We start from the raw sequence: 55,833 nt of genomic DNA on the forward strand, positions 1-55,833 counted from the left end.
AGCGGCTGCAATCCCTGCGGGCCCCTTCCAGCGGTCCGGTCGATCGCTACTATTTCCAGAGCCTGTACTTCCGCGAGCCGAACGGGATCCTGTTCGAAATCGCCACGGACGGTCCGGGCTTCGCCACGGACGAGCCCATGGACAAGCTCGGCGAACGCCTGTCCCTGCCGCCCTTCCTGGAGCCCAGGCGGGCACAGATCGAAGCGGGCCTCAAACCGCTCTGATTGCGTGCATCGACGGCGGAATAACCGCAAAGGTTGAAAACCGCCTCGCACTCGCTTGCGAGGCGGTTTTTGCTTCATGAAATCCGATCGGAATCGATGCCGCTACGTTTGAATAACCATGGCGGAATAACGTTAGCGATTTGACAGCTTTTACTTCCGTAGCGGAGTTGTGTAACACTTTGAACAAATCTATGTGTTTCTATCGCTTAAAATTAATGTTCCGTAGGGGATTTGCATGCTCGGCGCCAAGATGAGAATGGGCCTGCTGGGAACGCTTATCGCGTTCCTGGGTATTTTCGGCGTGGCTTATGCCGCGTCGCTGCCTGCTCCCAAGGAGCGGCCGATCCTCACGATCTCCGGAAAGATCGACGTCACTAACAAGGACAATACGGCCCAGTTCGATCGCACCATGCTGGAATCGATGGGTCTTGTCACAATCGAAACCACGTCGCCCTGGTATGAGGGAAAGGTGAAGTTCGAAGGCGTTCTGCTCGACAAGCTGATGAAGCTGGTCGGAGCGAAGGGAGAACGCGTGTCCGTCATCGCTCTCAACGATTACGCCACCGAGATTCCGATCGCGGATTTCGCGAAATACAACGTCATTCTCGCCATCAAGCGCGACGGCGAATATATGCCTGTGCGGGACAAAGGTCCGCTGTTCATCGTTTATCCATACGACAGCAACCCCGAACTCAAGAGCCAGACCTATTATGCTCGATCAGCCTGGCAGGTTGCCAAGATCGAAGTGAAGTAGCAGCAGACCGGCAGGTCTCGGAGGCCTTACACATTTGTCCTTGCGCACCTTCAAAGCGATTATTGCAATCGTCATTGGCGGCTTTCTGATCGCCGGCATCTACATCTCGGTGCTGGTTGTTCAACGTCAGGGTGCATTGCAGCAGATCTCCGTCTACAACCCGGCCTGGGAGGCGGGGCAAGCCGCCTCCGAATTCGTCCGTCTCGAACACCGCCTGTCCGAATTCGGTAAGCCGGGAACGGATGTCGACAAGGAGGAAGTGGATCTGCGCTTCGATATCCTGCTCGGCAGGGCCAGGATGCTGAACGAGGGCAGTTTCCAGGATCTTCTCCAGCGCAATCCCGAACATCACGCGACACTCCGGGCTTTCCAGGATACGCTTGCCGCAGCTCAGCCCCTGATCGCGGACATCGAACGGAACCCCGACGCAGCCAGGCAGGCTCTCGATCTCCTGCGCCCGCTGGAAGGCAAGCTCGCACAGCTTGCATCCGTGGCGCACAACCATGGCGCGGCGCTCGTCCAAAGGGACCAGCAGGAGTTGATCCGTCTGCACTGGGCCTTCTCCGGCATCGCGGCAAGCCTGATCCTCGTCGGGGTCGTCCTGATCTTCCTCCTCGACAAGCACAACCGCCTGTTGGGACGTGCCCATGAGGAGCTGCATGTCCTGGCCCATCAGGACGCTCTCACGGGCCTGCCCAATCGCGTGGTGCTTCGCAACGAGCTGGAAAATGCGCTCGTGCGTCTGAAGCCGAACGGCCGCACGCTGGCGGTCTCCTACCTGGATCTGGATCACTTCAAGGATGTGAACGATTCCTTCGGCCATGAAACGGGCGACGAGCTGCTCAAGGCCGTGGCCGAGCGGCTGCGGGCCTGTATTCCGGCCAGCGAAGGCCAGGTGCGGAACCTGATTTCACGGTTTGGCGGCGACGAGTTCGCCATTCTGCAGACCGGCATCCGCCGGCCGGAGGAATGCGCCGCGCTCGCATCGCGCATCGTCGAGGCGTTGCGCGAACCGTTCAGCGTGAACGGGCAGGAGCTTTTCATCGGCACCAGCATCGGCATCGCGCTGGCTCAGAAGAACGTCACCTCGAGCCAGATCCTGAAACATGCCGACATGGCGCTCTATCATGCCAAGGCCGACGGACGTGGCACGTTCCGCTTCTTCGAGCCGGACATGGACGAGCAGCTTCAGGCCCGCCGCGCCCTGGAGGTCGATCTGCGCAAGGCGATGACCAACGGCGAATTCGAGCTGTACTATCAGCCTCAGATCAACATCCAGAGAAGCGAGATCGGCGGCTTCGAGGCTCTCCTGCGCTGGCACCATCCCGAGCGCGGCCTTGTCCCGCCGGCGGAGTTCATCCCCGTCATCGAAGATACCGGGCTCATCTCGCCCCTGGGCGACTGGATCATCGAGCAGGCCTGCAGGGAGGCATCCACCTGGCCGGGCGAGATGCGCGTCGCCGTCAATCTCTCGCCGATTCAGTTCCGCAATCGCGGCCTCGTGCAGAGCGTCAGCAATGCCCTGGCGTCGTCAGGACTTCCTCCGCACAGGCTGGAACTGGAGATCACCGAGACGGTCCTCCTGCAGGACAACGAGATGACCGTTTCCACGCTCCATCAGCTGCGCCGGCTCGGCGTGCGCATCGCGATGGACGATTTCGGAACCGGCTATTCGTCCCTGAGCTACCTGCGCAGCTTCCCGTTCGACAAGATCAAGATCGATCAGTCCTTCGTGCGGGAAATGTCGCAGCGGGCGGATTGCCTGGCTATCGTGCAGTCGGTCGCCAATCTCGGGGCCAGCTTAGGCATGCCGACAGTGGCCGAAGGAATCGAGACGGAGGATCAGCTGCGGCAGGTTCAAGCAGCCGGATGCACCGACGCGCAGGGCTATTATTTCGGGCGTCCCAAACCCGCCCGGGAACTGGTCCATACGCTGGATGCCCTCAAGAACAAAGTCAGAGTGGCTTAGGTCCGATGCCGTATCAGGCATTGAAGATGGGCGTCCGCGTAACTTCAGGCCTGAAGCGAACTGTGCTAGGTACATTTTCCATTGCCTAAACGCGAAAACTCCGAATGAATCAGTATTCGGCAAGCCGCGCCTTTAGGGCAGCGACCAATCAGAATCGACGACGGGAGCAGGATTGATGAAGACATACTGCGAATTTACGTTCGAGGCCGCGCACTCGGTGGCTCCTTACTCCGGGCTGCATGGACATACATTCATCGTCAAGCTCACTTTCGGCGGCGCCGTCGACGAGATCTATGGCTGGCCGGTCAACCTCTATGAGGTCGAGAATTACATTAAGGAAATCAAGGGCGAGCACGGATCGGGCCTGGATCACGGCAATCTCGATCTCAACCCCGAGATCGGCATCGCCTCGCTCGAGAACGTGACGACCTATATCTGGCGCCTGGTGAAGAACCGGTTCCCGAACCTCGAGGAGGTCGAGCTCAGGCGCGGCATGCCCGGATCCACGGAAGGCTGCATCTATCGCGGCGAAGCGGCGGACCGCAGCAGTCTCGCGGCCTGAGAATACGAGGCTTCAAAGTAAAAGAGCCGCCTCGTGAGGGCGGCTCTTTCGTTGTGGATGCCTGCTGCCGGTCGTCAGGGCGTGTAGCCGAACGAATAGGACACCGTCAGCCCGGCGCCGAACTGGTTCTCCGAGCCGAACTGCTTGACGATCGGGCTGTCGGCCGCGTCGCCGACCAAGCGCTTATAGGTCACGAAGGCGGTGGTCGACCATTGCGGAGACCAGTCGTAGCTGATGGCCCCCGTGACGCCCACGGACGTGATGCCGCCGGACGGCCGATAGGGCGTGACCTGGCCGTTCAGCGCCGCCTCGACGGGCGTCACGCCGAAATAGGTCTCCATGAACTCGCTGTCGCCGAGGGCGAGGCGGGGGCCGACCGAGACCGTGAAGGCCCCGAAGCGCTGGACCGCATCGAGGCCGAAATCGGCCACGAAGCCCTCATGCCCGCCGAAGCCGCGCCGGATCTCGGCACGGGCCCGCAGGAACTCGAGCGGCCAGTATTCCACGAAGACGCCGGGCTCTACCGCCCAGTCGATCTTCTCCAGGCCGAAGAGCTCGCGGTTGTCCTGATAGTAGCGCCCGCCCACGAAACGCCCCACGACGCCGACGCGGACGGCGGAATCCTCCAGGAACGAGAAGCTCAGGCCATCGTCGGGAGCGCTGAAGCGCTCGACCGTTCCGGCCCGGCGGAAGCTCAAGGACGGATAGCCGATGAAGCTGGATTCGTCCGAACCCGGATAGGACGGCCCGACCCGCAGGTTGCCCTTCACGGTGACGATCCAGCCCGCGGATTCCTGCATGGGCTGGGGCGAAAAGAACAGATCGGCCGCCTGAGCCGTGGTCGTGCCCGCCACGAGGGCGGCGAGAACGGCGAGGGATGGGGCTGCGCGCATGGCTCTTCCGATTGCAATTTCCATCATGCCGTCGTGGCCGCAAACGGCCGTAAGGTCAAGCCTTCGATTGGCCTATGGTTTCGTGTTCGTGACCCGTCGGGCAAGAACTTTCGCGGGCTTGGGCGGTTGAACGAAAGACAGAATGTTGCAAGGGAGAAATTCTTGTCCGTGTTCAGCGCCAGCAGCCGTCCGCGACCGGACGAGTTCTATCCCAAGCCGCCGCCGACGGAACCGGTACCGGATGTTCCGGCACCTCCCGAGACGCCCCAGCCGGTTCTTCCCGGCGCTCCGTCCTCCCTGCCTGAACAGCCGCCGGAACCCGAGCAGCCCGTCATCCACCCGATGCCGCCGCCCGAGGTACCGTGAGGGGCTGATTCGGAAACGATCCCCGGCCTGTTCAGGCGCCCTCGACGCGAAGGTTGTTCTGCACATGCGTGATGCCGGAGGCCAGCTCCGCCAGGTCTTCCGCCCGGCGCTTGAGGCCGCGGCTCGACACGGTTCCGGTGAGCGTGACCTCGCCGTCCTTCACCACGACCTCGACGTTCGACGCATCGATGAAGGGATCCTCGGTCAGGCGTTCGCACACGTCCTCGTGAATCCGCTCGTCCGAACGCCTGTAGCCCTTGGGCCCGCGCCCGCGATGGGCGCCGCTGGAGCTTCCGGCTTCTCGGCCGGAGCGCACTTCAGGATCGTTCGGATCGCGCGAACCGAAGGCACCCAGGCCGGACCGAACATGGCTGTAGCCCGGATCGAAGCCTTCGTCGTCCGGCGGTCCGCCTCGGCCGTCGTCGATCACGCCGCCGGCAAAGTCGCCGGCATCGCCACCGTAGCCGCCCGGATATTGCCGTCCCTCGCCGCGAAAGCCGACGGCGCCGCGGGGCGGCATGTCGCCATAGCCGTTATCGTCGTTGAGAGGGTTCCGATTCCTGCGGCGGACATCTACCATCGTTCTGCTCCAGATCTTTCGCAGGAGCAACCATCCGGCTTCCCTCCGGTTCCGCATAAAAGGGGGCAGGTTTTCCGGCATGAAAGCAGATCGGCGCATCGCGCTTTTCAATGACATCTTCGACCGCGACCAGGGACGATGCGTCTATTGCGGCATTCACGCGAGGCGGCCGGGGCGCGGCGTCAAGCGCGCTCCCGATCTCGCGACACTCGATCACGTGACGCCCAAATCGGCCGGAGGTCCCCTCAACCGCGACAACATCGTGCTGGCCTGCGCCGCCTGTAACAACGAGCGCGGCACCATGGATGCGCAGGCGTTCAGGGATTTGAAAGCGCGACAGGCGAAACGACCGGGGCTTTGAAGCCGCATGGGCGTGGAACAGGTCCGTCCGTCCCGACGTTCGACAGCCAGAAGCGTCACGGCGAAAGGACATGATCGATGAACATCGAGGATCAGGTGCGCGAGGCCATCGTCGCCGAACTGAAGCGCCAGTCGGAGGCGGGCGAGCAGGGCCTTCGGGTCAAGTCGGGCGAGGCCGAGATGATCACCGTCGAAGGGCGCGTCAACCTCGATGAGCTGACGATGGCGGTCGTCGGATCCCTGGCCGGCGGGCCGTGAAGCTTCAGGCCCCTGCCGCTGCAGCCCCGAGCTGCGCCGATGCCTCCTCCTGCCGCGGATCAAGGGCGAGATAGAGCAGACGCCGCCGCACCCTTGGAGCATCGTCGAGGAGCGACAGGCTTTTCTCCATGTCGCGCGCTCCGGCAGCCCAGCGGTCGCGGATCGAGGAGGGCGAGTAGTCGAAAGCCTTGCCGGCGCGCTCGTCGCTTCCCGCGTAATAGGCCAGATGCAGCAGCGTGGCCTTTGAGCCGTCCGGCTCCCATCGGTCGCGCAGGGCATATTCCCGTTCGAGCGCTCTGAGAGTCCGTCGCGTGGAGCTGGCGAAGATGAGATCGTTTGCCCGTTCCGCCGTCGAATCGAGCGAAGCCGGCCGGGAGGCGTGCAGGTTGAAAAGCTCGACAGCGATGCAGGTGAAATCCTGATCCATCGGTTCGGCGAACGGTACATCGAGGGGCAGATTGTTGGTGTAGCCCGGATCGCAAAGCAACCGGCCGCCGATCTCGACCGGCGGGAAGACAGGCGTGATCGCGGCGCTGGCCAGGAAGTGCTCGGGCGTAAGCATGTCGCGGGTGGTGTCGAACAGGACCTCGTCACCGGATTCCAGATCGACGCAGACGACGGTGAGCCTGATATCGCCCCGGTTCAGCCGGTCGAAATCGACGAGCCGCTCCAAGGTCCGCCGCAGAGGGGCGTGGTCATAGAGCGCCACATCGTCCGGCATCCAGGGCAGCATGGACAGCATCCCGGGAAAACGATGGCCGAACAATCCCGGCCGTCCGAACAGGAGCGCCGTGATCGTGTGAAGCTCGTTGTAGCTGTGCCGAATCCTCGTGCCGCGTCCCAGCCGGCCCGGCGAGCGGATCATCGCCTCGTCCCAGAACGCTCTGAGCCGGTCCAGGCGATCCTCGGGCGCGTTCCCGGCGATGATCGCGCCCGTGACCGCCCCGATGGATCCGCCGACGATCCATTGCGGTTCGAAAGCCTGCCGCAGAAGGATTTCGGATGCTCCGGCCAGATAGGAGCCGAGCGCATTGCCGCCGCCGAGCACCAGGACGAGCGGCTGCTCCATGCCCAACTTCTCCCGACCGGCTTTCGACGAAGGGTTCATTGGAAAAGCCTTGGCAAGCCGGCGCACGCCGCCAGGTTTGATATACCCCTCCTATGCGCCCATAGGAGACGGCAGGAAACGCTCGCCTCCGGTGAGGGTTCCGGGCATGGACAGCGCCAATGCGAGGAGACGACCGTGGCAAAGCAGGACATTTCCATCCGGACTGAAGACGGGACTGCCCAGGCGGGATTGTTCCGCTCGAGCGATCGGCCTGCGGCGGGCGTGATCCTCTACATGGATGCGTTCGGGCCGCGACCCGCGCTCGATGCGATGGCCGAGCGTCTCGAGGGCGAGGGCTATCTGGTTCTCGTTCCCGATCTCTTCTATCGCTTCGGCGATTATGGCCCTCTCGATGCCAAGACGGCCTTCTCGGTGGAGCCGACCCGCACCGCGTTGAGGGGCATGGTCGAAGGGACGAGCCAGGACATGACCCGGCGGGACTCGGCCGCGTTCATCGCCGCCTTGACGGAGGCCGGCGCCACGGGCCGGATCGGCACGGTCGGCTATTGCATGGGCGGGAGCCGCGCCATCCATGCAGCGGCGGCCTATCCCGACCGCGTCGCGGCCGCGGCGAGCTTCCATGGCGGCCGCCACGCCAGCGACGCCCCCGACAGCCCGCATCGTCATGTGTCGACGATCAAGGGCCGCGTCTATGTGGGCAGCGCCGGTGTGGACGGCAGCTTCCCGCCCGAACAATCGGCCCTTCTGGCGGAGGCGCTGCGGCGGGCGGAGGTCGATCACATCATCGAAAACTATGTCGGCATGGCCCATGGCTGGGCCGTGTCCGATCACGGTGTCTATGACGAGCAAGGCGCCGAGCGGCACTGGAAGCGGCTGCTTACCATCTTCGACGAGACGCTGCGGTGAACATTCACGCCGGCTTCGACGCCTTCGACGGCAACGGGAACAAACCCATGAAGAGATGGGCGACGGCCCGATCGCCCTCGACCTGCAGCACGCCCGCCTGTTCCAGCCCCTCCAGCGACTGGCCGCCATAGATCGCGCCGGCGAGCACCGGTGGTGCTCCCGTCAGGGTCACGTCGGTCCGATCGAGCGGCGCGCGGGCGATCTCGATCCGGCCATCGGCCACATGCGCGACAAAGGTGTCCTCGCCGATGCGGAAGCCGATCCGCGCATCCATGCCCGCCGCGCGCTTCGCATCGAACATCGTCCTCATGGACAGGATCAGGGACGCGGTGCTGAACGGCAGGGTCAGGTCGTGCGACGGCGAGCGGGCGGCCCAGCGGCCCATGGCCTGGAAGATCGGCTCGCTTTCATAGCCCCATTCCGTCAGTTCGTAGACCTGCGCTGCGGCGGGCGGCGGCAGCTTGCGCCGCACGACGATACCCGCTGTCTCCAGCCCTTCGAGGCGCTGCGTCAGGACGTTGGCGCTGATTCCGGGCAGGCTCTCGCGCAGGTCGCTGAAGCGCTTCGGCCCCAGCATGAGCTCGCGCATCACCAGAAGGGCCCAGCGCTCACCGACGAGATCGAGCGCGTGGGCGGTCGCGCACGCGTCCTCGTAATGACGCCTGGAGCGACCTTCCGCGTTATTTGTTATTTTTTCTAACTTCATAGTTGCTATTTATAACTAGACGTGGAATCCATGTCAAACCACAAGCCAAGAGGGAGCGACTCAATGCCCAAGCTGATCTTCGTCAACCTGCCCGTCAGCGACCTGTCCCGGTCCATCGCCTTCTACGAAGCCCTGGGAGCGGTGAAGAACGAGCAGTTCTCCGACCATACCGCCGCCTGCATGGTCGTCTCCGAGACCATCCACGTGATGCTCCTGACGCACGACAAGTTCCGCCAGTTCACGCCGAAGAAGATCGCCGATGCCAAGGACAGCACCGAGGTGCTGATCTGCCTATCTGCCGACAGCCGCGACGAGGTTGACACGACCCTCGCCAAGGCCGCGGCCGCAGGCGGCACGATCGATCCGGGCCCGAAGCAGGATTACGGCTTCATGTATGGCCGCAGCTTCGAGGATCCGGACGGGCACATCTGGGAGGTGATGTGGATGGATCTCGCAGCCGCCAAGGACGCCATGAGCGCACCGGCCATGGCCTGAACGCAAGATGGTCAAAAGGGAGTGAGGACGATGACCGACCAGAATGCCGCTCATGAACTCTCGATCACGCGGCTGATCGAGGCCTCGCCGGAGATCGTCTACGAGGTCTGGACCCAACGCGCCGGCGAATGGTGGGCGCCGCGCCCCTACACGACGCCGGTCATCGACTGGGACCTTCGCCCCGGCGGGCGGGCCCGCACGGTGATGCGTTCGCCCGACGGCACCGACATGCCGCATGAGGGCGTGTTCCTGGAGGTCGTGCCCCACCGCAAAATCGTCGTGACGGATGCCTTCAAGCCGGGCTGGATTCCCCAGCAGGCCTTCATGGTCGCCATCTTCACGTTCGAGCCGGAAGGCTCGGGCACCCGCTACACCGCCCGCGTGCGGCATTGGAGCGAAGAGGCCGTGCAGCAGCACGAGCAGATGGGCTTCCACGAGGGCTGGAGCATCGTGGCGGGTCAGCTGGCCGAGTTGGCCGAAGGCGGGCCCGTGGCTTCGGCCGCCTGATCCATCGAGGGGAGGGCGCGAATCGTCAGGCCCTCCCCGTCGCGTTCTTCCGCATAGGATTGTAAAAGTCACCCCGGCCATGCAAGCTCAGGCAGGCAGCAGGAGAATGCGATGGTCGTTTATGTCTTGGCGCTCCTGATCGGCGTGATTGCAGGCTTGCGCGCCATGACGGCTCCGGCCGCCATCAGCTGGGCGGCCTCTCTCGGCTTCATCAATCTCGAGGGAACTTGGCTCGCCTTCCTGGGCTACCGCTTCGCGCCCTGGATCATGACAATCCTCGCCGTCGGTGAGCTGATCGGCGATCAGCTTCCCACCACGCCCAGCCGCAAGACGCCGCTTCCCTTCGCGGCCCGGATCGTCATCGGCGGGCTGTGCGGCGGCGCGATTGCCGCGCAGGGCGGCTCCTTCCTCGGCGGGCTCGTCGCCGGTGCGGTGGGCGGGATCATCGGAACCCTCGGCGGAGCGGAAGGCCGGGCGCGTCTCGCCGCCGCCTTCGGCAAGGATCGTCCTGCCGCCTTGATCGAAGACGCCATTGCGATCCTGGGAGCGGTCTTGATCGTGGGAGCGGTGCCATGACGAAAGACTTCGATGCCATCGTGGTCGGGGCCGGGCAAGCCGGACCTTCGCTCGCTGGGCGGCTGACGGCGGCGGGGATGAAGGTCGCCATCGTCGAGCGCAAGCTCTTCGGCGGAACCTGCGTCAACACCGGCTGCATGCCGACCAAGACCCTGGTGGCGAGCGCCTATGCGGCGCATCTGGCGCGCCGGGGAGCGGATTTCGGCGTGTCCATCGCGAGCCCCGTCGCGGTCGACATGAAGCGGGTGAAGGCCCGGGCCGACACAGTCTCGACCCATGCCCGCACGAATATCGAGACCTGGCTGCGCGGCATGGATGGGCTGACCGTTCTCGAAGGCCATGCCCGCTTCGAGGGATCGGATGTGATCCGCGTCGGCGAGGAGCTGCTGACGGCGCCGCGGATCTTCCTCAATGTGGGCGGTCGCGCGAGCGTTCCCGACATGCCGGGCGTCGACACGGTATCCTATCTCACCAACACGTCGATCCTCCGGCTCGACACGCTGCCCCGTCATCTCGTGGTGGTCGGCGGCAGCTATATCGGGCTCGAATTTGCCCAGATGTATCGCCGCTTCGGCGCGCAGGTCACCGTGGTCGAGAAAGGGCCGCGCCTGATCGCCCGCGAGGACGAGGATGTCTCGGACGCCATTCGCGACATCCTGACCGCCGAGGGGATCACGGTCCGCACCGACGCCACGTGCATCGGGTTCAAGCCGCATGCGGACGGCGTAGCGGTCGATGTGGACTGCACCTCGGGCGATCCGTTCGTGGTCGGCTCGCATGTGCTGCTTGCCGTCGGGCGCCGCCCCAACACGGACGATCTCGGTCTCGACAAGGCCGGCGTCGCGGTCGATGCGCGGGGCTATATCGAGGTCGACGATTTTCTTGCAACGAGCACCCCGGGCATCTGGGCCCTCGGTGATTGCAACGGCCGCGGTGCCTTCACGCACACGGCCTATAACGATTACGAGATCATGGTTGCCAACCTCCTCGACGGCGCATCGCGGCGCGTGAGCGAGCGGCTGTTGGGCTACGCGCTCTACATCGACCCGCCGCTCGGTCGCGTCGGCATGACTGAAACGGAAGCACGCAAATCGGGTCGCAAGCTTCTCGTCTCCAAGCGTCCGATGACGCGGGTCGGTCGCGCGATAGAGAAGGATGAAACGAAGGGCTTCATGAAGATCGTCGCCGATGCGGAGAACCGGAAAATCCTCGGGGCGGCCATTCTGGGGACCGGCGGCGACGAGGCAATTCACGGCATCCTCGATATGATGAATGCCGGTGCGGACTACGCCACCCTGCAATGGGCGGTGCCGATCCACCCGACGGTCTCAGAGCTGATCCCGACTGTCCTCGGCGATCTGAAACCTGTCGTTTGAGGCGATTCCCGAAACCCTCGCTCCGATCCGGCCGGCCGCATTACGGAATTGTAATTCTCCCGCAATGCAGCGAACAAACGGCCACGCCTACCGTAATCCTCGTCAGTTCGGACGGAGGACCATCCATGACTTCGAATCAGGAGCTCGATGGGCAAGGGAGGACCAAGCTATCGCCCTTCGATCTGAAGCAGATCAGGGATGCCGTCAGCCAGTTGCGCGCGGCAAGCCCCAAAAGCGCTCTGGCCGATCTGGTCGAGGAAAAAATCCGGGCGCTCGAGAGCGAGGATCCCACTGCCGCTTTGGAAGAACGGCATCAGCAGGGATGGCGGCTCTTCGGTTGATTGGAGATCAAACAGCACACGCTATCGGCATGCAATCAAAACAAAGGGCGCCCTCTCGCGAAGGCGCCCTCGGCATTCGTGGTCTAAGACAATCACACGTCCAGGTTCGCCACCGAGAGGGCATTTTCCTGGATGAACTCGCGGCGGGGCTCCACCACGTCGCCCATAAGCTTGACGAAGAGATCGTCGGCGTCGGTCGTGTCCTTCACCTTCACCTGCAGCAGCGAGCGCACGTCGCGGTCGAGAGTCGTTTCCCAGAGCTGCTGGGCGGTCATCTCGCCGAGGCCCTTGTAGCGCTGGAGCTGCAGGCCCTTGCGGCCTGACGCGATGACGGCGTTGAACAGCGAGAGCGGACCGTCGATCTGCATCTCGTCGTTCTTGCGCACGAGCTTCGCAGGCTTCGCATAGACGTCCTGCAGAGTCGTGGCGCGCTCGTCGAGCTTCTTGGCTTCCTGGCTGGCAATCAGGGCCTGGTCGAGCGTCGCGGTCTGCGTCACGCCGCGCACGGTTCGCGAGAAGACGTAGCCGCCCTCGCGAACCTCGCCCGTCCAGCCGCGTTCGAGCTCTTCCGAGATCGCATCGAGGCGCTGCGCGATGTAGGCCGCAGCGGCAGGACCCTTCTGCGGATCCTCGGCCACGTCGGGACGCAATGCACCGGCAATCGCTGCCTGCTCCACGGCCTTGCGGTCGTAGCGGGTGTGCAGGCTGTTCAGCACCTGGCGCACGAGGCGGGCCTCGTCGATCAGGCCTTTGAGCTGGTCGCCCTGGAAGGCCACGCCGGTTTCGAGCTGCAGCGCGGCGTTCTCGACGCCTTCGCCGATGAGGTAATCTTCGAGCGCGCGCTCGTCCTTCAGGTAGATCGAGGACTTGCCGCGGGTCGCCTTGTAGAGCGGCGGCTGCGCGATGTAGAGGTGCCCGCGTTCGATCAGCTCAGGCATCTGCCGGAAGAAGAAGGTGAGCAGCAGGGTGCGGATGTGCGAGCCGTCCACGTCCGCGTCGGTCATGATGATGATGCGGTGGTAGCGCAGCTTGTCGAGGTTGAACTCCTCGCGGCCGATGCCGGTGCCGAGCGCCGTGATCAGCGTGCCGATTTCCTGGCTCGACAGCATCTTGTCGAAGCGCGCGCGCTCCACGTTCAGGATTTTGCCGCGCAGCGGCAGAACGGCCTGGAAGGCGCGGTCGCGGCCCTGCTTGGCGGAGCCGCCGGCCGAGTCGCCCTCGACGAGCAGCAATTCGCATTTCGACGGATCGCGCTCCTGGCAATCGGCGAGCTTGCCGGGAAGCGACGCGATGTCGAGCGCGCCCTTGCGGCGGGTGAGCTCGCGTGCCTTGCGGGCCGCCTCGCGGGCGGCGGCGGCTTCCACCACCTTGCCGACGAGGGTGCGGGCCTCCTGCGGGTGCTCCTCGAGCCAGTTGTTGAGCGCCTCGTTCATCACGTTCTCGACGGCGGGACGCACCTCGGACGAGACGAGCTTGTCCTTGGTCTGCGACGAGAATTTCGGATCCGGCACCTTCACGGACACGACAGCGGTCAGGCCCTCGCGGCAATCGTCACCGGTGAGCGAGACCTTTTCCTTCTTCGTGAGGCCGGAGGATTCCGCGTAGCCGTTCACCTGACGGGTCAGCGCCGCGCGGAAGCCCGCTAGGTGCGTGCCGCCATCGCGCTGCGGGATGTTGTTGGTGAAGCAGAGCACGTTCTCGTGGTACGAATCGTTCCACCACAGGGCCACCTCGACGCCGATGCCGTCCTTCTCGGAGCGGATCATGACCGGCTGCTGGATCAGCGGGGTCTTGGCGCGGTCGAGATAGCGCACGAAGGCCTCGACGCCGCCCTCGTACATCAGCTCCTCGCGCTTGTGCTCCGCATGGCGCTTGTCGGTGAGGACGATGCGCACGCCCGAGTTCAGGAACGCCAGCTCGCGCAGGCGGTGCTCCAGGGTCGCGTAGTCGAACTCCACCATGGTGAAGGTTTCGGGCGAGGGCGTGAAAGTCACTTCCGTGCCGCGCTTGCCCGGCGCATCGCCGACGACCGCGAGGGGCGCCACCGCGTCGCCGTGGCGGAACTCCATGAAGTGTTCCTTGCCGTTGCGATAGATGCGCAGCTTCAGGGAGGTGGAGAGCGCGTTCACCACCGAGACGCCAACCCCGTGCAGGCCGCCGGAAACCTTGTAGGAATTCTGGTCGAACTTACCGCCCGCGTGCAGCTGGGTCATGATGACCTCGGCGGCCGAGACGCCTTCGCCCTGGTGGATGTCGGTGGGAATGCCGCGGCCGTTGTCGGTGACGGTCACCGAGCCGTCCGCATTGAGCGTGACCGTTACTTCCGTAGCGTGACCGGCGAGCGCCTCGTCGATGGCGTTGTCCACCACCTCGTAGACCATGTGGTGCAGGCCCGAGCCGTCATCGGTATCGCCGATATACATGCCCGGCCGCTTGCGCACCGCATCAAGGCCCTTGAGGACCTTGATCGATTCCGCGCCATAGGCGTCGGCATTCACGTTGATAGCAGGTTCGGCCATTTGGGATCCTTCAGGACGCGCGAAAAAGGACAGGCACGCCAGGGTTTTGATTCGTCAGATCAGATATTTAGTGACGAATCGTTGAAATTTCACCCCCGCGCGTATATGCGCGCGTGAAAAGGGGCGGGAAAATCCACCAAAATCTGCCGAATCAGGGCCTTTGAAGGGTGGTTCTTCGTCTCAGAAGACTGCAGAGGAAAAGAACCCCAAAGACAAGGGTCGAGGCTCCCCAAATTAGACCCGCCTGTTCGACCATGACTCCTTCCTCAGGGTCATAGCAGCGGCCAAGCTCATTGAAGCAGTCTCGCCAGCGCCAGTAACGGTCATAGAAAGCGAAAGCAGAAGTCAGGGTGAACCCAAGCCACAGGAGGTGTTTGGCCATCCTCATCCTGCTCAACGTGACGCAACGGCAGCCGCGGCGCCGGCCATAAGGGCGCCGGTGGTGCGGTTGAGCCTCCGGATCGCCTTTGGGGTCGTGAAGAGCTGCCGGGCCCGGGCGGCGAGCACGATATAGCCGGCAAGGACCAAGCCCAGCACGCTCAGGGTCGCGGCCACCAGCTCCGCATAGCCCAGCACCGTGATCCGGGTGAGATCGAGGATGGTGGGCAGGAGGGCGAGGTAGAACACGATAGCCTTCGGGTTGCCCAGGGTCAGGGCAAGTCCGCCGAGCAGAAGCTTGGCCGGGTGCTCGGGCCTCGTCTCAGCCGTCACCTCCCTGGCCAGCGCGGGCACCGTCCAGATCTTGTAGGCTAGGTAGAGCAGATAGGCGGCGCCGGCATATTTGATGACCAGGAACACCTCGTGAAAGGCCTGGGCGAGCGCCGCCAGGCCGAGGATTGCGAAGGTCAGCCAGACCACGTCCCCCAGGGCGATGCCGATGCTGAACGCGACCGCTTCCTTCAGCCCACGGCCGAGAACCCGTCCCACGACGGCGGCAATGCCCGGGCCGGGCGAGGCGGCGGCGATGAAAAGGGCCGATGAGAAGAGCAGCAGGCCTGCGGGATCCATGGTTCTCGAACCGGAAGAGACAATGTTGCCGTCACCATAAGGCCAAGCGGCCCGGCGCACCATCAAGGAATTGTGATGGGTTCGATCATTCCGGGCGACACCTGCAGGATGTCGGCCCGGCCTCGCAGCTCGGCGAAGAGGCCCGGATCCGCGCCGGTCATCCAGACCTGTCCGCCCAGGGATCCCAGGGCATCGTAGAGCCCGGCCCGGCGGCGGGGATCGAGATGGGCGGCCACTTCGTCGAGAAGCACGAAGGGGGCGATGCCGGTCATGCTGGCGACGAGCCGGGCATGGGCGAGTACGAGGCCGATCAGAAGCGCCTTCTGCTCGCCCGTGGAAGCGGTGTTGGCGGGAATGTCTTTCGGTCCGTGGCGGACGAGAAGATCCGAGGCCTGAGGACCGACCAGGGTCCGTCCCGCCGCCCTGTCGCGGGGGCGGGATTCGCGCAGGATCGCCCGGTAGCGGTCCTCGGCATCGACCGCCGGCAGGGTGGCGACGAGCGTGTCGAGATCGCCTTCCAAGCCCATCGTGGCGAACGGGAAGGGGGATTCCTCCTCGCGGGTTTCGAGGATGAGACTCGCCAGCCGCTCCACGGTCTCGCGGCGGGCGGCCGCGACCGCGATGGCGAGTTCCGCCACCTCCCGCTCGAGGGCATCGAGCCAGAGCCGGTCGTCGGGGTTCTCCTCGAGCACGCGGTTGCGCGAGCGCAGCGCCCGCTCGAGCGCATTCACCCGCGAGCCGTGCTCCGCGTCGACCGCGAGCACGAGCCGGTCGAGGAAGCGCCGCCGGTCGCCGGCGGGACCTCGGAACAGGGCGTCGAGATCCGGCGTGAGCCAGACGATGCGCAGGTACTCGGCGAAGGCCGTGGGCGAGGAGGCAGGCATGCCGTCGATGCGGCAGACCCGTGAGGCACGGGCCCCTTCCCGCGAGGCGCGGGAGCCTTCCCCTTGATGCTCGATGCCGGTGCCGAGCCGGTGCTCGCCGTAAGGAGCATCGAGGGTGACGGAAACGGCGAAAGAGCCCGTCCCGTCCTGGCGCGCCATCTCGCCCAGTTCCGCGCGCCTCAGGCCGCGACCGGGCATGAAGAGGGAGATCGCCTCCAGCACGTTGGTCTTGCCGGCCCCGTTCTCTCCCACGAGTGCCACCAGCGGGCGCGAGACGGTGAGGTCCAGGCTCGCATAGGTGCGGAAGTCCTGGAGGATCAAGCGGACGATTCGGGAAGCGGCAACGGGAGAGGAGGACATGCACCCCCTTCATTCAGGAGCGGATGCGAAAGATCAAGCGTTGGTGCGGCCACAGAAAAGGTCATCCCGAGGCTGTGCAGCAGAATCCGGGATCGCAAGACAAGAATGGCGTCCAATCCTGCATACGATCCCGGATCGCCACTGGCGTCCGGGATGACCAGCACTGAAGCGCTTTACACCCGCATCGGCATCAGGACGTAGAGCGCGGAGGCGCCTTCGCGGTCCTGGACGATGGTGGGGGAACCGGGATCGGCGAGCTTGAACAGGGCGGTGTCGCCGTCGAGCTGGGACGTGATGTCGAGGAGATAACGGGCGTTGAAGCCGATATCGATCGGCGCGGCGTCGTAATCGACCTCGATCTCCTCCGTGGCGCTGCCCGAATCCGGGTTGTTGACGGTGAGCGTCAGGCGCCCGTCGCCGAGCGCGAGCTTCACCGCGCGGCCGCGCTCGGACGAGATGGTGGAGACGCGGTCCACGGCCTTGGAGAAATCAGCGCGCTCGACCACGAGCACCTTGTCGTTCCCGGCCGGGATGACGCGCTGGTAATCGGGGAAGGTGCCGTCGATGAGCTTGGAGGTCAGCACCACGCCGTCGAAGGTCAGGCGCACCTTGGCGGAGGACAGTTCGACGGTGACGTTCTCGGAGCCGTCCTCCACGAGCTTGACGATCTCGGCCACGGCCTTGCGCGGCACGATCACGCCCGGCATCCCTTCCGAACCCGTGGGAGCCGGGATCTCGACCCGGGCGAGACGATGTCCGTCGGTGGCGACCGCGCGCATGACGATGGAGCCGCCTGCGTCGATGGTGTGGAGATAGATGCCGTTGAGGTAGTAGCGCGTCTCCTCCGTCGAGATCGCGAACTGCGTCTTCTCGATCAGGCGCTTGAGATCGCTGGCCGAAAGGGTGAAGCGGTGCGGCAGGTCGCCGGCGGCGAGGTCCGGAAAGTCGCTTTCCGGCAGGGCCTGCAGCATGAAGCGCGACCGGCCGGAGCGGATCTGCATCTGGCCCATGTCGGCGGTCATCTCGAGCGACACCTGGGCGCCGTCGGAGAGCTTGCGCACGATGTCGTAGATCATGTAGGCCGGAACCGTGGTCGAGCCGGCTTCCGTGATCTCGGCCGGGATCGTCTCCGTCACCTCGATGTCGAGATCGGTGGCCTTGAGGCGAAGCGATCCTTCGTCCGCGCGGAGAAGGACGTTCGACAGGATCGGAATGGTGTTGCGGCGCTCGACGACGCGGTGCACATGCCCCAGCGCCTTCAGCAGAGCGGCGCGCTCAACGGTAACTCTCATAACCCAGCACCCGATTTCGGTGAAATTCTTGGCCCGATCCCACCTAGGATGGACCTTGGGCGGGACAAGCAGGGCAGCAATGTTGGCTTTTGTCGCCTGAGAAAGCAAGGCCGGGGAGACCTCGGCCCCTGTCGCTCGCGGCGGTCGATCCGGAAGGCTTACTCCTGCAGCATCCGCTTGAGGAGTTCGACCTCGTCGGAGAGGGCGTGGTCCTCGCCCAGGGCCTTCTCGATCTTGCGCACTGCATGGAGCACCGTGGTGTGATCGCGCCCGCCGAAGCGGCGGCCGATCTCGGGCAGGGAGCGCAGGGTCAGCACCTTGGACAGGTACATGGCGATCTGGCGCGGCCGCACCACGGCGGCGGTGCGGCGCTCGGACAGGATGTCGGAGCGGGAGACGTTGTACCGGGAGGCCACCAGCTTCTGGATGTCCTCGATCTTGACCCGTTTCGGCTCGCGGTTGCGCACGAGATCGCGGATCGCCGTCTCGGCGGTCTCCAGGGTGATGGAGGAGCCGGTGAGCGTCGCATGGGCGAGCAGGCGGTTCACGGCGCCCTCGAGGTCACGTCCGTTGGCCGTGATGGCGCGTGCCACGTAGGCGATCACGCTCGGGCCCACCTCGAAGGTCGGATGGATCGTCTTCAGGGCTTCGACGCGGGTGGTGAGGATCGAGGTGCGCAGAGCCTCGTCGAGGGCGCTGACCTCGACCACGAGACCGCCGGCGAGACGCGAGCGCACGCGCTCGTCCAGGTTCTCCAGATCCGCCGGCGGACGGTCGGCGGCGATCACGATCTGACGGCCCGCATCGATGAGGGCGTTCAGGGTGTGGCCGAATTCCTGCTGGATCTGCTTGCCCTGGATGAACTGCACGTCGTCGATGATGAGCAGGTCGATGCCTCGAAGACGCTCCTTGAAGGCCAGCGACGTCTGCGCCTTCAGGGAGGCCACGAATCCGTACATGAAGCGGTCGGCGGTCAGGTAGATGACGCGGCGGCCCTGCGCGCGCACCTCATGGCCGATGGCATGGAGGAGATGGGTCTTGCCGAGGCCGACGCCCGCGTGGAGATAAAGCGGGTTGTAGATCGCCTGGCCGTTCTGGGCATGGGCGACCCGGTCGGCGGCCGCATGGGCGAGCGCGTTGGAGCGGCCGACGATGAAGCTCTCGAAGGTGAGGCGGGAATCGAGCGGCGCGCCGCCGAGATCGCCGCTCTCGCCGCGCGCCTCCTGGGGGGCCGGGAGGGACGGGGTCTTGAGCTCGCCCGAGGCGCTCGGGAGCGCCGTGGAGGCGGTCGGCGCCGGACGGGGCGCCTCGCTCACCCGGCGCTGGGCCGCCGGGTCGCGCCCGAGGGTGCTGCGTACGCCGATGGAGACGCGTTCCACGTCGCCGCTCTCGGAGCGGTAAACGGCCAGCACCCGGTCGGCATAATGGGATTCGATCCAGCTCTTCAGGAAGCGGGTGGGAACGGTGAGATAGGCGCAGCCCTCGATCACCGAATCCAGCTCCAGGCGTCCGAACCAGCTCGCGAAGATATCCTCCCCCAGCTCGGCCCGGAGACGGCGCTTGACGCGGGTCCACACATCCGATGCCGATTGCTCGCCCGGAGCTTCCATGCCGTTCTCGCTGGGAGCGGCAAAGGTGCGGTGATCTTCGCTGCGATACATCAATGTTCCTCCACGAGGTTCCGCCTCCTTTAAGGTCGGAAACCCCCACGCATGACCCGTTTCGAACACCAAGGCACAAAGGCCTCACAGGTTATCCAAAACGTGGCGCCCCCAATTGTACTAAAGATTATTTGAATGCTTTTAAGTCGAGACGGTCGCTGACTGCCGCCTCCTTCGCCTTCACTCAAGATTTACCAAGTCTACCTCTCGGTAAGGGACGAGCCTTCGCTTGCTTCTTGAGAGAATGAAACAACGACTTATCCCCGCACATGGTGTCTTTAGTTCGAGCTTTGAGTGAATGACTTCACGGCGAGCCGTTGAAGCAAATTGACCTTACACAGGGTGCGGGACGGGGTGCAATACGGCCGAGTCGAGTCGCAGCCGTTCACAGGTCCCCGGCAGCGTTCACAGCCTCGTCCACAGGTTTTGAATCTGGGCTTTAAAGTCCTGACTCTTCAACTGATTCACAGTTCTATCGCGGCCTCTCCGGAGGCCTGAAAAAAGAGTCTTTTCGCAACCTTGATTCAGAACCGATTCGCCCCGACTCGTGGGTGATTCTGATGCTTCGCGATGCTTTGCCTGCTAAGCTATTGAAGAAAATGAATGTTTTCTGTGCGGTTTGAATCTGCCTTGTGGGGCTTCCAACCTGTCGATCGGGGATAAAGTCAAGCTGGCATGTGGATAAAATTTGGAGCGCGACTCCGGCCCCGGACACGAAAAAACCCGGCCGCGAGGCCGGGTCTGATCGACGATGAAAAGACAGCCGCGAAGGCTGACTTTTAAGCGCTCAGCGCGTTGATGCGGCTCGCGAGGCGCGAGACCTTCCGCGACGCGGTGTTCTTGTGCACGATACCCTTCTGGGCAGCGCGCATCATCTCCGGCTCGGCGGCGCGCAGGGCGGCGACGGCCTCGGTCTGATTGCCGGCGGCAATGGCCTCTTCGACCTTGCGGACGAAGGTCCGCATCCGGCTGCGACGCGACTTGTTGATCGCGGTGCGCTTCGCGATCTTGCGGGTCATCTTCTTGGCGGACACGGTGTTGGCCATGGCCCATCCTCGTTCTTTAAAATCCCGATGCGCCAAGCTCGAGCCCGTCGAGAGCTCCGGCAGCGACCGGTTGATTGCATGGAAACCGAAGAGCCCGCGGGACGCGCGGGCTCATGTGAGGCGGCTTATAGACGCGAAGGCTGCGAACGTCAACGACCATAGGCCTTTGCGCGTCAAAAAAGCGCCAGGGCGGCCTTCTGAAGGGCCTGGCGCCAGGGATTGGACGGATCGAGCAGGAGCCTGAGCGCCATGAGGCCCGAGACCAGGACCAGGAGCGGGCGGATGATCCGGCTCCCCAGATGCATGGCCAGCCGCGATCCGGCCTGGGCCCCGAGAAAGGACGCCCCGGCCATGGCGAGCCCGACCGGCCAGACCACCGCGCCCGTCGACGCATAGAGAAGGAGGCTGCCGAAATTGCTCGCGAAATTGACCAGCTTGGTATGGGCCGTCGCCTTGACCACCCCGTAGCCGAGGAGCGTCACGAAGGCCAGCATATAGAAGGAGCCCGCGCCGGGCCCGAAAATGCCGTCGTAGAACCCGATGGCGACCGGCGCGGTGAGGCCGAACGCCAGCGCCGTCATGCGGGCATGGGCATCCTCGTCCTTCATCTTGCGCGAGAGGGCGAAATAGACCGCCATGGCGATGAGCAGCACGGGGATCAGCACCTCGAGCACGGCCCGGGGCAGGAACTGCACGCACAGGGCGCCGGCGATGCTGCTTGAGAACGCCACCAGGGTGAAGCCCCAGGCCCTGCGCCAGTCGATCAGCCCCTTGCGGCCGAAGGTATAGGTGGCGGAGGCGGCCGCGACCGAGCCCTGCACCTTGTTGGTGGCGATAGCCTGGGCCGGATCGAGGCCCGCGAGCAGGAGGGCCGGCACGGTCAGAAGTCCGCCGCCCCCGGCGATGGAATCCACGAAGCCCGCAAGGAAGGAGACCGCGGCGAGCGCCGCGATCATGTCGAAGCCGATATCGGTCACGTCTACTGGTTCTTGAACTCGGCCGGACGCTTGCCGACGAAAGCCGCCATGCCCTCTTTCTGGTCGGCGGTGGCGAACATGGCGTGGAACAGGCGCCGTTCGAACCGGATGCCCTCGGACAGCGAGACCTCGTCGGCGCGGTTGATGGTTTCCTTGGTCATCATGGCGATGGGCAGCGACATGGACGCGATGGTCTCGGCGGTCTTCATGGTCTCAGGCATGAGATCGGCGAGCGGCACCACCCGGGCCACGAGGCCGGAGCGCTCGGCCTCCTCGGCGCCCATCATGCGGCCCGTCAGGCACATCTCCATGGCCTTGGCCTTGCCGATGAGCCGGGTCAGGCGCTGGGTGCCGCCCATGCCCGGCATGACGCCGAGCTTGATCTCGGGCTGGCCGAACCGGGCGTTGTCCGCCGCGATGATGAAGTCGCACATCATGGCGAACTCGCAGCCGCCGCCGAGCGCGAAGCCCGCCACCGCGGCGACCATCGGCTTGCGCCGTCCCGACACCTTCTCCCAGCCGGAGAAGAAATCGGCCATGTAGGTGTGCGGATAGGTGAGCTCGGCCATCTCCTTGATGTCCGCGCCGGCCGCGAAGGCCTTCTCCGAGCCGGTGATGACGATGCAGCCGATCGTCGGATCCGCCTCGAAGGCGTCGAGCGCCTGGTTCACCTCGTTCAGCAGCGCCGAATTGAGGGCATTCAGGGCCTGGGGCCGGTTGAGGGTGATCAGCCCTACCTTCCCACGCGTCTCAACGAGAATCGTCTCAAAAGCCATGCCGGCATCTCCTCATCGTCGGATGAGACACCGGTAGGCGAGGCTTCCGGGGACGGCAAGCGGAAATCGGGAAGCCGCCTTCCGCCTTAAGACGAGGACCGCTTCTGGCATTCCGGACAATAGAAGGTGGAGCGCCCCGACTGCACGAGCCGGGTCACCGTGCTGGTGCAGTCGGGGGTCACGCAGGGTTCTCCCTCCCGGTCGTAGACCCGGAACGAATGCTGGAAATAGCCGAGCGAGCCGTCGACCTGCGCGTGGTCGCGCAGGGTCGAGCCGCCGGCCTCGACGGCCTCGGCGAGGACGTCCCGAATGACAGCCGCCAATTGGTAGGCCCTATCGGTCGGCTGTCCATCCTTCGTCGCGAGCGAGCCGGCCGGCGCCTCCGGGTGAAGGCCGGTGCGGAACAGGGCTTCGCAGACATAGATGTTGCCGAGGCCGGCGATCAGGCGCTGGTCGAGGAGGGCGGCCTTCAGGGGCGTACGCCTGCCTTGAAAGAGCCGCGCGATGGTCTCGCCTGAGAGTTCGTTGCCCAGCGGCTCGATGCCCATAGCGGCGAAGTGCTTCGAGGTCTCGAGGGTGGATCGGGGCACCAGATCCATGAAGCCGAAGCGGCGGGCGTCGTTGTAGGTGACGGTCGCCCCGTTGGAGATCCGGAACACCACATGGTCGTGGGCGCCCAAAGACCCGTGCTCGTGGTGGAACTCCCCCGGCATGCGGGTGGCGCCTTCCTTCGTCACCAGGAAGCGCCCCGACATGCCCAGGTGCATCACCAGCACCTCGCCCGAGGCGAGATCGGCGAGAAGATACTTGGCCCGGCGGCCTAAGGCCGTGATCTCCTGGCCTTCGAGGCGTTCGGCAAACCGTTCCGGGAAAGGGAAGCGCAGGTCCGGCCGGCGCTGTATCACCTTGGTGAAGCGGGCGCCGACCATGGCGGGCTCCAGGCCTCGGCGCACGGTTTCGACTTCGGGGAGTTCGGGCATCAACCATCTCTCGGCTTCTTGAGACCTCTTACATAGCCATCCGGTCCTGCTTCCGCTATGGATCGCGACATTGGCGCGACGCGTGGACCCGGAGGGCTGGGTTCTTGAAAAAGGGATCCGGTTCGGGTCCGAAGCTCCAGGTGATGACGAGAGGGTTGGTGAGGATCATGACCGACGACAACACCCATTTCGGGTTCCAGTCCGTGCCGCTCGGCGAGAAGCAGGGCAAGGTCAACGAGGTCTTCCGCTCGGTGGCGAGCCGCTACGACATCATGAACGACCTCATGTCGGCCGGGCTCCACCGCCTGTGGAAGGACGCCCTCGTCTCGACCCTTCGTCCGCCGCGCGACCGGCCGTTCCGCCATCTCGACGTGGCGGGCGGCACCGGCGACGTGGCCTTCCGCATCCTGGACGAGAGCGGCCCGCAGACCCGGGTGACCGTGCTAGACATCAACGGCGAGATGCTCAAGGTCGGCGCCGAGCGGGCCGGCCACCGATACGAGGGCCGCATCGACTTCGTTGAGGCCAATGCGGAGGAGCTGCCGCTCGAATCCAAGACCTATGACGCCTACACCATCGCGTTCGGGATCCGGAACGTGCCGCGCATCGACGCGGCGCTTCGCGAGGCGCACCGGGTGCTCAAGCCCGGCGGACGCTTCCTGTGCCTCGAGTTCTCCAGGGTCGACGTGCCGGTCCTCGACAAGATCTATGACGCCTATTCCTTCAACGTCATCCCGAAGCTCGGAGGCATGGTGACGGGCGATGCGGAATCCTACCAGTACTTGGTCGAGTCGATCCGCCGCTTCCCGCCACCGGCCGCCTTCGCGCGCATGATCGAGGAGGCCGGGTTCAAGCGCGTCACGCACCGGACATTGACGGCGGGCGTCGTCGCCATTCATTCCGGCTGGAAGATCTGACACGTGATCGGCAGCTTCGTTCATTTTACCCGGAACCTGCATGCGGGCTTCGTCTTGGCCCGTGAAGGCGCGCTCTCGCTCGTCGATCCGAGTGCCCTGCCGCCTGCCGCCCGTCTGGGTTTGCGCATCGCGCGGTTCGTCGAACGGCCGCAGGCGGGCGACGGCGCCGCGCGGCTTTCCAAGGCGCTGACGCGGCTCGGGCCTTCTTACGTGAAATTCGGCCAGTTCCTGGCGACCCGTCCCGACATCGTCGGCGTAGCGGCCGCGCGCGACCTGGAGCGGCTGCAGGATCGCATGCCGCCGTTCCCCCGGGCGGAAGCGGTGCGCATGGTGGAAGCCGCACTGGGGCGTCCCATCGACTCGTTGTTCCTGGAATTCAGCGAGCCGATCGCGGCCGCCTCGATCGCCCAGGTGCACAAGGCCCGCATCCGCACAGCGGACGGCGAGGAAACCGTCGCCGTGAAGGTGGTGCGGCCCGGCGTGCGCGAGGGCTTTGCCCGCGATCTCCAGGCCATGCGGGCGGCCGCCCGCCTGTTCGAGCGACTGGTTCCCGATGCGCGCCGCCTCAAGCCGCTGGAGATCGTGGAGGCGCTCGCCCGTTCCGTCGCCGTCGAGATGGACCTGCGCCTGGAAGCCGCGGCCGTCTCGGAGCTCGCGGAAAACACCAGGGACGACCCGGATTTCCGCGTGCCGAAGCCGGAATGGGACCTGACCGCCCGGGACGTGCTCACCACCACCTGGATCGAGGGCATCCGCCTCAACGATCTGGCCGGGATCGAGGCGGCGGGCCTCGACCGGGTGGCCCTGGGCCGCACAGTGATCCAGTCCTTCCTGCGTCATGCCATCCGCGACGGCTATTTCCACGCCGACATGCATCCGGGCAACCTCTTCGTGGATGCCGAAGGCCGTCTTGTCGCTGTCGATTTCGGCATCATGGGCCGGCTCGGCATGAAGGAGCGGCGCTTCCTGGCCGAGATCCTGCTCGGCTTCATCCGCCGCGATTACCTGCGCGTGGCGCAGGTTCATTTCGAGGCCGGGTACGTGCCGCCGCACCATTCGGTGGAGGATTTCGCGCAGGCCATCCGGGCCATCGGCGAGCCGATCCACGACCGGCGGGCCGATGAGATCTCGATGGCGAAGCTCCTGACGCTCCTCTTCGAGATCACGGCCCTGTTCGACATGGCGACCCGTATCGAGCTCGTCATGCTGCAGAAGACCATGGTCGTGGTGGAGGGCGTGGCCCGCAACCTCGATCCGAAACTCGACATGTGGACCACCTCCGAGCCCGTGGTGCGCGACTGGATCGAACGGAATCTCGGTCCTCTCGGCCGGGTCGAGCAGGCGGGCAAGGGATTGTGGACGCTCGCCGGCGTCATCGGCGACCTGCCGGAACTGGCCCTGCGCGCCGAGCGCGTGCTCAACCAGCTCGAGGACGTGACCGCGAAAGGCGTGGCCCTTAACCAGGACAGCGTTGCCGCCATCGGCCGCGCCGAGGCGCGCGGCAACCGCTGGGGCGTGGCGGCCTTGTGGATCATCGCGGCGTCCCTGATGATCATGTTGTTCAGGGGCTTCGCATGACGGCGCTTTCAGGCAAACGCATCCTCCTCGTGATCGGCGGCGGTATCGCGGCCTACAAGTCGCTCGACCTCATCCGCCGCCTGCGGGAGCGCGGCGCCTCCGTACGCTGCATCCTGACGGCAGGCGCGCAGCAATTCATCACGCCGCTCGCGGCTTCCGCGCTGACCGGCCAGCGCTCGCACACGGACCTGTTCGACCGCGAGGACGAGGCCGATATCGGCCATATCCGCTTGGCCCGCGACGCGGACCTCGTCGTTGTGGCGCCCGCGACCGCCAACCTCATGGCCAGGATGGCGGGCGGCCATGCGGACGATCTCGCCTCCACGGTGTTGCTTGCCACTACGCTGCCGATCCTGATCGCACCGGCCATGAACGTGCGCATGTGGCTGCATCCGGCGACAGAGCGGAATCTGAAGACGCTTCGTGCCGACGGTATCCACGTGGTCGGGCCCAACGACGGCGCCATGGCGGAGGCCGAGTTCGGTCCCGGGCGCATGGCCGAGCCCCTGGAGATCGCGGCTGCGGCCGAGCGCCTGCTCGCGCCGTCCGGGCCGCTCGCCGGCAAGCACGTGATCGTCACCTCCGGCCCGACGCACGAGCCCATCGATCCGGTGCGCTACATCGCCAACCGTTCCTCCGGCAAGCAGGGCCACGCCATCGCGAAGGCCGCCGCCGAGGCCGGTGCGCGTGTGACGCTGATCTCAGGTCCCGTGACGCTACCGGATCCGTCAGGCGTGACGACCGTGCACGTGGAAAGCGCCCGCGAGATGCTGCTGGCCGTGGAGAAGGCTCTGCCCGCCGATATCGGGATCTTCGCCGCCGCCGTCGCCGACTGGCGCGTGGCCAATGCGGGCGAGCAGAAGATCAAGAAGAAGGACGGCGCCCTACCGAACCTGTCGCTGACGGAGAATCCCGACATTCTCGCCACAATCTCGCATCGGACCGAGAACCGCCCGCCGCTCATGGTCGGCTTCGCGGCCGAGACCGAACATGTGATCGAGCACGCCAGGCAGAAGCTCGCCAGGAAAGGCTGCGATCTCATCGTCGCCAACGACGTGTCGACGGAAGGGGGCGTCATGGGCGGCGACAGCAACACGGTGCATCTCGTGACCGCCTCGGGCGTGGAGACCTGGCCGACCCTGGCGAAGTCCGATGTGGCAACGAGGCTCGTCGAACGCCTGGGCACCCTGATGGGGGACGCAAAGCCATGATTCGTCATCTGCCGATTCAGCGTCTCGCCCATGCCGCCGATCTGCCGTTGCCGCGCTACGAGACGGCGGGCGCCGCAGGCATGGATCTCGTCGCGGCCAATCCGGCCGACGGACCGATCGTCCTGCAGCCGATGCAGCGCACGCTCGTTCCCACCGGCCTCGTATTCCAGCTCGAGCCCGGCTTCGAGGCGCAGGTGCGTCCCCGTTCGGGCCTCGCCTTCAAGCATGGCATCACCGTGCTCAATGCGCCCGGCACCATCGACGCGGATTACCGCGGCGAGGTGCAGGTGCTTCTCGTCAATCTCGGTTCCGAGCCTTTCACCGTCTCGCGCGGTATGCGCATCGCCCAAATGGTGATCGCGCCGGTCACCATAATGGAACCCGTCGAGGTGGGAGAGGTCGACGAGACCGACCGGGCCGACGGCGGCTTCGGATCGACGGGGCTGGGATAAGGGAGCTCTCGCATGAACTTTCTCTCGCGCCGCTCGCTTCTCGCCATCGCGGCCGTCACCGACATCGCCCTTCATGCCCGCCCCATGCCGGTCTCGGCCAAGGCGCTCGCCGCCCGTCACAATCTGCCCCCGCGCTATCTGGAGCCGGTGCTGCAGGCCCTGGTTCGCCAGGGCGTGCTGAAAGGCGTGCGCGGCCCCCGTGGAGGCTATGAACTGGCCCGCGAGCGACGGCGGGTCACGGCCGGCGACATCGTGCGCATCGCCATGTCGGCCCTGGAGGAGGACGGCTCCTCGCCCCTGCCGGAATCCCGTCTTGCCGAAGCTGTCGTGTCGCCTCTCGTTCACCATGGAACCGAGGCGTTCCTGGCCGAGCTCGACAAGGTGACGGTGGAGGACCTGTGTCAGAAGGCTCAGGCCGAAGGCGTAGTCGAAGCTGCCTCTCCCGTAGATTTCACGATATGAATCGTGAAATCTCAGAAATATCGACACGTCATGCAGGAAAGGTTAAGTTTCCTCCGATCTGAAGGAGGAAACTCATGGCTGACACTCTCAATCCGTCGAACGCCAAGCCAGGGCGCGGCCGCATCTACGGCTCCATCACGCAGACCATCGGCAATACCCCGCTCGTGCGCCTGAACCGGCTGCCCCAGGAGCGCGGGATCGACGCTGAGATCCTCGTGAAGCTCGAGTTCTTCAACCCGATTTCAAGCGTGAAGGACCGTATCGGCGTCAGCATGATCGAGGCCATGGAGGCGGCCGGGAAGATCAATCCCAATACGACCCTGATCGAGCCGACCTCCGGCAACACCGGCATCGCGCTCGCCTTCGTGGCGGCGGCGCGCGGCTACAGGCTGATCCTCGTGATGCCCGAGACCATGTCCATCGAGCGCCGCAAGATGCTGGCCTATCTCGGCGCGGAGCTGGTGCTCACCCCCGGCCCCATGGGCATGAAGGGGGCCGTGGCTCGGGCCGAAGAGCTTTTGAACGAAATCCCCAATTCGGTCATCCCGCAGCAGTTCAAGAACCCGGCCAATCCGGAGATTCACCGCAAGACCACGGCGGAGGAGATCTGGAACGACACCGACGGTCAGCTCGATGCCTTCGTGGCGGCCGTGGGCACCGGCGGCACCATCACGGGCGTCGCCCAGGTGATCAAGCCGCGCTTGGCCGGAATGAAGGTGATCGCCGTGGAGCCCGAGGACTCCCCGGTCCTCTCCGGCGGTCAGCCCGGTCCGCATAAGATCCAGGGCATCGGCGCGGGCTTCATCCCGGACGTGCTCGACCGCGCGCTCATCGACGAGGTGGTGACGGTCGGCAACCAGACGGCCTTCGACACGGCGCGACAGCTCGCCCGGCTCGAGGGCATTCCCGGCGGCATCTCGACCGGTGCCAACGTGGCGGCGGCGCTCGAGGTCGCCGCGCGACCCGAGTTCAAGGGGAAGCGCATCGTCACCGTCGCGCCGTCCTTCGCCGAGCGCTATCTCTCGACCGCGTTGTTCGAAGGGCTCTGATCGTCGCATCGGGTCGGATCACAAAGGGCGGCTTCACGGCCGCCCTTTTTGTTGGCGGTCGCTCCAAGCGTAGCCAGAACTTCGCCTAGCCGGTCGGGTTCTCCTTGCTGCACATGAATTCAGACGATGTCTCAAGGAGTTCGACATGGCGGAACACAAGGCGCCTCATTCGTTGAAGGAGCAATCGGCGGACCAGATCCGCAACGAGCAGCGCGGCGGGATCGACAGCCCCGTCGACCCGAACCGGGACGGCGGCATCGAGGGCAATGCCACCATGCGCAAGGTGTGGAGCGAGCCCGGCGGCGAGGCCTACAATTACCGTCAGGGCCAGACCGGGCAGACCAGCCAGGCCGGCATGGACGGTCATGACGAACTCACCGCCGCCGAGACGCCCGAGGCCACCCGACACCTGAGCGACGCGACCCTCTCGCCCGAGGACAAGGACGCCACCGCTGAGGCCATCGAACGCGCCACCGCCGTGAACGGCAAGCAGCAGGATTGAGGAAGCACCGCCATGGGCAATGCAGGCTACGGCAATCACACCGATGATACGGCGAAGGACGTCGCCTCCAAGAGGCAGGCTCCGCAGCCGGAATCCGCCAAGCCGTCCGGCGGCAAGGTCCCGGCCGCGGGGCCGCACGACAAGCCGGACCTGACCAATCCCGATGCGACGCCCGGCACCGGCTCATTGCCGGAAGCCGGCGACCATGACGCGACGGATTCGACCAGTTCATAAGGATCGCGAGAGGAGGCGAGCATGGCTCAGCAGGAAAGCAAGAAGCCTGGTCAGGCGACGGAAGAGGACATCGGCGCGCCCCGGCTGACCCCGCAGGGCCGCGAGAACCCCGATGCCGAGGGCGAGGATTCCACGGATCCGATGGGCGAGGGCGCCAAGAAGGGGCAGGGCAGCAAGGCGGAGGGGTAAGCCTTCCCCCGGATGCCGAGGCTGTCAAAGAAAAGGCCGCCCTCAAGGGCGGCCTTTCGATTTCACGCGATGCGCCGCGTCTTTAAGCGCTCAGCGCTTCTTTCTGCTTCTCGGCGCGCTTGCGGTCGTTCGGGTCGAGGATCGCCTTGCGGATGCGGATCGACTTCGGCGTGACCTCGACGAGCTCGTCGTCCTCGATCCAGGCGAGCGAGCGCTCGAGGGTCATGCGGATCGGCGGGGTGAGACGCACCGCTTCGTCCTTCGAGGTCGTGCGGATGTTGGTGAGCTTCTTGCCCTTGAGCACGTTCACTTCCAGGTCGTTCTCGCGGTTGTGCTCGCCGACGATCATGCCCTGATAGACCTTCCAGCCCGGCTCGATCATCATCGGGCCGCGATCTTCCAGGTTCCACAGGGCGTAGGCCACGGCCTCGCCCGCGTCGTTGGAGATCAGCACGCCGTTGCGCCGTCCCGCGATCTCGCCCTTGTAGGGCTCGTAGGCGTGGAACAGGCGGTTCATGATGGCGGTGCCGCGCGTGTCGGTCAGGAGCTCGCTCTGGTAGCCGATGAGGCCGCGGGTCGGAGCGTAGAACACGAGGCGCTGGCGGTTGCCGCCCGACGGCTTCATCTCGACCATCTCGGCGCGGCGCTCGGACATCTTCTGCACCACGACGCCGGAATGCTCCTCGTCCACGTCGATGACCACTTCCTCGATGGGCTCGAGGAGCTGGCCGTTCTCGTCCTTCTCGAACACCACGCGGGGACGCGACACGGCGAGCTCGAAGCCCTCGCGGCGCATGGTCTCGATGAGGATCGCGAGCTGCAATTCGCCGCGGCCGGAGACGTAGAACGAATCCTTGTCGGCCGCTTCCTCGATCTTGAGGGTCACGTTGCCTTCCGCTTCCTTGAACAGGCGGTCGCGGATCATGCGGCTCGTCACCTTGTCGCCCTCGGTGCCGGCGAGCGGTGAGTCGTTGACGATGAACGACATGGTCACGGTCGGCGGGTCGATGGGCTGCGCCTGGATCGGAATGTCGTTCTCGGGCGCGCAGAAGGTGTCGGCCACCGAGCCCTTCACGAGGCCCGCGATGGACACGATGTCGCCGGCCTCGCCGACCTCGATCGGCTGGCGCTCCAGGCCGCGGAAGGCCAGGATCTTGGACACGCGGCCGGTCTCGACCACGTTGCCTTCACGGTCGAGCACCTTGATCGACTGGTTCGGCTTCACCGTGCCCGAGGCGATGCGGCCCGTGACGATGCGGCCCAGGAAAGGGTTGGCTTCGAGCAGGGTGCCGAGCATGCGGAACGGGCCGTCCTCGGTCTTCGCCGGGGGCACGTGCTCGAGCACGAGGTCGAAGAGCGGGGCCAGGCCCTGGTCGCTCGGGCCCTCCGGCGACTTCGCCATCCAGCCGTTGCGGCCGGACCCGTAGAGGATTGGGAAGTCGAGCTGCTCGTCGGTGGCGTCGAGCGCCGCGAACAGGTCGAACACCTCGTTGATGACCTCCTGGTGGCGGGCATCGGGGCGGTCGATCTTGTTGATGGCCACGATCGGGCGAAGGCCGATCTTGAGGGCCTTGGAGACCACGAACTTGGTCTGGGGCATCGGGCCTTCGGCCGCGTCGACGAGCACGATGGCGCCGTCCACCATGCTCAGGATGCGCTCGACCTCGCCGCCGAAATCGGCGTGGCCCGGGGTATCGACGATGTTGATGCGGGTATCCTTCCAGACCACCGAGGTGGCCTTGGCCAGGATGGTGATGCCGCGCTCCTTTTCCAGGTCGTTCGAATCCATGGCGCGCTCTTCCACGCGCTGGTTCTCACGGAAGCTGCCCGACTGCTGGAGGAGCTTGTCGACGAGGGTCGTCTTGCCGTGGTCGACGTGGGCGATGATGGCGATATTGCGTAGTTTCATACGGGGTCTTTCAAAGCAAAGCGGCCCGGTACGCGGCAAGCTTGGCCGCGCCCCTGGCTCGTACCGGGCGGAAATCTGATGCGCTGCAATATAATGATAAGAGAGCGGCTGCAATAGGGCACGGTGGCGCGTTTCTCGGCAAGGGGGGTGGGCAGCACCTTTGGGCCCGCAGCGTGCGCTGCGAGCCTGAAGGTCAGTCGAGGGAGGGTGCGGTGCATCGCCCGGCTCGCTGTGAGTGTGAGAGTGGAAGAGCCGGACGGCGCCTCGCACGCGGTTCTTTTCAGGTGGACCAGCTGGGGAGCCCCCAAGGTCGACCTCCCGCGACCACAGGTGTGCGAGACCTGCGGCGGGACCGCCTCCCGCCCCGCACTGGCTGACGCCTCGCGAGCGCGCCCCTCGGCGGGCGGGAATGCGAACGATATAGCCGAGCTTGTCCGCCCTGTCAAGAACAAAGTGAGAACATGCCATCCGCCCGACGATCCCTCCTCGCGTCATGACCGGGCTTGGCCCGGCCGCCTGCGTCTTCAACTTGCTTCAAGACGTGGGGGCCGCAACACGGGCGGCCGTGACGGGGTGAGTGTCATCCCCGGCGAGCCGAAGGCGAGGGAAGCGGATCCATGGCGTTGCGCCTGAACGTGGATTCCCTTCCCGTCCGATGGCTTCGCCATCTCCGGCTGGGAATGACACCGTTGACGCATCACGCAACGTCTCGCCGCGAAGGGTGGAGGGTGCGCCATCTCGCCAATGCAGAGAAATATTGAAGTAACCTAACGTTAGTCTACATGGAGAAGCATTCTCCGGCCTTCCGAAAGTCGGCATGTCAGCCAGAACAGCCTTGAACACACCCTGGACAGGTCGGTTTGCGGTCGCCGTCGCGGCCAAGGTCGAAACGCGTGGCTCCGGCAGCGTTCGGTCAGCCTCGCTCGCGATCGCTTGCCGTCTCACTGATCCGCAACACACGGCAAAGCCATCTCCGGCAGGCGGTCCCAATGCATCATGAGTTCGCCCCGAGTGTCGATTTCCTCAGCGGGGGCGGTGAGATGGGTGCGCTCATGCGGGCTCACGACTGGTCCACGTCGCCTCTCGGCCCTCCGGAAGGCTGGCCGCAGAGCCTGCGAACCGTCGTGAGCCTGATGCTCACCTCCAAGTTTCCCATGTTCATCGCCTGGGGCCCCCGGCTGGCCTTCCTGTACAATGACGGGTACCGGCCCATCTTCGGCGCAAAGCACCCCCACGCCCTCGGACTGCCCTTCAAGGAGGTCTGGTCGGAGATCTGGTCCGATATCGAACCCCTGGTGACGAATGCGCTGGCCGGAGAAGCCACCTATCACGAGGACATGCACCTCGTGATGGAGCGCAACGGCTATCCGGAAGATACCTGGTACACGTTCTCCTACTCGCCCGTCCGCGACGAGACGGGCGGCATCGGCGGCATGTTCTGCGCCTGCACGGAGACCACGCAGGAGGTGAAATCCCGGGCGGCCCTGAAAGCGGAGCAGGACCGGCTTCGCGAATTCTTCAAGCAGGCCCCGGGTTTCATGGCGATGCTGAGCGGGCGCGATCACGTGTTCGAGCTGGCGAACGATGCCTACCTTCAGCTCATCGGCCACCGTCGCGACGTTCTGGGAAAACCCGTCAGGGACGTCCTGCCCGAGGTCGAGGGCCAGGGCTTCTTCGAGCTGCTCGACAAAGTCTACACGACAGGCAAGCCCTTTGTCGGACGCAGTCTCCGGGTCAGGCTTCAGCGGGAGCCGGGGAGCCGCGTCGAGGATCGCTTCGTCGATCTCGTCTACCAGCCGATCACGGACAGCACGAACAAGGTCACCGGCATCTTCGCCGAGGGCTACGACGTCACGGAGCGTGTCCAGGCGGAGGAGAGCCTGCGCGAGAGCGAAGCACGATTCCGCAATCTCGCCGACAATGCTCCCGTCATGGTCTGGGTCACGGAGCCGGACGGACGGTGCTCCTACCTGTCCCGCTCCTGGTGCGAGTTCACCGGGCAGACCCCGGAGACCGGCCTGGGCTTCGGCTGGCTGGACGCCGTCCATCCGGAGGATCGCGATTGGTCGGGCAGGGTGTTCCGGGAGGCCAATGCCAAGCGCGAGGCATTCCGCCTGGAGTACCGGCTGCGCCGCGTGGACGGGACCTACCGGTGGGCCATCGATGCGGCCGCGCCGCGCTTCGGTGAGGACGGCGCCTTCCTCGGCTATGTCGGCTCCGTGCTCGACATCACCGACCGCAAGCAGGTCGAGGAGCACCGCGAGCTTCTGATCAACGAGCTGAACCACCGGGTGAAGAACACGCTGACCATCGTCCAGTCGATGGCGGCCCAGAGCCTGCGGCAGCTGGACCACGAGAGCCGCCCCAAGTTCCAGGCGTTCGAGGATCGCCTGTTCGCCCTGGCGCGTGCTCATGACGTTCTCACGCGCGAGAACTGGGAAGGAGCGGAGCTGCGGGAAATCATCGACGAGGTGGTCGAGCCTTATCTTCGGCAGAAGACGAGCCATTTCGACATCCAGGGGCCCCGCGTCCGCCTCATCCCGAGAACGGCTCTCGCCATCGCGATGGCCATCCACGAACTTGCGACGAACGCCGCGAAATACGGCGCGCTCTCCGTCCCGTCGGGTTGCGTCGTCATCACCTGGACGCTCACGCCGGGCGCCGCACCGCGCCTGGTATTGAGATGGCGGGAACACAATGGCCCACCCGTGACCGCGCCGACCCGCAGGGGATTCGGCACGCGGCTGATCGAGCGAAGCCTGTCGACCGATCTCGGCGGCGACGTTCAGTTGATCTACGACCCGTCAGGCGTCGTGTGCGTGATGAGTGTGCCGCTGAGTGAAGCGAGCGATGCGCAGGAACACGCTTCATCGCATTGAGCGAATGCCTGAACCTCCTTTCACCGCCTCAGTTTTCAAGTGAATGGGCCGATCCGGACAAAGGTGGGTGATCGAAAATTTCCGACTTCTGCTTCAGATGATGAAGAAGTGGTCGAACCTGAGGGACGCTCCCTTCGTGACCTGGGCAAACTCAATAGCCGCTTTCGACCCGGATCCATCGGGATCATAGGACAATACACCGGTCTTCTTGTTGTAGACGATGTAGTCGTCCTTATCCTTGGCCTTGTCGCCGACGGTAAAGAATTTCTTGTTCAGCTTCTTCGGGTTCGTTTCCGAAGCCTTCTTGCCGAGCAGCTTCAGGTCTTTGTTATTGAAGATCTTGTCGTCGAGCCAAATCGAATCCAGCGCGACTTTGAAATCCGTGATCTTGTCGAAATTGACCTTCCGGTCCGTTGTCGCGGTGCCGAGCTTCGTATTGAACACGAAGGCATCCTTGCCGCCATTGCCCGTCAAGATGTCGTTCCCGAGGCCGCCAAAGAGGAAGTCTCTTTCCGCGCCGCCAACGAGCCTGTCTTTTCCCGCCGTTCCTCGAATGACGTTCTCAAGGACATTGACGATCGAGATCGTGAAGGTGGCCGGCAAACCGTCCTGCTCGCCGTCATTGGCGACGACCGTGACGCGATGCTTTGTCGCCACCTCGAAGTCTATCGGAACAAGCCCCGAAACGACGATCTGATCGTCCACGACGCTGAAGCGGCCGCCCGCGTCGTCGGTCAGCCGGTAATGTACGGCATCGCCGTTGGCATCCGTTGCCTTGAGGGTTCCGACGACCGTTCCCGCGATAGCGTTCTCGACGATCGATGCATTGCTGAGAGTAGGCTCGGTCGGAGTCCAGTTCGTCTCGGCCGTCACATTGAAGACCGTTGTCCCCGATTTGCGCCCTCCCTGATCGAGGGCCGTAATCGCAACTGTCACGTTCTTGTAATGGACAAAATCACCCGGCGTATAGGCGAGGTCGCGGACGAATTCGGAGACGATATCCGGCGCCGTGGACGAGTGGAACGAAATTCTGGCAGTCGTGTCGTAGCTGCTAGAGCTAATAGAGCCGATGATGGAGCCTTTGTAGAGCAGCGTCTGGCTGGGATAGTTATTATTCAAGATCTGGAAATTGCTGCCGAGCTTGAAATGGCTCATGGGGAAAAGGTAGCCGCTGTTCGACAGTGCAATGTCGAGAAACGCTACGAAACCCTTGTCGTCCGACAGAACGGCATCGGCTTCAGGATCCAGGCGGACGATTTGACCTTGCCTGACATGAAGCTGGCCGCCGCTGAGATTGGAGAGCGTCGGTGCCGCATCCGTCCAGACGTTCGCACCTTGGACGATCTTGTCGAAGCCTTGCCGATGAAGGGCGTCCCGGGCAGCCTGAGTGGCGACTGGACCATCGAGGACGATCGTCTCTCCTTGGCTCTGAAAGGCGTCGATTTTCAGAGCGAGAGGCAGGCTCGCGACGGTCACCGTTGCATTGTCGCTCGCGAGAGAGAGATAACGGATCTTATCGAACGTCTTGCCCCGGAGATCGATGGCGCTGCCCGTCAGATAGACGCTCGTGTAGTCATATGAACTGCCGATGAACGAGATATCCGCGAGCTGCTCCCCGGAGATCCTGATGCTCGTATACCGGCCGATTCCCGCTTCGATCAGGATCTGTGAGAACCCGGACAAGAGCACGTAGTCGAAATCGAAGGCGCCGCCCCCGACGAGCACGAGGGTATCCGTTCCGGTTCCTTCAAACGCCCGACCAGGAAAATTCGCTGCCGTGACTTCGAACCGCGCCATAAGAGTCCTATCCGCCGAACATACTCATCTGACGCAACGTAATTCAACCAGAACGGGAATGTAAACTAGGACTTTAAGCCAGGGTGGCCACCCCGCCGTCGGGCATCAGCGGGCGAAGGCCCGCGACGCAAGGCGTGCTCCGCAAGGCGGAGAGGTGAGGGCCGCTCAACACCCTCCACACCATGCCACCAACGTTCTCCGACACCTCGCCGTCATGGTCGGGCTTGGCCCGACCGTCCCGCTTGTCTGAAGCGCAGCAACTCTCCCATCTGAATCACCGGCACCGGTCCCCGGATCAAGTCCGGTGAGGTGACGACGTGGCGGGTGAGGGCAGACTCAGAGAAGATGCTTCTCTTTTCTACAGCCCCAGCTTCTTCTTGCGCTGGGCCAGGGTGCGCAGGCGAAGCGCGTTGAGTTTGATGAAGCCGGCGGCGTCGCGGTGGTCGTAGGCGACGGCGCCTTCCTCGAAGGTGACGAGGTCCTGGTCGTAGAGCGTGTAGGGGCTCTCGCGGCCGATGAGGTGGACGCCGCCCTTGTAGAGCTTCAGGGTCACCTCGCCGGTGACGAATTCCTGGGACTTGTCGATCATGGCCTGGAGCATCTCGCGCTCGGGCGAGAACCAGAAGCCGTTATAGATGAGCTCCGCGTATTTCGGCATCAGCTCGTCCTTCAGGTGCGCGGCGCCGCGGTCGAGGGTGATCGACTCGATGCCGCGATGGGCGAGGTGAAGGATCGTGCCGCCGGGGGTCTCGTACATGCCGCGGCTCTTCATGCCGACGAAGCGGTTTTCCACGAGGTCGAGGCGGCCGATGCCGTTGATACGCCCAAGCTCGTTGAGCTTCGCCAGCAGGTCGGCGGGGCCGAGCTTCTTGCCGTCGATGGCGACCGGGTCGCCCTTCTCGAAGGCGATCTTGATCACCGTCGGCTTGTCGGGCGCGCTCTCCGGGCCGTCGGTGCGGGAATAGACGTAATCCGGCACTTCCATGGCCGGATCCTCCAGCACCTTGCCCTCGGAGGAGGCGTGCAGCAGGTTGGCGTCGACGGAGAACGGCGCCTCGCCGCGCTTGTCCTTGGCGATCGGAATCTGGTGCTGCTCGGCGAAGGCGATGAGCTGCTCGCGGGAGCGCAGGTCCCATTCGCGCCAGGGGGCGATCACGGTCACGTCGGGCTTCAGGGCGTAATAGGCGAGCTCGAAGCGCACCTGGTCGTTGCCCTTGCCGGTGGCCCCGTGGGCGACCGCGTCGGCGCCCACCTTCTCGGCGATCTCGATCTGCTTCTTGGCGATCAGCGGCCGGGCGATGGAGGTGCCGAGCAGGTACAGGCCCTCGTATTGCGCATTGGCGCGGAACATCGGGAACACGTAGTCGCGCACGAACTCGTCGCGCAGGTCCTCGATGAAGATGTTCTCCGGCTTGATGCCGAGAAGCTCGGCCTTCTTGCGCGCCGGCTCCAGCTCCTCGCCCTGGCCGAGATCGGCCGTGAAGGTCACGACCTCGCAGCCATAGGTGGTCTGCAGCCACTTGAGGATGATGGAGGTGTCGAGGCCGCCGGAATAGGCGAGCACGACCTTGTTCACGCGCTTCTCAGCCATAGCAAGGGTTCCGTTGATAAGGGTACCTGCGACTTAAAACGGAAGCGCCATGGGCGCAACGGGCATTTGATCGACCCGACATGCCGCCTCTGCATTCCTGGCAGGAAAACCAGGGCCTGTCATAACTTAGTGGAATGCGGTAGGCCTCTGCGAGGGGTATGAAGCGGCTCGCAGAAGGCAGGAATCGTCCTGTCGCCGAGGGCCGGCAGCGAGAGACGCTCATGATCCGCCAGCCGAACCTCGAATTCTGGTACGAATTCGCCTCCACCTATTCCTATCTCGCCGCCATGCGCATCGAGAAGGCCGCTGCGGAGGCAGGCGTCGTGCTCCTGTGGCGGCCGTTCCTGCTCGGGCCGGTCTTCAAAGCGCAAGGCATGGAGACCTCGCCCTTCGCGCTCTTTCCCGTCAAGGGACGCTACATGTGGCGTGACATGGAGCGGGAGGCGGCCCGGCTCGGGCTGCCCTTCTACCGGCCCAAGACCTTTCCGCAGAATGGGCTCCTGGCGGCGCGCATCGCGCTCATCGGCGTCGAGCCCGGCTGGACCCCGGCCTTCACGAAGGCCGTCTACACGGCCGAGTTCGGCGAGGGCCGCGACATCGCCGACCCGGCGGTGCTGGCCTTGATCCTGACCGGAATGGGGCTCGAGGCCGAGGCCGTTCTCGCGGAGGCGCAAGGGGAGGCCAACAAGACCCGCCTGCGCCGGATGGGCGACGAGGTCCAGTCTCGGGGTGTTTTCGGGGCGCCGACCTTCTTCACGGAGGACGGGGAGATGTTCTGGGGCAACGACCGCCTCGAACAGGCGCTCAGTTGGGCGGTCGCCCAGGCCCGGCGCTCGGACTGGCCTGTTTGACCCAAGGAAGTTTGACCCAAGGGCGGGGCGGGACTATGTCTGGTTCAAATCCATAAGGCCGCAGCCAGACGCCAAGAGCTGCCGCCCCCTTCCGACAATCCTTCCATTCTCTTTGCAAAGCCGCGCGCTCCCTCGGTTCGGAGAGCGTGCCCCCGTTGGAAAACGAGTCGCATGATGTTGATGAAGAACAGCGCCGCCGACCAGAAAGGCCGCCTTAAGTCGATCCTCGGCGGATCGGCCGGCAATATGGTCGAGTGGTACGACTGGTACGTCTATTCCGCCTTCACTCTCTATTTCGCCCCGATCTTCTTTCCCAAGGGCGACCAGACCGCCCAGCTCCTGAACGCCGCCGCCGTCTTCGCGGTCGGCTTCCTCATGCGCCCCATCGGCGCCTGGATCATGGGCATCTATGCGGACCGCAAGGGCCGCAAGGCCGGCCTGACCCTGTCCGTGACGCTCATGTGCACGGGCTCGCTCATGATCGCCGTCACGCCGGGCTATGACAGCATCGGCGTGTTCGCTCCCGTCATCCTCGTCCTGGCGCGCCTGCTCCAGGGCATCAGCGTCGGCGGCGAATACGGCGCCAGCGCCACTTACTTGAGCGAGATGGCCGGGAAGAGCCGCCGCGGCTTCTTCTCGAGCTTCCAGTACGTGACCTTGATCTCCGGCCAGCTCCTGGCGCTGGCCGTGCTGCTGGTCCTGCAGCAGGTCATGTCCGAGCAGAACCTCGAAGCCTGGGGCTGGCGTATTCCATTCGCCATCGGGGGCGTGCTCGCGGTGATCGTGTTCTACCTCCGCCGCGGCCTCGCCGAGACGGAATCCTACAAGAACGCGCAGGGCACCCAGACCAAGGACGCGAAGGCGCCCCGCTCCAGCGGCATGGCGCTCTTCACCCAGCACCCCCGCGAGGCCTTCACGGTGATCGCGCTGACCGCCGGCGGGACGCTCGCCTTCTACGCCTACACCACCTACCTGCAGAAGTTCCTGGTCAACACCTCGGGCTTCTCCCGCGAGGCGGCGAGCCAGATCACGGCGGCGGCCCTGTTCGTGTTCATGGTGCTCCAGCCGGCGGCCGGCGCCCTGTCCGACAGGATCGGCCGCAAGCCCCTGATGGTGGGCTTCGGCGTTCTCGGCGTGCTGTTCACCTACCTGATCTTCTCGACGCTCGCCGGCACGAAGGACCCTTACATGGCCTTCGCCCTGTGCCTCGCGGCGCTCGTGATCGTCACCGGCTACACGTCGATCAACGCCGTGGTGAAGGCCGAGATGTTCCCGGCCCACATCCGGGCGCTCGGCGTGGCCCTGCCTTACGCCATCGCCAACACGGTCTTCGGCGGCACCGCCGAATACGTGGCGCTCTGGTTCAAGCAGGCCGGGATGGAATACGGCTTCTTCTGGTACGTGACCGTCATGGTCGGCCTGTCCCTCATCGTCTACCTGCGCATGAAGGACACCCGCCAGCACAGCCTGATCCACGAGGATTAAAGATCCTTCGAGCCTCCCCGGTTGGGTTCGGGGAGGCTCAAATCCTTGAAAGCCTTGTGATCCGGGGCCATTTGGGATATTAGAACCCCCATCCGACAAGGCATTGACGGTTAACGTTGCGTAAGGGTGCGTCTGACGCGCCCTTGTGGCGTCCCGGTAAGTCCTTGCGGTAAAAGCGTTTCCATCCGTCGATGATACGCCGGCCCGCTTAGATAGAGCGGCATGCCTCGGACATGGCCCTAGAAGGGGCGTCCTCAGGCAGCGGCGGCTGGAAACGGCCCGTAAACACGAGCCGCCGGCGTTGCCCCTTTAAACGAGGGCCATTCAGGAGAACCTATGTCTGCAGCTTTGCAACAGCCGAGCCGTGAAGATTTCGCGGCCCTGCTCGAAGAATCCTTCCGCACCTCCGAGATCAGCGAAGGCTCGGTCGTGAAGGGCAAGGTGGTCGCGATCGAAAAGGACGTCGCGGTCATCGATATCGGCGCCAAGACCGAAGGTCGCGTCGCCCTGAAAGAATTTGCCGGCCCGAACCGCGACCAGACGGTCAATGTCGGTGACGAGGTCGAGGTCTATGTCGAGCGCATCGAGAATGCGCTGGGCGAGGCCGTCATCTCCCGTGACAAGGCCCGCCGCGAAGAGTCGTGGGTGAAGCTCGAGAAGGCCTTCGAGGCCGGCGAGCGCGTCAACGGCACGATCTTCAACCAGGTGAAGGGCGGCTACACGGTCGACCTCGACGGCGCCGTGGCGTTCCTGCCCCGCTCGCAGGTCGACATCCGCCCGGTCCGCGACGTCACCCCGCTCATGGGCGTGGCTCAGCCGTTCCAGATCCTCAAGATGGACCGCCGCCGCGGCAACATCGTCGTGTCGCGCCGCACGGTTCTCGAAGAGAGCCGCGCCGAGCAGCGTTCCGAGCTCGTGGCCAACCTCGAAGAGGGTCAGGTCATCGACGGCGTGGTCAAGAACATCACCGAGTACGGTGCGTTCGTTGATCTCGGCGGCATCGACGGCCTGCTCCACGTCACCGACATGGCATGGCGCCGCGTCAACCATCCGTCCGAGGTCGTAACCATCGGCCAGACGGTGAAGGTGAAGATCATCAAGATCAACCACGAGACGCACCGCATCTCGCTGGGCATCAAGCAGCTGCTGGCCGATCCGTGGGAGGGCATCGCCGCCCGTTACCCCGTCGGCGCCAAGCTGAAGGGCCGCGTCACGAACATCACCGATTACGGTGCGTTCGTGGAGCTGGAGCCGGGCATCGAAGGCCTGATCCACGTGTCCGAGATGTCCTGGACGAAGAAGAACGTCCACCCCGGCAAGATCATCTCCACCTCGCAGGAGGTTGAGGTCGTGATCCTCGAGGTCGACCAGGTGAAGCGCCGCATCTCGCTCGGCCTGAAGCAGACGCTCCAGAACCCGTGGGAAGCCTTCGCCGAGAAGCACCCTGTCGGGTCCGAAGTCGAAGGCGAGGTCAAGAACAAGACCGAGTTCGGTCTGTTCATCGGTCTCGAGAACGACGTCGACGGCATGGTCCACCTCTCGGACCTCGACTGGAACCGTCCGGGCGAGCAGGTCATCGACGACTTCAAGAAGGGCGACGTCGTGCGCGCTCAGGTTCTCGACGTGGACGTCGAGAAGGAGCGTATCTCCCTCGGCATCAAGCAGCTTGCGGGCGATCCCTTCGCCGAAGCCGGCGAGATCAAGAAGGGCCAGATCGTCACCTGCGAGGTTCTCGAGGTGAAGGACGGCGGCCTGGAGGTGAAGATCGTCGACACCGACCTCTCCACCTTCATCAAGCGCAACGAGCTCGCTCGTGACCGCGCCGACCAGCGCCCCGAGCGCTTCGCCGCCGGCGAGAAGCTCGATGCCCGCGTCACGCAGTTCGACCGCAAGGCCCGTCGCGTCACCGTCTCCATCAAGGCCCTCGAGGTCGCTGAGGAGAAGGAGGCCATGGCTCAGTACGGCTCCGCCGATTCGGGTGCTTCGCTCGGCGACATCCTGGGCGCTGCCCTGAAGGCCAAGGACAAGAAGTAATCAGGTTCTCGAGATTCGAGAATCCGATGGATCCCCGGGCTCCGGCCCGGGGATTTTTTTGTTCGGCGCATCGCGCGGAAAAGTGGACCCGGTCTTCGAGATCTCTCCAGCAAAGCCAGCCGAGTGTCAGCTTTGGAGCATCACGAGCTCCACCCGATCCGCCAGAAACTTGGTTCTGATGAACTGTATCGGCTGCCCTTCAAGGTCGACGTCGATCGCCTTGCTGATCAGGACGACCGCATCGGATGCGCAGCTCATCAGCTCGGCGTCCTTGGCCGAAACGCGCTCCGCTGTCAGGCGGGTCTCCCGGCGGCGATAGTCGACAATCCCTTCGCGCCGCAAGGCTTCGGTGATCGAACCCGTTTCGGCATAGGCGTCGACGATCCCGGGAAAACGCTCAGCCGAAAAGTACGATGTCGAGCGCGAGAGCGGAACGCCGTTCGCCACCGAGAGGCTGTCAAGACGGTGAAGCCGAGTGCCGACGCGGCACTCAAGCAGGGGCGCTAACACCGAATCCGACACAACGTAGTCGGACTTGATGAGCCGCCCCGAGGGCTCCAGCGATTGCTTCAGCATGTTCTCGGAAAAGCGGGTCCGCGACCCGATGGGATAAACGATGCGTTGCGGCTTGCTGTTCACGAACGTGCCGCGCCCACGCTCCACGCGCAGCAATCCGTCTGCGGTCAGAGCCGCGATGGCACGACGGATCGTATGGCGATTGACGCCGTAACGCGCCGCCAGCTCAAATTCGGAGGGGAGAGCGTCAGAGATAACGCCGTCATCGATATTCGTACGGATGTCGTCCGCCACCCGCCGCCAGCGTGTGACGCCGTCTATATTGGGCTTCATCGGCACCGCCTTTCGCAAAACGTCATCAGGTTGTCACGGTCGACACGCTAGAACACGAACATGAATGGTTGTCTAGACTTTTAGACAAGTGAGCCACCGAATGCACTCTCCTCATGAAGCCCGAAAGCGGAGGCTGGAGGCCCTGGCCTCCGGCAACCCGGCCCATCTCGCGCAGCGATATGCCAAGCTGGAACCGTCCGCCCCTGCGGCGACACCCATCCGTGGCCCTGAAATCGGTACGGTCATGCTCCGGGGCCGAGCGGGCGGCGGCGGCGCCATCTTCAATCTCGGCGAAGCCACGGTGACACGAGCGACAGTGAAGCTCGTCACAGGCGAGATCGGTCATGCGATCGTCCTCGGCCGCGAACCGCGGATGGCGAGCATCGTCGCGCATCTCGATGCGCTTTCGCAGCTTCCGAACTGGGTCCAGGTGATCGAAGCCGACTTCGTTTCGCCGGCGCTGGCGGAACAGGACGCCGCGCGGGCACGGCAGGCTGAGGAGACGGAGGCCACGCGCGTCGACTTCTTCACCATGGTTCGGGGAGAGGATTGATGGCTGGCATTACCCTGTTGGATGGCGGGTTCACTGCTCCGGTCTATCAATCGCAGGCCGCATTCCGCCTCGTGATGGACGCGATGGCGCATCCTGGCCGCATCGTCGATTTGGGTCAGCCGGTTCATGCGCCTGCGCCGCTGGAGCCTGCGGCCGCGATCGTGCTGGCAACGCTCGCCGATTACGACACCCCGGTCTGGTTTGAAGACAAGGGCGTGGATGCAGCTGCGTCGTGGCTGACGTTCCATACGGGCGCGACGGTCGCGTCCGATCCATCCGACGCAAGCTTTGCGGTTCTCGCCAAGCATAGTCCGGTCGAGGGCTGGCTGAAATTCGCCATGGGCTCGGCCTCTTACCCGGACCGATCTGCGACACTGCTTCTGCCGGTGGCAAGCCTGCGCGACGGCACGCCGCTGACGATCCGTGGCCCCGGCATCGAGACCACGGCCACGATCGCACCACGCGGTCTGCCCGACGGGTTCACCCAAACAATGGCGATCAATGCGGCCCGCTACCCGCTGGGCTTCGACCTGCTCCTGGTCTGCGGCAGCGAATTGACCGCGCTGCCGCGTACCACCCGCCTTGTGGAGGCTTGAGCCATGTATGTCGCGGTAAAAGGTGGAGAGGCGGCGATCTCGAATGCGCATCGCCTCATGGCCGACCGTCGGCGGGGTGACCGCGATGTGCCGGCACTCTCCGTCGAGCAGATCGTCAACCAATTGTCCCTTGGCGTCGATCGTGTGATGGGCGAGGGTTCCCTATACGATCCCGAACTCGCGGCGATGGCCGTGCGCCAGGCGCGCGGCGATCTGATCGAAGCCATCTTCCTCCTGCGCGCTTATCGAACCACGCTGCCGCGGTTCGGCAATGCGTGCCCCATCGACACGAACAGGATGCGCATTGAACGCCGGGTTTCGGCGACCTTCAAGGACATCCCGGGCGGCCAGCTGCTGGGACCGACCTTCGACTACACGCACCGCCTGATCGACCCGTCCATGGCCAGTGACGAAGCTGTCGCGGATCCCGTCAAGCGGGAGCGCCGGGCGGATGAGAGCTGCCCGCGCGTGACCGATCTTCTCGATGGTCGAGGGCTGATCGAGGCTGATGTCCCGAGCAACGATGAACCGGGCGACCTGACGCGCGAGGCGATTGCCTATCCGGTCGGACGCGACATCCGCCTGCAGGCCCTGGCACGCGGCGACGAGGGCTTCCTGCTCGCCCTCGGCTATTCGACGCAGCGCGGCTACGGTCGAACCCACCCGTTCGTCGGTGAGATCCGGATCGGCATGGTCGATATCGAGGTGGAGGTGCCCGAGCTCGGCTTTGCCGTGTGCATCGGCGCGATCCGGGTCACCGAATGCCAGATGGTGTCGCAGTTCAAGGGAAGCGCCGATACGCCGCCCCGGTTCACGCGGGGTTATGGGCTGGTCTTCGGGCAATCCGAGCGCAAGGCGATGGCCATGAGTCTCGTTGACCGCGCGCTGAGAGCCGATGAGTTCAACGAGCAACGGCTGGCTCCGGCGCAGGACGAGGAATTCGTGCTGGAGCATTGCGACAACGTGCAGGCCACAGGCTTCGTGGAGCACCTGAAGCTTCCCCATTATGTCGATTTCCAAGCAGAGCTCGACTTGCTGCGAACCCTGCGCCGCGAGGCCGAAACGGCGAGTGTCGACACACCCATGAGCGAGGCAGCAGAATGAAGAATACCTCCCTGCCTGCATATAACTTCGCCTATCTCGACGAGCAGACGAAGCGCATGATCCGGCGTGCGATCCTGAAGGCAATTGCGATCCCCGGATACCAGGTGCCGTTCGCCTCCCGCGAGATGCCCATGCCTTATGGCTGGGGCACAGGCGGAGTGCAGGTCACCGCATCGATCCTCGGCCCGGACGATGTGCTCAAGGTCATCGATCAGGGCGCCGACGATACCACCAATGCGGTGTCGATCCGGGCATTCTTCGCCAAGGTCGCGAATGTTGCTACGACGACGCGGACGGCAGACGCAACGATCATCCAGACCCGCCACCGCATTCCCGAGACTCCCCTAACCCAGGGCCAGATCATCGTCTATCAGGTGCCGATCCCCGAGCCTCTCCGCTTCCTCGAGCCGCGTGAGACGGAAACCCGCGTGATGCATGCGCTGGAAGAGTATGGCCTCGTGCATGTCAAGCTCTACGAGGATATTGCGCAGCATGGCCACATCGCCACGACCTACGCCTATCCCGTAAAGGTCGAGGGCCGCTATGTCATGGATCCGTCGCCGATCCCCAAGTTCGACAATCCGAAAATGCACCGCTCGCCCGCGCTGCAGCTTTTTGGCGCCGGCCGTGAAAAGCGGATCTACGCGCTGCCGCCCTTCACCGATGTGGTCAGCCTCGACTTCGAGGACCACCCATTCACCGTCCAGCGCTTCGAATCCCGTTGCGCGCTGTGCGATGCGCAGGACGTGTACATGGACGAGGTCATCACCGACGACCGGGGCGGGCGTATGTTCGTTTGCTCCGACACGGATCATTGCGAAACCCGCCGGTCCGACGGGTGCCAGGGAGCAGGCTTGCCGCAGCACAGCGCGGCGAAGGCCGGCCGGGAGGCTTCAGAATGAACAGCGAACCGATCCTCTCCGTCCGCAAGCTGGAAAAGCGCTACGGCAATTTCATCGGATGCACCGACGTCTCCTTCGACGTCTGGCCGGGCGAGGTTGTCGCAATCGTCGGTGAGTCCGGCTCCGGCAAGACGACCCTGCTCAACTGCATTTCAACGCGCCTGGAGCGGAGTAGCGGCGAAATTCGCTACCGGACGCGCGACCGGCGGTTCCCGGACCTCGCGGATCTGAGCGAAGCCGAGCTCCGCTTCCTCATGCGGACGGACTGGGGGTTCGTGCATCAGAACCCGGCAGACGGGTTGCGGATGCGCGTATCGGCGGGCGCCAACGTCGGCGAAAGGCTGATGGCGATCGGCGAGCGCACCTATGGCGAGATCCGGCGTCGGGCGGGCGACTGGTTGGAGCGCGTCGAGATCGCGGTCTCCCGCATCGACGACATGCCGGTCTCATTCTCGGGCGGTATGCGGCAGCGCCTGCAGATTGCGCGCAACCTCGTCACCCACCCTCGCCTGATCTTCATGGATGAGCCGACCGGGGGTCTCGACGTCTCGGTCCAAGCGCGGGTTCTCGACCTGCTGCGGATGCTGGTCTCGGATCTGGGCCTGTCGGTGATCATCGTGACCCATGATCTGGCCGTCGCCCGCCTCCTGTCGCAACGCATGATCGTCATGAAGAGCGGGAGGATCGTCGAGCAGGGACTGACCGATCGCGTGATGGACGACCCAAACCATCCCTACACCCAGCTTCTCGTCGCCTCAATCCTGGAGAACTGAAATGGTGGCCGACAATCCCACTGCCATGGCTGGTGCTCCGCTGCTTTCGGTCGAGGACGTATCCAAATCGTTCACGATCCACCTCCGTGGCGGCGTCCGCCTTCCCGTCGTGGCCAATGTCACGTTTGATGTATCGTCCGGCGAATGCCTTGTGCTGGGCGGACCGTCAGGGATCGGCAAGTCGTCCATCCTGCGGATGATTTTCGGCAATTACGCCGTCGATGCCGGCCGCATCCTTGTGCGGGACCGCAGCACCGGTCACGTCGCAGATCTCGCATCCGGCGATCCCCGGCTGATCCTCAGTCTCCGGCGGGATCATATCGGCTATGTCAGCCAGTTCCTCCGGGCGATCCCGCGGGTTTCGGCTCTGGACGTTGTGGCCGAGCCGCTCCTCGCGCGTGGAATCGAGCGCAACCTGGCAGCAAGCCGCGCCGCTGCCATGCTCGAGCGGCTGAACCTGCCTTCGGCCCTCTTCAATCTCCCTCCGGCAACGTTCTCCGGAGGTGAGAAGCAGCGGGTGAACATCGCCCGCGGCTTCATGATCGATCATCCCATCCTTCTGCTCGACGAGCCGACAGCGTCCCTCGACGAGGCCAACCGGGATGTGGTCGTCGGCATGATCCGGGAGAAGCTCGCCGCTGGAACAGCCATCCTCGGGATCTTCCACGACATTCCGGTTCGCGAGGCGGTTGCGACGAAGGTCATCGACGTCTCGGCCTTCTCGACCAGGAGGGCTGCATGATGCCCAAGCTCAACGAACATGTGCCGCTCATCCACCCGACGGCCGATGTCGAGCAGTGCACGCTCGGTCGCTTTGTCGAGATCGAAGCGCGCTCGCGCGTGAGCGAGACGGTGCTGGGGGATTACTCCTACGTCATGCAGGACTGCGCGATCTGGTGCGCCAGGATAGGCAAATTCGCCAACATTGCTGCCGCCGTGCGGATCAATGCCACCAATCATCCCACCTGGCGCGCCACGCTGCATCACTTCACCTATCGCGCAGGCGACTATTTCGACGGTGCAGCGGACGAAGAGGAGTTTTTCGGGTGGCGCCGCTCCCAACCGGTTACGATTGGCCATGATGTCTGGATCGGTCATGGAGCGACCATCCTGCCCGGCGTGACCATCGGCAACGGTGCCGTTGTTGGAGCGGGAGCCGTCGTCTCGCGCGATGTCGCGCCCTATACCATCGTCGGCGGCGTCCCCGCGCGCCTCATCCGGGAGCGCTTAAACCCTGAAATCGGACGGCGCATGGACCATCTGGCCTGGTGGGAATGGCCACACGACAAACTTTTCTCGGCGCTCGATGACTTCCGGAGGCTTACGGCAGAGGCTTTCGTCGAGCGTTATGAGACGCTGACGTCAAACTTTCATCGAACTGACATCGAACCGTCGCCATCAGGTTATCCTGGGCCGGTAGGTTCCGACGAACAGGAATCATTCAGATGATCGCGACCAGCGTTTCCAACCTATCGAAGCGTTACGGAAAGACCCGGGCGCTCGACAATGTCAGCATCGACATCCGGCGTGGCGAGATGGTCGCACTCATCGGCGCATCAGGTTCCGGCAAGAGCACGCTCATCCGTCATATCGCGGGTCTCGAGGCCGGTGATGATGAGACGGGGAAAGTCGTTGTGCTCGGAGAGGTGTCGCAGATTGCGGGGCGGTTGATGCGTGGGCGCCCGGCCGGTCGCGTGGCGGTCATCTTCCAGCAATTCAATCTCGTCAGCCGTCTCTCGGTCCTGACCAATGTGCTCATCGGCAATCTGGGCCGGGTCCCCCGTTGGCGCGGCACGCTCGGCCTGTTCAAGCGGTCCGAGAAGGAGAAGGCGGAAGGCGCCCTGGCCCGTGTCGGCATCCCCCACGTGGCAAGTCAGCGCTCGTCGACGCTTTCGGGCGGTCAGCAACAGCGCGCCGCCATCGCGCGCACTCTGGTGCAGGAAGCGGAAATCCTGATCGCCGACGAGCCGATTTCCGCGCTCGACCCGTCCTCCGCACGGCGCGTGATGGACGTCCTGGCCGCGATCAATACGCAGGACAACATCACTGTCCTCGTGTCCCTGCACCAGGTCGAGTACGCGCGACGCTACTGCAAGCGTACGATCGCCATGCGCGATGGTCGCATCGTTTATGACGGGCCCTCGACAGCCCTTTCCAACAGTTTCCTCGCGGAGCTCTACGGCGACGCTTCGGAAGAACTGGTTCTGCCGGAGAGCCCGGCGGAACTGCTGCGAGCTCTGCCGGTCCGGCCGAACAGCCACGACCCAGTGCACATGTTAGCCTGAACCTAGGAAGATAAGCGGAGAATCTGGAATGAACGCGATGCTCAGATGGGCAGCGACGGTGTCGCTCGCCTGCACGATGTCCACGGCCGCCCTGGCCCAGGAGGTGATCAACTTCGGCATCATCTCGACGGAGTCCCAGCAGAACCTGAAGACCAGCTGGGAGCCTCTGCTCGCCGACCTGAAGAAGAAGACCGGCCTCGAAGTGAAGCCGTTCTTTGCCTCCGACTATGCCGGCGTCATCGAAGGCATGCGCTTCGGCAAGGTGCAGTTGGCCTGGTACGGCAACAAATCCGCCATGGAAGCTGTGGATCGCGCCAACGGCGAAGTCTTCGTGCAGAGCGTGCCGGTCGGCGGCGAACCTGGCTACTGGTCGGTCGTGATCGTCCCCAAGGATTCGCCGATCAAGTCGATCGACGATGTCCTGAAGTGCGACAAGTCCCTCAACTTCGGTCTCGGCGACCCGAACTCGACCTCCGGCTATCTTGTCCCGATGACTTTCGTATTCAGCGCCAAGGGCATCGACCCGAAGGCCTGCTTCAAGAACGTCACCAATGCCAACCACGAGACCAACGCGATGGCGGTTGCCAACAAGCAGGTCGACGCAGCCGCCAACAACACCGAAAACATGGCGTTGGTTCAGAAGAACCAGCCCAAGGCATTTGAGAACATCCGCGAGGTCTGGCGTTCGCCCCTGATCCCCTCCGACCCGATCGTGTGGCGTAAGGATCTCCCGGAAGCTCAGAAGGCCAAGATCCGCGAGTTCTTCCTCACCTACGGCACCGACAAGTCGACGGGCGACGTCGCCGCCGAGAAGAACGTGCTGGCCGGCCTGAAGTGGGCTCCGTTCCGCGCCTCTTCCGACAGGCAGCTGCTGCCGATCCGCATCATGGAGCTCACCAAGTCGATTGGCCAGATCGAAGCCGACGCTTCGCTCGCTGCCGATGCAAAGAAGGCGAAGCTCGACCAGTTGAAGGCGCAGAAGGCCAAGTACGAGGCCGAACTGGCCGCCGCCGGCTGAGCCAACCCAAAGGAAGTGGTCTGGAATATGGCCACTTCCCCCAATCAATGAATGTTGAGACTCGATACCGGCATGGACCAGACAGCATCGACTTCCAGTACTGCGGCTTTCAAGCTTGGAAAAGCCTTCGGGGATCGCGCCAATCCATCTCCGAAAGCCGGGCGCGAACCTGGCGGTCTGCGCAATCTGTTTCTGCTGGCTCTGCTCGTGGCTGCGCTCTCCTGGAGTTGGGGGCCGGCGGAAATAAGCCGGTGGACCTATCTTTTTACCGATTCCGGGAACATGGCCGAATACGCGTCCGGGTTCCTGCGGCCCAACTTCAATGACTGGCGCCATTATCTCGAGGAGATGATGGTCACGATCCAGATTGCGATATGGGGAACGTTCCTCGCCGTGGTCTTCTCGATCCCCTTCGGGATCATGTCGGCGCGCAACATGGCTCCCTGGTGGGTCCTGCAGCCGGTCCGGCGGGTCATGGATCTCTTCCGGGCCATTCATGAGGTCGTATTCGCGGTCCTGTTCGTCGTGGCAGTCGGTCTCGGCCCCTTCGCCGGCGTCATGGCCTTGTTCATTCACACGACGGGCATTCTCGCAAAGCTGTTTTCCGAAGCCGTCGAGGCGATCGATCCTCGCCCCGTGGAGGCCATCCGCACGACGGGCGCTTCGCGGGTCCAACAGGTGATCTACGGCGTGATCCCGCAGGTCCTGCCCCTCTGGATATCGTATTCGCTCTACCGCCTTGAGTCGAACGTCCGGTCGGCCACCGTTCTCGGCATCATCGGTGCCGGCGGCATCGGCCAGGTGCTCTTCGAGTCGGTCCGCGCCTTCTACTATCCCGAGGCTTCCGCGATCCTGATCATCGTCATGGTCACGGTCACGATCATGGATTTGATCTCGCAGCTTCTCCGCAGACTGGTGATCTGATGCGGGCAGCAATCTACTTCACTCCGGCCAAGGACGATCCGCTGACGATGCGGGCAGCCGAATGGCTCGGACGCGATGCCTTCGATGATCGTGTCGCTCGCGATCGGGATCAGGTGATGGATGCGCTCGTGTCCGATCCAGCACGCTATGGATTTCACGCGACGCTGAAGGCCCCATTCCGGCTTGCGGACGGCAGGACGCTCACCGATCTGGACCGGGAACTGGCCGAATTGTCGCAAAGGATGCCGGCTGTCCCGCTCGGAATGCTTGCGATCACACGACTTGGCCGCTTCTTCGCGCTCACGGTTCAGGACACGCCTCCGCAATTACTCGAAGCCGAGGAAGCCATCCGCATGGCCTTCGAATCATTCCGTGCTCCGCTGTCCGAACAGGAGGTGGCGCGGCGCAATCCACAAGGCCTGTCGGAGCGCCAGCAAATGAACCTGACGCGCTGGGGCTATCCGTATGTGGGGCACGACTTCCGATTCCACATGACGCTGACCAACGCGATTATGGACGAGGATGAGGCGGTTCACGTCGAGAGCCGCCTGCGCTCTCATTTCAGTCCCGTGCTCGAGACCCCTGTCGTCATGGACGCGCTTGCGCTCTTCGTCGAGCCGGAGCCGGGGGCAGCTTTCTATGTTCATTCGCGCCATCCGCTTCAAAGCGCCATCCTATCCTGAGCCCTAGAGCCATGACCCAAGAACTCGTACTCACCAATGCACGCATCGTCCTTGCCGACGAGATCATCGAAGGCACGCTTAAGATCCGCGACGGCTATATTGCCGATATCTCGAGCGGCAGCTCCAGGGCCGGCGAGGACTGTGCCGGCAATGTGCTGATTCCGGGCTGCGTCGAGCTGCACACCGATCACCTCGAGACTCATTTGCAGCCGCGCCCGAAAGTGCGCTGGAACATGGATGCGGCACTTCAGGCACATGACGGACAGATTGCAACATCAGGCATAACGACGGTCTTCGACGCGCTGCGGGTCGGCTTGGAAGGTGACACCGAGTTCGGTTCGCAGGAGATGTCGTCCATGGCAGGTGCCATCGCGGCGGCAAGTGCGGACGGACGCCTGCGTGCAGAGCACTTCATCCACTTGCGCTGCGAGGTTTCGGTGCCGGATGTGGTGGACCACTTCGACGAGCTGCGAGGGAATGAGCGGGTTCGCCTGGCCTCGCTGATGGACCATGCGCCCGGCCAGAGGCAGTTCGTCAGTCTGGATGCCTATCGTATCTATTATCAGGGCAAGAAGAAGCTCAGCGATACCGAATTCGCCGCCTATAGCGAGCGGCGCATTGCTGAATCGGCCGCGAATTCCGAGCGCAACCGCCGGCTCCTTTCCGAGCGCTGCCGCGCTGCCGGAATTTCGATTGCCTCCCATGACGACGCAACGCGCGAGCATGTGGAAGAGAGCGTCGCGCTCGGGGTCGCTCTGGCAGAGTTCCCGACCACGGTCGAAGCCGCAACCCTGTCGCGGGAGGCAGGTCTGCACGTACTGATGGGCGCGCCGAACGTGGTACGGGGCGGCTCACATTCGGGCAATGTTTCGGCCATTGACCTGCTGCATGCCGGCGCGCTCGATATCCTGTCCTCGGATTACGTTCCGTTCAGCCTCGTCCAAGCGGCCTTTCTCCTCGCCGAGCGAGCCGATATCGGCCTGCCCCACGCCATACGCCTGATCTCGGCGAATCCGGCCGATGCCGCGGGCCTGTCTGATCGCGGACGTATCGAAATCGGGCGGCGTGCCGATCTGGTACGGGTCCAGGACGACAGTGGCCGGCCTCCGCGCGTTTGCTCGGTCTGGCGCGAGGGGGCCCGCGTTGCGTGAAGGATTGTTCGTCGCGATCGTCGGCCCCAGTGGGGCAGGCAAGGACACGCTCCTCAGAGCCGTTGCGGATGACGTGTACGATCATCCGGGTATCATCTTCGTGCGTCGGGTCATTACTCGTTTGTCAGACGGCATTACGGAAGACCATGATACGATGACGCCTGAGGAGTTCGAAGCGGGACGTGCTGCCGGCCTGTTCTGCTTGAGTTGGCGCGCGCATGGCCTCTCCTATGGGCTGCCGCGATCAGCCCTCAATGATGTGAACCAAGGCAATACGGTCGTCGCCAATGTATCCCGTACCGCTCTTGCCGAGGCAGTGCGAACTTTCGATCGGGTCGCTGTCGTCGAAATCACAGCCGATCCGGAAATCCTGATCGAACGTATCATCGCGCGTGGGCGTGAGAGTGCAGACGAAGCGAGGGCGCGCATCGCGCGGTCGGTTTCCCTCCAGGTCCCGCATGCGGCATGCTTCCACGCGCGGATCGACAACTCTGGTCCAATCGCTGTCGCGAAGGAACGATTGATCGGGATCCTGAGGCCGTCATCAGAGTGATGTCCTGCAGGGATGTTGGTGCATAAGCCATCCGGAGCATCGGACGCCCCGTGATGCGGCGCTCAGCTGGAACTCAGGCCGGACGAGCTTCAAAGCGGCATCGTCCCGAACTTGATCTCCTCCCGTCACGGAGATGGACGACCGTCTATCTCGATGAGTTGATGATCGCCGGCGATCGAGGCGACCTCTGCTCTCACGCGCTGCATGATTTCGACCGCCATCGGCGTCAGGATGCGCCCTCGCCTCGAAATAACATACACGTGACGCCATGCGACTGGATCGTTGAGAGCCCGGAACCGAAGAGTCTGATTGCGCTTGTTGTCGATCGATAGCGCGGGAGCGGTCGTTACGCCGATCCCGCTCTCAAGCAGCGCCCACAATGTCGTATTCGTCGAAACCTCGAACCGGGGAGCATGCACGGACTGAGGAAGCGAAGGGATCTGGCGAACGATGGGCCCGGTTGCCGTGTCCGATGCGAGGCCCACGAAATCATAACCGTTCAGGTCAGCCCATTTCAGAGCCTTCTTTGACCTGATGAGCGGATGATCGTAACGCGCGAGAAGCCCCATCTGATCGCGAAACAGAGGCTTGAATTCGAGATCCGTGTCTTCCTCGTCCATACTCCCGAATCCGAAGTCGACTTCGTTCTGCCTCACGCGGCGGCGGACATCTGCCGAGTTACCGTCGCGAAGCTGAACGTGAAGGCCGGGATATTCGGACAGAAGTCCGCCGAGAACGCGCGGGATGATCCGTGTCGCAACCGAATGGACGACAGCGATCCCAACACGTCCCTTCCGCGCAGATGCCGCGACGCGGATGTTCTCAAGGGCAAGATCGAAGTCAGCGATGAGGCGCTCCGCGACGGGAAGAAAGTCCTCTCCTTCTGGCGTCAGCAGAACATTGCGGGTCGTGCGGTCGAACAGGCTGCATCCCACGATGTCTTCCAGTTGCTGGATGGTCATCGTCAACGACGGTTGGGATGCATGAAGCGCGATGGCAGCCCGCGTGAAGCTGCGGTGCTGGGCAAGGTTCAGAAAGGCCCGCAAGTGCTTGATGGTCACATTGTAGCTTATCTGCGAGGGCACATTCGCTTCGCTCGCAGTCGGTGACTTGTGCATCGTGCCTCCAGGCGAACAAGGCTGAACCAGAATTATAAATAGACCTGATTAATCATCCAAACATTTCAATTTGAATAATTCGCCAGCGTCAAGTCTCATCATGTCCAACGGAGCGCGGCGGTCAGCAAGTCGACCGCAGACGTTCCGATCGGAGAGGGAACAGAGATGCTGAATTATCTGACTGCCCGCCGCACGGCGGCTGTTCTGGCGTCTGCGTTACTGTTGGCGCCTGTAGGGTTGTCCACCTCGGTCTCCGCAGCGGCGATCGTGATCGGATCCGAAGGCGCCGTGCCGCCGCTCGATCCCCACCGGATGACGGGCACGCCCGGTCTCAGGGTGATCGACGCCATCTTCGATCCGCTCATCCGCGAGGATCTCAGTAAGGCGACGGAAGTGGCGCCGGAACTGGTCGGAGCCCTCGCCGAGTCCTGGTCCGTATCCCCGGACGGCCTCACCTACACCCTGAAGCTTCGTCAGGGCGTCACCTTCCATGATGGAAAGCCGCTCGACGCGGCCGCGGTGCAGCTGAACTTCAGCCGCATGATGGACAAGGATTCGCCTGTATACGACACGCGTGCCGGCGGGAACATGACCTTCCTGACGCGATGGATCAAAAGCACCTCGGCGGTCGATGCATCGACATTTCAGATCGTTCTCAAGGAGCCGTTCTCCGGTCTGCCGCGCCTGTTGAGCGATCGCCGCGCCAGCATCGTCAGCCCGGGCGCGATCGAGCAGAACA

Annotated in this window: 58 protein-coding genes (2 of these 58 only partly in view); 40 read left to right on the plus strand and 18 right to left on the minus strand. The window is 64.1% G+C overall.

Annotated elements, in window-relative coordinates; translation table 11 throughout:
- The 4 genes from H0S73_RS04255 to H0S73_RS04270 form a co-directional block, all read left to right on the plus strand.
- On the plus strand, positions 1–224 hold the end of the coding sequence (locus H0S73_RS04255; protein ID WP_181050990.1) for a ring-cleaving dioxygenase. It extends 715 nt beyond the left edge of the window; only the last 224 of its 939 coding nucleotides appear in the window; its start codon lies off the left edge, out of view; the stop codon is at positions 222–224.
- A gap of 256 nt (positions 225–480) precedes the next feature.
- Positions 481–978 (plus strand): putative pterin-binding protein, encoded by a 498-nt coding sequence (locus tag H0S73_RS04260; protein WP_425488212.1) that lies wholly within the window; start codon positions 481–483, stop codon positions 976–978.
- 40 nt (positions 979–1,018) lie between these two features.
- On the plus strand, positions 1,019–2,947 hold the full coding sequence (locus tag H0S73_RS04265) for a putative bifunctional diguanylate cyclase/phosphodiesterase (RefSeq protein WP_181050992.1): 1,929 nt from the start codon (positions 1,019–1,021) through the stop codon (positions 2,945–2,947).
- A gap of 175 nt (positions 2,948–3,122) precedes the next feature.
- Positions 3,123–3,509: a 6-carboxytetrahydropterin synthase gene (locus H0S73_RS04270; protein ID WP_181050993.1), complete on the plus strand. Its 387-nt coding sequence runs from the start codon at positions 3,123–3,125 to the stop codon at positions 3,507–3,509.
- Positions 3,510–3,583: 74 nt separating this feature from the next.
- Here H0S73_RS04270 and H0S73_RS04275 read toward each other — a convergent pair whose 3' ends face one another.
- Positions 3,584–4,402 (minus strand): MipA/OmpV family protein, encoded by an 819-nt coding sequence (locus H0S73_RS04275; protein WP_181050994.1) that lies wholly within the window; start codon positions 4,400–4,402, stop codon positions 3,584–3,586.
- A gap of 162 nt (positions 4,403–4,564) precedes the next feature.
- Here H0S73_RS04275 and H0S73_RS04280 point away from each other — a divergent pair, with 162 nt between their 5' ends.
- Positions 4,565–4,768, plus strand: coding sequence for a hypothetical protein (locus H0S73_RS04280; protein WP_181050995.1), 204 nt, complete (start codon positions 4,565–4,567; stop codon positions 4,766–4,768).
- A gap of 31 nt (positions 4,769–4,799) precedes the next feature.
- Here H0S73_RS04280 and H0S73_RS04285 read toward each other — a convergent pair whose 3' ends face one another.
- Positions 4,800–5,348 carry a BON domain-containing protein gene (locus H0S73_RS04285; protein WP_202049771.1) on the minus strand — a complete coding sequence of 183 codons (549 nt, stop codon included), beginning with the start codon at positions 5,346–5,348 and terminating at the stop codon, positions 4,800–4,802.
- Positions 5,349–5,427: 79 nt separating this feature from the next.
- Here H0S73_RS04285 and H0S73_RS04290 point away from each other — a divergent pair, with 79 nt between their 5' ends.
- Together H0S73_RS04290 and H0S73_RS04295 are read left to right on the plus strand one after the other, a co-directional pair.
- Entirely contained in the window at positions 5,428–5,709 is a 282-nt protein-coding gene (locus H0S73_RS04290; RefSeq protein WP_181050997.1) for an HNH endonuclease, read from the plus strand.
- 77 nt (positions 5,710–5,786) lie between these two features.
- Positions 5,787–5,966, plus strand: coding sequence for a hypothetical protein (locus H0S73_RS04295; protein ID WP_181050998.1), 180 nt, complete (start codon positions 5,787–5,789; stop codon positions 5,964–5,966).
- Between the two features lie 4 nt (positions 5,967–5,970).
- Here the strand turns inward: H0S73_RS04295 and H0S73_RS04300 are convergent, their stop codons facing one another.
- Entirely contained in the window at positions 5,971–7,035 is a 1,065-nt protein-coding gene (locus H0S73_RS04300; protein WP_246388721.1) for a patatin-like phospholipase family protein, read from the minus strand.
- Positions 7,036–7,209: 174 nt separating this feature from the next.
- Between H0S73_RS04300 and H0S73_RS04305 the strand changes: the two genes are divergently transcribed.
- The gene (locus H0S73_RS04305) at positions 7,210–7,941 is read left to right on the plus strand and encodes a dienelactone hydrolase family protein (RefSeq protein ID WP_181051000.1); all 732 of its coding nucleotides are present in this window, start codon (positions 7,210–7,212) and stop codon (positions 7,939–7,941) included.
- Positions 7,942–7,945: 4 nt separating this feature from the next.
- On the opposite strand, the gene H0S73_RS04310 is transcribed toward H0S73_RS04305, so the two are convergent.
- Positions 7,946–8,647 (minus strand): winged helix-turn-helix transcriptional regulator, encoded by a 702-nt coding sequence (locus H0S73_RS04310; RefSeq protein ID WP_181051001.1) that lies wholly within the window; start codon positions 8,645–8,647, stop codon positions 7,946–7,948.
- Between the two features lie 63 nt (positions 8,648–8,710).
- On the opposite strand from H0S73_RS04310, the gene H0S73_RS04315 reads away from it, so the two are divergent.
- The 5 genes from H0S73_RS04315 to H0S73_RS04335 all read left to right on the plus strand — a co-directional run bounded on the left by H0S73_RS04315 (position 8,711) and on the right by H0S73_RS04335 (position 11,942).
- Positions 8,711–9,142, plus strand: coding sequence for a VOC family protein (locus H0S73_RS04315; RefSeq protein ID WP_181051002.1), 432 nt, complete (start codon positions 8,711–8,713; stop codon positions 9,140–9,142).
- A 30-nt stretch (positions 9,143–9,172) separates the two neighbouring features.
- Complete coding sequence (locus H0S73_RS04320; protein WP_181051003.1) at positions 9,173–9,649, plus strand: SRPBCC family protein; 477 nt, start codon at positions 9,173–9,175, stop codon at positions 9,647–9,649.
- Positions 9,650–9,760: 111 nt separating this feature from the next.
- Entirely contained in the window at positions 9,761–10,225 is a 465-nt protein-coding gene (locus tag H0S73_RS04325; protein ID WP_181051004.1) for a DUF4126 domain-containing protein, read from the plus strand.
- Positions 10,222–11,601 (plus strand): FAD-containing oxidoreductase, encoded by a 1,380-nt coding sequence (locus tag H0S73_RS04330; RefSeq protein ID WP_181051005.1) that lies wholly within the window; start codon positions 10,222–10,224, stop codon positions 11,599–11,601. The genes H0S73_RS04325 and H0S73_RS04330 overlap by 4 nt, the downstream gene beginning before the upstream one ends.
- A 125-nt stretch (positions 11,602–11,726) precedes the next feature.
- Positions 11,727–11,942, plus strand: a complete 216-nt coding sequence (locus H0S73_RS04335; protein ID WP_181051006.1) for a hypothetical protein — start codon at positions 11,727–11,729, stop codon at positions 11,940–11,942.
- A 92-nt stretch (positions 11,943–12,034) separates the two neighbouring features.
- Here H0S73_RS04335 and gyrB read toward each other — a convergent pair whose 3' ends face one another.
- From gyrB to mutM, 9 genes are all read right to left on the minus strand, one after another.
- Complete coding sequence (gene gyrB, locus H0S73_RS04340; protein ID WP_181051007.1) at positions 12,035–14,461, minus strand: DNA topoisomerase (ATP-hydrolyzing) subunit B; 2,427 nt, start codon at positions 14,459–14,461, stop codon at positions 12,035–12,037.
- A 393-nt stretch (positions 14,462–14,854) separates the two neighbouring features.
- Positions 14,855–15,469, minus strand: coding sequence for a LysE family translocator (locus H0S73_RS04345; protein ID WP_181051008.1), 615 nt, complete (start codon positions 15,467–15,469; stop codon positions 14,855–14,857).
- 62 nt (positions 15,470–15,531) lie between these two features.
- A complete protein-coding gene (gene recF / locus H0S73_RS04350) occupies positions 15,532–16,713 on the minus strand; it encodes a DNA replication/repair protein RecF (protein WP_181051009.1) in 1,182 nt (393 codons plus the stop codon).
- A 173-nt stretch (positions 16,714–16,886) separates the two neighbouring features.
- Positions 16,887–18,005 carry a DNA polymerase III subunit beta gene (dnaN, locus tag H0S73_RS04355; RefSeq protein ID WP_181051010.1) on the minus strand — a complete coding sequence of 373 codons (1,119 nt, stop codon included), beginning with the start codon at positions 18,003–18,005 and terminating at the stop codon, positions 16,887–16,889.
- Between the two features lie 158 nt (positions 18,006–18,163).
- Complete coding sequence (gene dnaA / locus H0S73_RS04360) at positions 18,164–19,615, minus strand: chromosomal replication initiator protein DnaA (RefSeq protein ID WP_246389207.1); 1,452 nt, start codon at positions 19,613–19,615, stop codon at positions 18,164–18,166.
- Between the two features lie 830 nt (positions 19,616–20,445).
- Positions 20,446–20,712, minus strand: coding sequence for a 30S ribosomal protein S20 (gene rpsT, locus H0S73_RS04365; RefSeq protein WP_181051012.1), 267 nt, complete (start codon positions 20,710–20,712; stop codon positions 20,446–20,448).
- Positions 20,713–20,885: 173 nt separating this feature from the next.
- Complete coding sequence (locus H0S73_RS04370) at positions 20,886–21,689, minus strand: TSUP family transporter (protein ID WP_425488172.1); 804 nt, start codon at positions 21,687–21,689, stop codon at positions 20,886–20,888.
- A gap of 2 nt (positions 21,690–21,691) precedes the next feature.
- Positions 21,692–22,465, minus strand: a complete 774-nt coding sequence (locus tag H0S73_RS04375; RefSeq protein ID WP_181051013.1) for an enoyl-CoA hydratase — start codon at positions 22,463–22,465, stop codon at positions 21,692–21,694.
- A gap of 86 nt (positions 22,466–22,551) precedes the next feature.
- Positions 22,552–23,445: a bifunctional DNA-formamidopyrimidine glycosylase/DNA-(apurinic or apyrimidinic site) lyase gene (mutM, locus tag H0S73_RS04380; protein ID WP_181051014.1), complete on the minus strand. Its 894-nt coding sequence runs from the start codon at positions 23,443–23,445 to the stop codon at positions 22,552–22,554.
- 167 nt (positions 23,446–23,612) lie between these two features.
- Here mutM and ubiE point away from each other — a divergent pair, with 167 nt between their 5' ends.
- The 9 genes from ubiE (at position 23,613) to H0S73_RS04425 (ending at position 30,039) form a co-directional block, all read left to right on the plus strand.
- On the plus strand, positions 23,613–24,362 hold the full coding sequence (gene ubiE, locus H0S73_RS04385; RefSeq protein WP_181051015.1) for a bifunctional demethylmenaquinone methyltransferase/2-methoxy-6-polyprenyl-1,4-benzoquinol methylase UbiE: 750 nt from the start codon (positions 23,613–23,615) through the stop codon (positions 24,360–24,362).
- A gap of 3 nt (positions 24,363–24,365) precedes the next feature.
- Complete coding sequence (gene ubiB / locus H0S73_RS04390; RefSeq protein WP_181051016.1) at positions 24,366–25,940, plus strand: 2-polyprenylphenol 6-hydroxylase; 1,575 nt, start codon at positions 24,366–24,368, stop codon at positions 25,938–25,940.
- Entirely contained in the window at positions 25,937–27,151 is a 1,215-nt protein-coding gene (gene coaBC / locus H0S73_RS04395; RefSeq protein WP_181051017.1) for a bifunctional phosphopantothenoylcysteine decarboxylase/phosphopantothenate--cysteine ligase CoaBC, read from the plus strand. Before ubiB ends, coaBC begins: the two co-directional genes overlap by 4 nt.
- On the plus strand, positions 27,148–27,603 hold the full coding sequence (gene dut / locus H0S73_RS04400) for a dUTP diphosphatase (RefSeq protein WP_181051018.1): 456 nt from the start codon (positions 27,148–27,150) through the stop codon (positions 27,601–27,603). Before coaBC ends, dut begins: the two co-directional genes overlap by 4 nt.
- A 12-nt stretch (positions 27,604–27,615) precedes the next feature.
- The gene (locus H0S73_RS04405) at positions 27,616–28,065 is read left to right on the plus strand and encodes an RrF2 family transcriptional regulator (RefSeq protein WP_181051019.1); all 450 of its coding nucleotides are present in this window, start codon (positions 27,616–27,618) and stop codon (positions 28,063–28,065) included.
- Positions 28,066–28,139: 74 nt separating this feature from the next.
- Entirely contained in the window at positions 28,140–29,114 is a 975-nt protein-coding gene (gene cysK, locus H0S73_RS04410; RefSeq protein ID WP_181051020.1) for a cysteine synthase A, read from the plus strand.
- Positions 29,115–29,259: 145 nt separating this feature from the next.
- On the plus strand, positions 29,260–29,616 hold the full coding sequence (locus H0S73_RS04415; RefSeq protein ID WP_181051021.1) for a hypothetical protein: 357 nt from the start codon (positions 29,260–29,262) through the stop codon (positions 29,614–29,616).
- A gap of 12 nt (positions 29,617–29,628) precedes the next feature.
- Positions 29,629–29,850, plus strand: a complete 222-nt coding sequence (locus tag H0S73_RS04420) for a hypothetical protein (RefSeq protein WP_181051022.1) — start codon at positions 29,629–29,631, stop codon at positions 29,848–29,850.
- A gap of 21 nt (positions 29,851–29,871) precedes the next feature.
- On the plus strand, positions 29,872–30,039 hold the full coding sequence (locus H0S73_RS04425; RefSeq protein WP_181051023.1) for a hypothetical protein: 168 nt from the start codon (positions 29,872–29,874) through the stop codon (positions 30,037–30,039).
- An 82-nt stretch (positions 30,040–30,121) separates the two neighbouring features.
- On the opposite strand, the gene typA is transcribed toward H0S73_RS04425, so the two are convergent.
- Entirely contained in the window at positions 30,122–31,948 is a 1,827-nt protein-coding gene (gene typA, locus H0S73_RS04430; RefSeq protein ID WP_181051024.1) for a translational GTPase TypA, read from the minus strand.
- A gap of 989 nt (positions 31,949–32,937) precedes the next feature.
- Between typA and H0S73_RS04435 the strand changes: the two genes are divergently transcribed.
- A complete protein-coding gene (locus tag H0S73_RS04435) occupies positions 32,938–34,827 on the plus strand; it encodes a PAS domain-containing sensor histidine kinase (protein ID WP_181051025.1) in 1,890 nt (629 codons plus the stop codon).
- A 93-nt stretch (positions 34,828–34,920) separates the two neighbouring features.
- Here H0S73_RS04435 and H0S73_RS04440 read toward each other — a convergent pair whose 3' ends face one another.
- Positions 34,921–36,624: a cadherin domain-containing protein gene (locus H0S73_RS04440; protein WP_181051026.1), complete on the minus strand. Its 1,704-nt coding sequence runs from the start codon at positions 36,622–36,624 to the stop codon at positions 34,921–34,923.
- 358 nt (positions 36,625–36,982) lie between these two features.
- The gene (locus H0S73_RS04445) at positions 36,983–38,215 is read right to left on the minus strand and encodes an argininosuccinate synthase (protein ID WP_181051027.1); all 1,233 of its coding nucleotides are present in this window, start codon (positions 38,213–38,215) and stop codon (positions 36,983–36,985) included.
- A gap of 221 nt (positions 38,216–38,436) precedes the next feature.
- Here H0S73_RS04445 and H0S73_RS04450 point away from each other — a divergent pair, with 221 nt between their 5' ends.
- From H0S73_RS04450 to rpsA, 3 genes are all read left to right on the plus strand, one after another.
- Complete coding sequence (locus tag H0S73_RS04450; RefSeq protein ID WP_181051028.1) at positions 38,437–39,066, plus strand: 2-hydroxychromene-2-carboxylate isomerase; 630 nt, start codon at positions 38,437–38,439, stop codon at positions 39,064–39,066.
- A gap of 174 nt (positions 39,067–39,240) precedes the next feature.
- Positions 39,241–40,551, plus strand: coding sequence for an MFS transporter (locus H0S73_RS04455; RefSeq protein WP_181054236.1), 1,311 nt, complete (start codon positions 39,241–39,243; stop codon positions 40,549–40,551).
- A gap of 336 nt (positions 40,552–40,887) precedes the next feature.
- The gene (rpsA, locus tag H0S73_RS04460) at positions 40,888–42,585 is read left to right on the plus strand and encodes a 30S ribosomal protein S1 (RefSeq protein WP_181051029.1); all 1,698 of its coding nucleotides are present in this window, start codon (positions 40,888–40,890) and stop codon (positions 42,583–42,585) included.
- 126 nt (positions 42,586–42,711) lie between these two features.
- On the opposite strand, the gene phnF is transcribed toward rpsA, so the two are convergent.
- Complete coding sequence (phnF, locus tag H0S73_RS04465; RefSeq protein WP_181054237.1) at positions 42,712–43,434, minus strand: phosphonate metabolism transcriptional regulator PhnF; 723 nt, start codon at positions 43,432–43,434, stop codon at positions 42,712–42,714.
- A gap of 100 nt (positions 43,435–43,534) precedes the next feature.
- On the opposite strand from phnF, the gene phnG reads away from it, so the two are divergent.
- The 13 genes from phnG (at position 43,535) to phnN (ending at position 53,976) form a co-directional block, all read left to right on the plus strand.
- Positions 43,535–43,987, plus strand: coding sequence for a phosphonate C-P lyase system protein PhnG (gene phnG / locus H0S73_RS04470; protein WP_181051030.1), 453 nt, complete (start codon positions 43,535–43,537; stop codon positions 43,985–43,987).
- Entirely contained in the window at positions 43,987–44,583 is a 597-nt protein-coding gene (phnH, locus tag H0S73_RS04475; RefSeq protein WP_181051031.1) for a phosphonate C-P lyase system protein PhnH, read from the plus strand. Before phnG ends, phnH begins: the two co-directional genes overlap by 1 nt.
- 3 nt (positions 44,584–44,586) lie before the next feature.
- Positions 44,587–45,687 carry a carbon-phosphorus lyase complex subunit gene (locus tag H0S73_RS04480; protein ID WP_181051032.1) on the plus strand — a complete coding sequence of 367 codons (1,101 nt, stop codon included), beginning with the start codon at positions 44,587–44,589 and terminating at the stop codon, positions 45,685–45,687.
- Positions 45,684–46,589 (plus strand): alpha-D-ribose 1-methylphosphonate 5-phosphate C-P-lyase PhnJ, encoded by a 906-nt coding sequence (locus H0S73_RS04485; RefSeq protein WP_181051033.1) that lies wholly within the window; start codon positions 45,684–45,686, stop codon positions 46,587–46,589. The genes H0S73_RS04480 and H0S73_RS04485 overlap by 4 nt, the downstream gene beginning before the upstream one ends.
- Positions 46,586–47,362 carry a phosphonate C-P lyase system protein PhnK gene (gene phnK / locus H0S73_RS04490; protein ID WP_181051034.1) on the plus strand — a complete coding sequence of 259 codons (777 nt, stop codon included), beginning with the start codon at positions 46,586–46,588 and terminating at the stop codon, positions 47,360–47,362. The genes H0S73_RS04485 and phnK overlap by 4 nt, the downstream gene beginning before the upstream one ends.
- Before the next feature lies 1 nt (position 47,363).
- Positions 47,364–48,104, plus strand: coding sequence for a phosphonate C-P lyase system protein PhnL (gene phnL, locus H0S73_RS04495; RefSeq protein WP_181051035.1), 741 nt, complete (start codon positions 47,364–47,366; stop codon positions 48,102–48,104).
- Positions 48,104–48,811 (plus strand): DapH/DapD/GlmU-related protein, encoded by a 708-nt coding sequence (locus H0S73_RS04500; protein WP_181054238.1) that lies wholly within the window; start codon positions 48,104–48,106, stop codon positions 48,809–48,811. The genes phnL and H0S73_RS04500 overlap by 1 nt, the downstream gene beginning before the upstream one ends.
- On the plus strand, positions 48,808–49,647 hold the full coding sequence (gene phnC / locus H0S73_RS04505) for a phosphonate ABC transporter ATP-binding protein (protein ID WP_181051036.1): 840 nt from the start codon (positions 48,808–48,810) through the stop codon (positions 49,645–49,647). Before H0S73_RS04500 ends, phnC begins: the two co-directional genes overlap by 4 nt.
- Positions 49,648–49,675: 28 nt before the next feature.
- On the plus strand, positions 49,676–50,665 hold the full coding sequence (phnD, locus tag H0S73_RS04510) for a phosphonate ABC transporter substrate-binding protein (RefSeq protein WP_181051037.1): 990 nt from the start codon (positions 49,676–49,678) through the stop codon (positions 50,663–50,665).
- Positions 50,666–50,737: 72 nt separating this feature from the next.
- A complete protein-coding gene (gene phnE, locus H0S73_RS04515; RefSeq protein WP_181051038.1) occupies positions 50,738–51,589 on the plus strand; it encodes a phosphonate ABC transporter, permease protein PhnE in 852 nt (283 codons plus the stop codon).
- The gene (locus tag H0S73_RS04520; RefSeq protein ID WP_181051039.1) at positions 51,589–52,272 is read left to right on the plus strand and encodes a DUF1045 domain-containing protein; all 684 of its coding nucleotides are present in this window, start codon (positions 51,589–51,591) and stop codon (positions 52,270–52,272) included. Before phnE ends, H0S73_RS04520 begins: the two co-directional genes overlap by 1 nt.
- 11 nt (positions 52,273–52,283) lie before the next feature.
- Entirely contained in the window at positions 52,284–53,423 is a 1,140-nt protein-coding gene (locus tag H0S73_RS04525) for an alpha-D-ribose 1-methylphosphonate 5-triphosphate diphosphatase (RefSeq protein WP_181051040.1), read from the plus strand.
- Positions 53,416–53,976 (plus strand): phosphonate metabolism protein/1,5-bisphosphokinase (PRPP-forming) PhnN, encoded by a 561-nt coding sequence (gene phnN / locus H0S73_RS04530; protein WP_181051041.1) that lies wholly within the window; start codon positions 53,416–53,418, stop codon positions 53,974–53,976. The genes H0S73_RS04525 and phnN overlap by 8 nt, the downstream gene beginning before the upstream one ends.
- A gap of 125 nt (positions 53,977–54,101) precedes the next feature.
- Here the strand turns inward: phnN and H0S73_RS04535 are convergent, their stop codons facing one another.
- Positions 54,102–55,094 (minus strand): LysR family transcriptional regulator, encoded by a 993-nt coding sequence (locus tag H0S73_RS04535; protein ID WP_181051042.1) that lies wholly within the window; start codon positions 55,092–55,094, stop codon positions 54,102–54,104.
- Between the two features lie 165 nt (positions 55,095–55,259).
- Here H0S73_RS04535 and H0S73_RS04540 point away from each other — a divergent pair, with 165 nt between their 5' ends.
- Positions 55,260–55,833, plus strand: the 5' end (the start) of a protein-coding gene (locus tag H0S73_RS04540) for an ABC transporter substrate-binding protein (protein WP_181051043.1). The gene runs 1,019 nt beyond the window's last position; 574 of the gene's 1,593 nt are visible here — the first part of the coding sequence; it begins with the start codon at positions 55,260–55,262; its stop codon lies beyond the right edge, outside the window.

It is taken from the genome of Microvirga mediterraneensis, from assembly GCF_013520865.1.
GTDB classification, from domain to species: domain Bacteria; phylum Pseudomonadota; class Alphaproteobacteria; order Rhizobiales; family Beijerinckiaceae; genus Microvirga; species Microvirga mediterraneensis.

Coding starts and splice junctions, on each gene's coding strand:
- H0S73_RS04440 (WP_181051026.1), bottom strand. CDS start 36,624: ATGGCGCGGTTCGAAGTCACGGCAGCGAATTTTCCTGGTCGGGCGTTT.
- H0S73_RS04415 (WP_181051021.1), top strand. CDS start 29,260: ATGGCGGAACACAAGGCGCCTCATTCGTTGAAGGAGCAATCGGCGGAC.
- H0S73_RS04405 (WP_181051019.1), top strand. CDS start 27,616: ATGAACTTTCTCTCGCGCCGCTCGCTTCTCGCCATCGCGGCCGTCACC.
- phnE (WP_181051038.1), top strand. CDS start 50,738: ATGGACCAGACAGCATCGACTTCCAGTACTGCGGCTTTCAAGCTTGGA.
- rpsT (WP_181051012.1), bottom strand. CDS start 20,712: ATGGCCAACACCGTGTCCGCCAAGAAGATGACCCGCAAGATCGCGAAG.
- ubiE (WP_181051015.1), top strand. CDS start 23,613: ATGACCGACGACAACACCCATTTCGGGTTCCAGTCCGTGCCGCTCGGC.
- H0S73_RS04260 (WP_425488212.1), top strand. CDS start 481: ATGGGCCTGCTGGGAACGCTTATCGCGTTCCTGGGTATTTTCGGCGTG.
- H0S73_RS04320 (WP_181051003.1), top strand. CDS start 9,173: ATGACCGACCAGAATGCCGCTCATGAACTCTCGATCACGCGGCTGATC.
- H0S73_RS04525 (WP_181051040.1), top strand. CDS start 52,284: ATGACCCAAGAACTCGTACTCACCAATGCACGCATCGTCCTTGCCGAC.
- H0S73_RS04480 (WP_181051032.1), top strand. CDS start 44,587: ATGTATGTCGCGGTAAAAGGTGGAGAGGCGGCGATCTCGAATGCGCAT.
- H0S73_RS04335 (WP_181051006.1), top strand. CDS start 11,727: ATGACTTCGAATCAGGAGCTCGATGGGCAAGGGAGGACCAAGCTATCG.
- H0S73_RS04285 (WP_202049771.1), bottom strand. CDS start 5,348: ATGGTAGATGTCCGCCGCAGGAATCGGAACCCTCTCAACGACGATAAC.
- phnF (WP_181054237.1), bottom strand. CDS start 43,434: ATGAAGCCCAATATAGACGGCGTCACACGCTGGCGGCGGGTGGCGGAC.
- phnD (WP_181051037.1), top strand. CDS start 49,676: ATGAACGCGATGCTCAGATGGGCAGCGACGGTGTCGCTCGCCTGCACG.
- phnC (WP_181051036.1), top strand. CDS start 48,808: ATGATCGCGACCAGCGTTTCCAACCTATCGAAGCGTTACGGAAAGACC.
- H0S73_RS04445 (WP_181051027.1), bottom strand. CDS start 38,215: ATGGCTGAGAAGCGCGTGAACAAGGTCGTGCTCGCCTATTCCGGCGGC.
- H0S73_RS04450 (WP_181051028.1), top strand. CDS start 38,437: ATGATCCGCCAGCCGAACCTCGAATTCTGGTACGAATTCGCCTCCACC.
- dut (WP_181051018.1), top strand. CDS start 27,148: ATGATTCGTCATCTGCCGATTCAGCGTCTCGCCCATGCCGCCGATCTG.
- H0S73_RS04345 (WP_181051008.1), bottom strand. CDS start 15,469: ATGGATCCCGCAGGCCTGCTGCTCTTCTCATCGGCCCTTTTCATCGCC.
- H0S73_RS04315 (WP_181051002.1), top strand. CDS start 8,711: ATGCCCAAGCTGATCTTCGTCAACCTGCCCGTCAGCGACCTGTCCCGG.
- H0S73_RS04295 (WP_181050998.1), top strand. CDS start 5,787: ATGAACATCGAGGATCAGGTGCGCGAGGCCATCGTCGCCGAACTGAAG.
- cysK (WP_181051020.1), top strand. CDS start 28,140: ATGGCTGACACTCTCAATCCGTCGAACGCCAAGCCAGGGCGCGGCCGC.
- H0S73_RS04310 (WP_181051001.1), bottom strand. CDS start 8,647: ATGAAGTTAGAAAAAATAACAAATAACGCGGAAGGTCGCTCCAGGCGT.
- rpsA (WP_181051029.1), top strand. CDS start 40,888: ATGTCTGCAGCTTTGCAACAGCCGAGCCGTGAAGATTTCGCGGCCCTG.
- H0S73_RS04270 (WP_181050993.1), top strand. CDS start 3,123: ATGAAGACATACTGCGAATTTACGTTCGAGGCCGCGCACTCGGTGGCT.
- dnaA (WP_246389207.1), bottom strand. CDS start 19,615: ATGGAAGCTCCGGGCGAGCAATCGGCATCGGATGTGTGGACCCGCGTC.
- H0S73_RS04300 (WP_246388721.1), bottom strand. CDS start 7,035: ATGGAGCAGCCGCTCGTCCTGGTGCTCGGCGGCGGCAATGCGCTCGGC.
- H0S73_RS04375 (WP_181051013.1), bottom strand. CDS start 22,465: ATGGCTTTTGAGACGATTCTCGTTGAGACGCGTGGGAAGGTAGGGCTG.
- H0S73_RS04325 (WP_181051004.1), top strand. CDS start 9,761: ATGGTCGTTTATGTCTTGGCGCTCCTGATCGGCGTGATTGCAGGCTTG.
- H0S73_RS04485 (WP_181051033.1), top strand. CDS start 45,684: ATGAAGAATACCTCCCTGCCTGCATATAACTTCGCCTATCTCGACGAG.
- gyrB (WP_181051007.1), bottom strand. CDS start 14,461: ATGGCCGAACCTGCTATCAACGTGAATGCCGACGCCTATGGCGCGGAA.
- coaBC (WP_181051017.1), top strand. CDS start 25,937: ATGACGGCGCTTTCAGGCAAACGCATCCTCCTCGTGATCGGCGGCGGT.
- H0S73_RS04425 (WP_181051023.1), top strand. CDS start 29,872: ATGGCTCAGCAGGAAAGCAAGAAGCCTGGTCAGGCGACGGAAGAGGAC.
- mutM (WP_181051014.1), bottom strand. CDS start 23,445: ATGCCCGAACTCCCCGAAGTCGAAACCGTGCGCCGAGGCCTGGAGCCC.
- dnaN (WP_181051010.1), bottom strand. CDS start 18,005: ATGAGAGTTACCGTTGAGCGCGCCGCTCTGCTGAAGGCGCTGGGGCAT.
- H0S73_RS04290 (WP_181050997.1), top strand. CDS start 5,428: ATGAAAGCAGATCGGCGCATCGCGCTTTTCAATGACATCTTCGACCGC.
- H0S73_RS04455 (WP_181054236.1), top strand. CDS start 39,241: ATGTTGATGAAGAACAGCGCCGCCGACCAGAAAGGCCGCCTTAAGTCG.
- phnL (WP_181051035.1), top strand. CDS start 47,364: ATGGTGGCCGACAATCCCACTGCCATGGCTGGTGCTCCGCTGCTTTCG.
- phnH (WP_181051031.1), top strand. CDS start 43,987: ATGGCTGGCATTACCCTGTTGGATGGCGGGTTCACTGCTCCGGTCTAT.
- phnK (WP_181051034.1), top strand. CDS start 46,586: ATGAACAGCGAACCGATCCTCTCCGTCCGCAAGCTGGAAAAGCGCTAC.
- H0S73_RS04330 (WP_181051005.1), top strand. CDS start 10,222: ATGACGAAAGACTTCGATGCCATCGTGGTCGGGGCCGGGCAAGCCGGA.
- H0S73_RS04420 (WP_181051022.1), top strand. CDS start 29,629: ATGGGCAATGCAGGCTACGGCAATCACACCGATGATACGGCGAAGGAC.
- H0S73_RS04500 (WP_181054238.1), top strand. CDS start 48,104: ATGCCCAAGCTCAACGAACATGTGCCGCTCATCCACCCGACGGCCGAT.
- recF (WP_181051009.1), bottom strand. CDS start 16,713: ATGTCCTCCTCTCCCGTTGCCGCTTCCCGAATCGTCCGCTTGATCCTC.
- H0S73_RS04435 (WP_181051025.1), top strand. CDS start 32,938: ATGCATCATGAGTTCGCCCCGAGTGTCGATTTCCTCAGCGGGGGCGGT.
- H0S73_RS04520 (WP_181051039.1), top strand. CDS start 51,589: ATGCGGGCAGCAATCTACTTCACTCCGGCCAAGGACGATCCGCTGACG.
- H0S73_RS04535 (WP_181051042.1), bottom strand. CDS start 55,094: ATGCACAAGTCACCGACTGCGAGCGAAGCGAATGTGCCCTCGCAGATA.
- phnG (WP_181051030.1), top strand. CDS start 43,535: ATGCACTCTCCTCATGAAGCCCGAAAGCGGAGGCTGGAGGCCCTGGCC.
- typA (WP_181051024.1), bottom strand. CDS start 31,948: ATGAAACTACGCAATATCGCCATCATCGCCCACGTCGACCACGGCAAG.
- H0S73_RS04275 (WP_181050994.1), bottom strand. CDS start 4,402: ATGCGCGCAGCCCCATCCCTCGCCGTTCTCGCCGCCCTCGTGGCGGGC.